The 57671-nt window shown below is 50.5% G+C and carries 38 protein-coding genes and 1 tRNA gene (1 of these 39 only partly in view); 29 read left to right on the forward strand and 10 right to left on the reverse strand.

Annotation, left to right across the window (positions count from 1 at the left end; genetic code table 11):
* From HMPREF0636_RS03100 to HMPREF0636_RS03120, 5 genes are all read left to right on the forward strand, one after another.
* A protein-coding gene (locus tag HMPREF0636_RS03100) for an Ig-like domain-containing domain (RefSeq protein ID WP_248616862.1) crosses the window boundary here: on the forward strand, positions 1-1619 show its 3' portion. Its footprint begins 424 nt before the window's first position; only the last 1619 of its 2043 coding nucleotides appear in the window; its start codon lies beyond the left edge, outside the window; the stop codon is at positions 1617-1619.
* Positions 1620-2286: 667 nt separating this feature from the next.
* Positions 2287-3687 (forward strand): alpha/beta hydrolase family protein, encoded by a 1401-nt coding sequence (locus HMPREF0636_RS03105; RefSeq protein WP_248616863.1) that lies wholly within the window; start codon positions 2287-2289, stop codon positions 3685-3687.
* A gap of 261 nt (positions 3688-3948) precedes the next feature.
* Positions 3949-4143, forward strand: coding sequence for a 30S ribosomal protein S21 (gene rpsU, locus HMPREF0636_RS03110; RefSeq protein ID WP_005467663.1), 195 nt, complete (start codon positions 3949-3951; stop codon positions 4141-4143).
* Between the two features lie 401 nt (positions 4144-4544).
* On the forward strand, positions 4545-5639 hold the full coding sequence (gene gcvT, locus HMPREF0636_RS03115) for a glycine cleavage system aminomethyltransferase GcvT (RefSeq protein WP_044168546.1): 1095 nt from the start codon (positions 4545-4547) through the stop codon (positions 5637-5639).
* Positions 5640-5985: 346 nt separating this feature from the next.
* Positions 5986-6684 carry an outer membrane beta-barrel protein gene (locus HMPREF0636_RS03120; protein ID WP_044168424.1) on the forward strand — a complete coding sequence of 233 codons (699 nt, stop codon included), beginning with the start codon at positions 5986-5988 and terminating at the stop codon, positions 6682-6684.
* Between the two features lie 337 nt (positions 6685-7021).
* On the opposite strand, the gene HMPREF0636_RS03125 is transcribed toward HMPREF0636_RS03120, so the two are convergent.
* Genes HMPREF0636_RS03125 through HMPREF0636_RS03140 form a run of 4 tightly spaced genes read right to left on the reverse strand, consistent with a single transcriptional unit; the run spans position 7022 to position 14229 of the window.
* Positions 7022-8368 carry a DUF4302 domain-containing protein gene (locus HMPREF0636_RS03125; protein WP_044168425.1) on the reverse strand — a complete coding sequence of 449 codons (1347 nt, stop codon included), beginning with the start codon at positions 8366-8368 and terminating at the stop codon, positions 7022-7024.
* 5 nt (positions 8369-8373) lie between these two features.
* Positions 8374-9528 (reverse strand): substrate import-associated zinc metallohydrolase lipoprotein, encoded by a 1155-nt coding sequence (locus HMPREF0636_RS03130; protein WP_044168426.1) that lies wholly within the window; start codon positions 9526-9528, stop codon positions 8374-8376.
* 15 nt (positions 9529-9543) lie between these two features.
* Positions 9544-11133, reverse strand: coding sequence for a RagB/SusD family nutrient uptake outer membrane protein (locus tag HMPREF0636_RS03135; RefSeq protein ID WP_044168427.1), 1590 nt, complete (start codon positions 11131-11133; stop codon positions 9544-9546).
* Between the two features lie 24 nt (positions 11134-11157).
* Positions 11158-14229: a carboxypeptidase regulatory-like domain-containing protein gene (locus HMPREF0636_RS03140; RefSeq protein WP_052328722.1), complete on the reverse strand. Its 3072-nt coding sequence runs from the start codon at positions 14227-14229 to the stop codon at positions 11158-11160.
* Positions 14230-14795: 566 nt separating this feature from the next.
* On the opposite strand from HMPREF0636_RS03140, the gene HMPREF0636_RS03145 reads away from it, so the two are divergent.
* The 8 genes from HMPREF0636_RS03145 to HMPREF0636_RS03180 all read left to right on the forward strand — a co-directional run bounded on the left by HMPREF0636_RS03145 (position 14796) and on the right by HMPREF0636_RS03180 (position 27222).
* On the forward strand, positions 14796-15500 hold the full coding sequence (locus HMPREF0636_RS03145) for a hypothetical protein (RefSeq protein WP_044168428.1): 705 nt from the start codon (positions 14796-14798) through the stop codon (positions 15498-15500).
* 638 nt (positions 15501-16138) lie between these two features.
* Positions 16139-17338, forward strand: coding sequence for a tetratricopeptide repeat protein (locus HMPREF0636_RS03150; protein ID WP_044168429.1), 1200 nt, complete (start codon positions 16139-16141; stop codon positions 17336-17338).
* Positions 17335-18588 carry a peptidase T gene (gene pepT, locus HMPREF0636_RS03155; protein WP_044168430.1) on the forward strand — a complete coding sequence of 418 codons (1254 nt, stop codon included), beginning with the start codon at positions 17335-17337 and terminating at the stop codon, positions 18586-18588. The genes HMPREF0636_RS03150 and pepT overlap by 4 nt, the downstream gene beginning before the upstream one ends.
* Positions 18588-19772: a 1-deoxy-D-xylulose-5-phosphate reductoisomerase gene (gene dxr / locus HMPREF0636_RS03160; protein ID WP_044168431.1), complete on the forward strand. Its 1185-nt coding sequence runs from the start codon at positions 18588-18590 to the stop codon at positions 19770-19772. Before pepT ends, dxr begins: the two co-directional genes overlap by 1 nt.
* A 17-nt stretch (positions 19773-19789) precedes the next feature.
* The gene (gene rseP, locus HMPREF0636_RS03165; protein ID WP_044168432.1) at positions 19790-21109 is read left to right on the forward strand and encodes an RIP metalloprotease RseP; all 1320 of its coding nucleotides are present in this window, start codon (positions 19790-19792) and stop codon (positions 21107-21109) included.
* Positions 21110-21130: 21 nt separating this feature from the next.
* A complete protein-coding gene (locus HMPREF0636_RS03170) occupies positions 21131-22045 on the forward strand; it encodes a ribonuclease Z (protein WP_044168433.1) in 915 nt (304 codons plus the stop codon).
* A 338-nt stretch (positions 22046-22383) separates the two neighbouring features.
* Positions 22384-25398, forward strand: coding sequence for a tetratricopeptide repeat protein (locus HMPREF0636_RS03175; protein ID WP_044168434.1), 3015 nt, complete (start codon positions 22384-22386; stop codon positions 25396-25398).
* Between the two features lie 3 nt (positions 25399-25401).
* Complete coding sequence (locus HMPREF0636_RS03180) at positions 25402-27222, forward strand: hypothetical protein (RefSeq protein ID WP_044168436.1); 1821 nt, start codon at positions 25402-25404, stop codon at positions 27220-27222.
* Between the two features lie 227 nt (positions 27223-27449).
* On the opposite strand, the gene HMPREF0636_RS03185 is transcribed toward HMPREF0636_RS03180, so the two are convergent.
* From HMPREF0636_RS03185 to pncB, 4 genes are all read right to left on the reverse strand, one after another.
* Positions 27450-28346, reverse strand: a complete 897-nt coding sequence (locus tag HMPREF0636_RS03185) for a carbon-nitrogen hydrolase (protein WP_044168437.1) — start codon at positions 28344-28346, stop codon at positions 27450-27452.
* A gap of 72 nt (positions 28347-28418) precedes the next feature.
* Positions 28419-29486 carry an agmatine deiminase family protein gene (locus HMPREF0636_RS03190; protein ID WP_044168438.1) on the reverse strand — a complete coding sequence of 356 codons (1068 nt, stop codon included), beginning with the start codon at positions 29484-29486 and terminating at the stop codon, positions 28419-28421.
* 22 nt (positions 29487-29508) lie between these two features.
* Positions 29509-30162: a nicotinate (nicotinamide) nucleotide adenylyltransferase gene (nadD, locus tag HMPREF0636_RS03195; protein ID WP_248616864.1), complete on the reverse strand. Its 654-nt coding sequence runs from the start codon at positions 30160-30162 to the stop codon at positions 29509-29511.
* Positions 30140-31330, reverse strand: coding sequence for a nicotinate phosphoribosyltransferase (gene pncB, locus HMPREF0636_RS03200; protein ID WP_282705266.1), 1191 nt, complete (start codon positions 31328-31330; stop codon positions 30140-30142). The genes nadD and pncB overlap by 23 nt, the downstream gene beginning before the upstream one ends.
* Before the next feature lie 166 nt (positions 31331-31496).
* On the opposite strand from pncB, the gene HMPREF0636_RS03205 reads away from it, so the two are divergent.
* Positions 31497-31580: transfer RNA gene (locus HMPREF0636_RS03205), tRNA-Leu, on the forward strand.
* A gap of 163 nt (positions 31581-31743) precedes the next feature.
* Here the strand turns inward: HMPREF0636_RS03205 and galE are convergent.
* Together galE and yihA are read right to left on the reverse strand one after the other, a co-directional pair.
* Positions 31744-32784 carry a UDP-glucose 4-epimerase GalE gene (gene galE, locus HMPREF0636_RS03210; protein ID WP_044168441.1) on the reverse strand — a complete coding sequence of 347 codons (1041 nt, stop codon included), beginning with the start codon at positions 32782-32784 and terminating at the stop codon, positions 31744-31746.
* Positions 32785-32787: 3 nt separating this feature from the next.
* Positions 32788-33384, reverse strand: coding sequence for a ribosome biogenesis GTP-binding protein YihA/YsxC (yihA, locus tag HMPREF0636_RS03215; protein WP_044168443.1), 597 nt, complete (start codon positions 33382-33384; stop codon positions 32788-32790).
* A gap of 494 nt (positions 33385-33878) precedes the next feature.
* Between yihA and HMPREF0636_RS03220 the strand changes: the two genes are divergently transcribed.
* The 15 genes from HMPREF0636_RS03220 (at position 33879) to HMPREF0636_RS03290 (ending at position 57567) form a co-directional block, all read left to right on the forward strand.
* Positions 33879-34604, forward strand: a complete 726-nt coding sequence (locus HMPREF0636_RS03220; RefSeq protein ID WP_044168446.1) for a nitroreductase family protein — start codon at positions 33879-33881, stop codon at positions 34602-34604.
* Between the two features lie 172 nt (positions 34605-34776).
* Positions 34777-36738 carry an LTA synthase family protein gene (locus HMPREF0636_RS03225; RefSeq protein WP_044168448.1) on the forward strand — a complete coding sequence of 654 codons (1962 nt, stop codon included), beginning with the start codon at positions 34777-34779 and terminating at the stop codon, positions 36736-36738.
* 5 nt (positions 36739-36743) lie between these two features.
* Entirely contained in the window at positions 36744-37739 is a 996-nt protein-coding gene (locus tag HMPREF0636_RS03230; protein WP_044168449.1) for an acyltransferase family protein, read from the forward strand.
* 1 nt (position 37740) lies between these two features.
* Positions 37741-38739 carry an acyltransferase family protein gene (locus HMPREF0636_RS03235; protein WP_044168450.1) on the forward strand — a complete coding sequence of 333 codons (999 nt, stop codon included), beginning with the start codon at positions 37741-37743 and terminating at the stop codon, positions 38737-38739.
* 71 nt (positions 38740-38810) lie between these two features.
* Positions 38811-40163: an MATE family efflux transporter gene (locus tag HMPREF0636_RS03240; RefSeq protein ID WP_044168451.1), complete on the forward strand. Its 1353-nt coding sequence runs from the start codon at positions 38811-38813 to the stop codon at positions 40161-40163.
* 207 nt (positions 40164-40370) lie between these two features.
* The gene (gene rimP, locus HMPREF0636_RS03245; protein ID WP_044168453.1) at positions 40371-40841 is read left to right on the forward strand and encodes a ribosome assembly cofactor RimP; all 471 of its coding nucleotides are present in this window, start codon (positions 40371-40373) and stop codon (positions 40839-40841) included.
* Positions 40842-40869: 28 nt separating this feature from the next.
* Positions 40870-42183, forward strand: coding sequence for a transcription termination factor NusA (gene nusA / locus HMPREF0636_RS03250; RefSeq protein WP_044168455.1), 1314 nt, complete (start codon positions 40870-40872; stop codon positions 42181-42183).
* Between the two features lie 17 nt (positions 42184-42200).
* Positions 42201-45143 carry a translation initiation factor IF-2 gene (infB, locus tag HMPREF0636_RS03255; RefSeq protein WP_044168456.1) on the forward strand — a complete coding sequence of 981 codons (2943 nt, stop codon included), beginning with the start codon at positions 42201-42203 and terminating at the stop codon, positions 45141-45143.
* Positions 45144-45733: 590 nt separating this feature from the next.
* Positions 45734-47122 carry a hypothetical protein gene (locus HMPREF0636_RS03260; RefSeq protein ID WP_044168457.1) on the forward strand — a complete coding sequence of 463 codons (1389 nt, stop codon included), beginning with the start codon at positions 45734-45736 and terminating at the stop codon, positions 47120-47122.
* A 176-nt stretch (positions 47123-47298) separates the two neighbouring features.
* Positions 47299-48060: a hypothetical protein gene (locus HMPREF0636_RS03265; RefSeq protein ID WP_044168458.1), complete on the forward strand. Its 762-nt coding sequence runs from the start codon at positions 47299-47301 to the stop codon at positions 48058-48060.
* 152 nt (positions 48061-48212) lie between these two features.
* Positions 48213-49193 carry a polyprenyl synthetase family protein gene (locus tag HMPREF0636_RS03270; protein WP_044168459.1) on the forward strand — a complete coding sequence of 327 codons (981 nt, stop codon included), beginning with the start codon at positions 48213-48215 and terminating at the stop codon, positions 49191-49193.
* A 25-nt stretch (positions 49194-49218) separates the two neighbouring features.
* Positions 49219-49800: a hypothetical protein gene (locus HMPREF0636_RS03275; RefSeq protein ID WP_044168461.1), complete on the forward strand. Its 582-nt coding sequence runs from the start codon at positions 49219-49221 to the stop codon at positions 49798-49800.
* Complete coding sequence (locus tag HMPREF0636_RS03280; protein WP_044168462.1) at positions 49784-51286, forward strand: metallophosphoesterase family protein; 1503 nt, start codon at positions 49784-49786, stop codon at positions 51284-51286. The genes HMPREF0636_RS03275 and HMPREF0636_RS03280 overlap by 17 nt, the downstream gene beginning before the upstream one ends.
* Before the next feature lie 649 nt (positions 51287-51935).
* On the forward strand, positions 51936-54194 hold the full coding sequence (locus tag HMPREF0636_RS03285; protein WP_044168463.1) for a TonB-dependent receptor family protein: 2259 nt from the start codon (positions 51936-51938) through the stop codon (positions 54192-54194).
* Between the two features lie 16 nt (positions 54195-54210).
* Positions 54211-57567, forward strand: a complete 3357-nt coding sequence (locus HMPREF0636_RS03290) for a SusC/RagA family TonB-linked outer membrane protein (protein WP_044168464.1) — start codon at positions 54211-54213, stop codon at positions 57565-57567.
* Positions 57568-57671 lie beyond the last annotated feature (104 nt).

Here is a 57671-nt window from a genome sequence, read left to right on the forward strand (position 1 = left end):
TCGGGGCACACTATGCCTCCTCGCTGACAGATAGTACCCTCTCTCGGGAGCTCTTCCCATTCGTCTCAAAGACCAACAAAATGGGGCATTTCACCATGCGAGGTCTCCCCGATACGACTTACCAAGTCTTTGCGACGAAGGATAATGACCGAAACTACAAGTACAACGAGAAGAGTGAAGGGATAGCTTTCAATCGAACCAACTACCGCACGTCACTCCGTGACAGCATGCGTACCGATACCATTCGTATCGACTCCATTGTGCGGCGTGACACACTCCATCGGGATTCACTTGTCACCTATCCCCATACTTATTATTTCCCCAATGATATAGCACTGCGCTACTCGGTACCGACACAGGTACGAGAGGGGGTAGAGCGTCATAGCCGACCCGATAGCCTAATCTGTCGTATTGAGTTCTTGGCTGAGCCCAAGCGAATACCACATCTTCGCTCGCTGGATCGTCCCATGAAGGCGGACAGCACAATCTACTGGGCGACGGCCAAAGGGCGTGTCGTAGACTATTGGCTCAGAGATAAAGAATTGATAGCTCAAGACTCCGTGCGCTTCATCCTCACCTACCCGAAGACCGATTCCCTTATGGCCGTACATGAGGTAACGGATACCCTTACCTTCTTGCGACCAAAAGTCCGAACAGAGCGAAAGGCCAAGAAGGGGGAAGTAGAGAAATCGCCTCTGCACCTTGCCTTCTCAGCTGCGAAGGGCATCCAAGCTGAGACCCCTAAGGATAGTCTTGTCCTCACGGCGTCTCGTCCGCTCGCCCCCTTCCGTCAAGAGGTAATCCACCTAGAGGCAACCACCGACTCTGTTTACAAGCCTCTCTCCTTCACCCTCCGCCAGGATAGTCTCGACCGATTACGCTATGAAGTACTCTTCGCCCGTGCCTATGGAGGGAAATACCGGATACGAATAGACTCTGCAGCCCTACAGGATCTCTATGGAGCGCCCTCCGATTCTGTTGCCTTTGCCCAGTCGGTACAGGAGGAGAAAGAGCTGGGGCATCTCGTCGTCACACTCCAAGGGGTGAAGGAGCATGCCCTCGTACAGCTCCTCGACAAGAGTGACGCTGTGCTATCGGCCCAGCTCGCCCATGTTGTCTCCTCACCTACCCCACAGAGAGCTACCGACTCCCTCTCCACTGCGTCGGAGACTACTGACCCTATGCTAGAGACCCTCCTCAAGCAACAGAGGGGGAACGCTCAGACTGCATCAAAGCTCCCCGACACCACACGCCTCGCTCCTCCCGATACTGAACGCCCCGACACCCTTCTCAAGGTCCCCGTAGAGCAGTGTCAGGTTTCGTTCCGCGATCTAAAACCCGGCGACTACTATCTACGTCTCATCATTGACACAGATGAGAGTGGGGACTTTACCCCTGGTGACTATCCCAAGCAAGACCCCGAGGAGGTTTACTATTGTCCTGCGACCTTTGCCATCAAAAAGGGGTTCACGACCGAGGAGCGCTGGGACATCCATGCGGTATCCCCCTTCTCGGCTAAACCCGAAGCTCTGCGCAAAACCAAGCCAGAGGAGGGGAAGAAGAAGCGAGAGGACAAGAATATTGAGTACTACAAACGCTGGGGTAAAAAGAAAAAATAGGTCCTCGGCCCACTACGGCTCATCACTCTTTAACTCATCCGAGCGACAGCCTCCCTACTCTAAGCGTACCTGTACCACCCGTACCGGTACGTTTTTCTTTTGTCCTAACCGAACCCTTCCTTCTCCCTATCCATCTAGCTCCCTCCTGCATCATGAGGGGATAAAAGCTCCAAGTAGCGGAAGGTAAGATCACCCTTTATCACCTACCCTAAGCCCCTCGACCAACACCAACGCAAGCCTCTATACCACAACAATTTACACACCGACAAAAACACAAAACAATGAGTTACCACAACTCGCTGAAACAAGTTACCATAACTCGTCTCAGAGACTTACCATAACTCGTCGGAGCGAGTTACCATAACTTATTCTGACGACTTATGGCAACTCGTTGACCGCTCTATTTCAACACAGTATAACCACCTCTATATCAACTACAATCCAGGCAACCTAGGAGCAATATGCATCACCTACCCTAGCAGATAGTGACCATGCTCATATCCCGTGGTGACTCCATGAGGTTAAAGGACGTAGACTTCAGTAAGAGGTATTCGCTCTAAAGCTCTGTGAGGATTAGGGGAGATTTGAGGCAAACATAGGTAGCCCTTCGGGTAAACAGGCTATATTTGTGAAGAGAAAATCTTTTCACATCAGTACAATACACTTCATGATAACTAGGCTCTTCCCCTTGATGGCTGTTACCCTAGCCCTCGCCACCAGTTGTGGTAGCTCAAAAGGAAACACGTCAATCACACCCTCTACCCCACACAAAACAGCAGATGTAGCCTCTATACAAGCGTATTTCAGGGCATCTCTTGCTAGCCCAAGACAGACTTTACCTAGCCCTCCGAGTGGGATAATTGCGTCATCACAGCTGGAGGCTGCACGTAAGACGCTTTGGGCGGAGTGGCAAAAGGCTAATCAAGCAACAAAGGGAAATAAGCTCCCAGCACCCTCACCAATCGCTCCTCAAATGCCCAGCTCCGTATGGGCGCTGCCTGATGAGACGGGGACAGAGGGCACCTTCACCGCTCACATGCCCTTCTACTATGGCTATAAGGGTGAACGCCCCAGTTCGGGCTATCCTCTTTTCCTCTATCTACACGGCTCAGGGGCAAAGGACGCAGAATGGCAGAACGGTAAAGCCTTTGCGGGGCATTTTAAGGATGGGCCTTCAATGTACTTTGTTCCTCAGATCCCGAATGAGGGTTCACTCTACCGCTGGTGGCAACGCTCCAAGCTTGAGGCTTGGGATACACTCCTTCGTGAGGCATTCCTCACAGGGCAGATTGACCCCTTGCGTATCTACTTCTTCGGCATCTCGGAGGGCGGATATGGCTCTCAACGCTTGGCATCGTATTATGCTGACTATCTAGCTGGTGCAGGGCCTATGGCAGGGGGAGAACCCCTGATCAACGCACCAGTGGAGAACTGCCAGCATATCGCCTTCACCCTACGTACGGGGGAGCAGGATCGGATGTTTCATCGTGATGAACTCACCCGTATCACAAAAGAAGCATTCGAGGCACAGCAACGGTTATTTCCTAATGACTATCAGCATTGGATCGAGCTTATCCCAGGGCAGGGACATGCAATACCCTACGAACCAACCACACCCTGGCTCTTGGGCTATAAGCGCAATCCTCAGCCCAAGAGCGTTCATTGGGAGGACTTCCCCGTGGATGGTATATACCGCCGAGGCTTCTACAACCTAGAGCCCCTTGTGCGCCCTCAGGGAACAGAGCGAGTCTACTATGAGGAGCAAATCGAGGGCAATACCATCACCCTCCGGGTACGCTCCGTGCAGTACAAGCCAACGCAGTACAGCCCTCATTGGAGCTTCCCCATGCGCTATGACAAGACCTATGCACCTATAACCGGGGGGAAGCTACGCCTCTACCTCAGCGAGGAGCTCATCAATCTCTCCCAACCTATCCGTGTGGTACTAAACGGGAAAGAGGTCTACAACGCTCGAGCATCTGCTCATTGGCAAGCCCTCGCTACCAGCTGTGTGGCGTTCGGTGATCCACTACGTCTCTTCCCCATCGCTCTTGAGCTTAGCTACTAACTCATCCCCCAGCTCATCAGCACCTCCCCACCCAAAAGGTGAGATACAAGTGGCTCCAGTCGGGATATAGTCACCTTGGGCTAAAGCTATGGAAAGCTAAGACACCTCTAGCCTCCCAGCATCAAGAGGGTAGGGAGACAGCCAGATATGGGCTTTTGTATTTGCTTATTAGGCAAAGTATTCGTAATTTTGCGCACTCATCAAGAGTTACATAGCTGGTATCCAAGCAAACGATAACAACAAAAGATAAGACAAAGAATTATGATCGTAGTTCCAGTAAAAGAGGGCGAAAACATCGAAAAGGCTCTAAGAAGGTTCAAAAGAAAGTTTGAGAAGACTGGTGCTGTACGCGCTCTGCGTGCACGTCAGGCATTCATCAAGCCCTCTGTAGCACGCCGCAAGAAGATGGAGAAAGCCGTCTACGTCAAGCAGCTACAGCAGTCCGAAGAGCAATAGTAGTAACATGCCTCTATGGGCATGTCAGTCGTTTCGTATCTAGCACTCTCCCTTCCTTCTCCCTACCGAGATAAGTGAGCGTATAGTACAAGCCCTTCCTTACGTGGCTACCCCATCATAGGCTATAACAATAGCCATTTAGATATAAAGACTGCGCCCTGAGCATATACGCTGGGGCGCAGTCTTTGTTTGATATAGCTCCCCAAGACTAGTGGGCAAGGTCATGAGGAGCGATTGTCACACCTCCGTTTTGCAAGGAGCAAAGAGCGAATGAACAAAGCTCTGGTAACCCCATTTTCTGACTGAAGACTACTTTCCCCTCTTTGCTAGGAAAGTTCATGATATCTTACTACCTTTGGCATACACAAGTACAACTACAAACGACTAAGTACATAGACAACATGAAGACAACTCCATTCACGGCCATTCACAAGGCACTGGGAGCAAAGATGCACGAGTTCGCAGGCTATGACATGCCTATCGAGTACAGCACAGGGATCATCGATGAGCACATGACAGTTGTCAAGGGCGTTGGCGTCTTTGACGTGTCCCACATGGGTGAGTTCTGGGTCAAAGGGCCAAAAGCATTACAATTCGTACAAGACATAACTAGCAACGATGCAGCCAAGCTAAAGGTCGGAGACATCCAGTACACCTGCTTCCCCAATGCTGACGGAGGTATCGTTGATGACCTGCTCGTCTATCACTACGAGGAAGAGAAATATCTACTGGTAGTCAATGCTGCGAATATCGATAAAGACTGGGCATGGTGTCAGGCACACAATGCCGTAGGGGCAGAGCTAGAGAATAGCTCAGACAATGTAGCACAGCTCGCCATACAAGGCCCTCTCGCTACACAGGTACTGCAGCGTCTCACCTCGGTCAATCTTTCAGAGATCCCTTACTATACCTTCAAGGTCGGTGAGTTCGCTGGTTGCCCAGACGTTATCTTATCCAACACAGGTTACACAGGTGCTGGAGGCTTCGAGCTCTACTTCTATCCCCAGTATGGAGAGAAGATATGGAATGCGATCTTCGAAGCAGGTAAACCTGAGGGTATTCGCCCCATAGGTCTTGGAGCACGTGATACGCTACGTCTAGAGATGGGCTTTTGTCTCTATGGCAACGACATCACAGACAAGACATCTCCACTAGAGGCAGGTCTGGGATGGATCACCAAGTTCAAAGACGATAAGAATTTCCCCAGCAAGGCATTCCTAGAGCAACAGAAGGCAGAAGGAGTCACACGCAAGCTCATTGCATTCCGCCTCAAAGACAAGGGCATCCCTCGTTCACACTACGAGATAGCAGACGCTGAAGGGAATGTGATAGGAGAAGTGACCTCTGGCACTATGTCTCCCACACTCAAGGTCGGTATCGGTATGGGCTATGTCAAGAAAGAGTTTGCAGCACTTGGTACTCCCATCTACATCATGGTACGAGGTAGAGGCCTCGCAGCTGAGGTCGTCAAACCACCAATGCGCTCTGCCGAATAACAAGGCGTTATCATTATACTAAACAGGATAGAAACTTTCCCTGCAAGAGTAACCTCCTGCAGGGGAAGTGCCATTTTAGGGGAGTGCTCCGTACCTCAAATCAAAGTCTCTGACCTATCGTTAAGACTGTGCCTCATTCATCTATCCCTATTAAATTCGTCTTACAGCACTAAAGCTAAGCCTTCAGCATATCTTTGTGGATTCGTCTCAATAGCCCCTTCTGCATAGTACCCAAACCATGACTTTTTGTATCTTTGCGTGATAGCGTTAGTTGCACAATGCCTCATCGGAGACACTAGACTACGCTTCTTTACCCAAGGTTTAAGAATAATATATAGCTATAGATATGAAGATACTCAAACTTTTTACCGTTGGGGCCCTACTCCTCGCAGGGATATCCTCAACACTATCTGCACAGGAGCTGGGACAGCTCCACTATCGTGTGGAGGCAGGTGCAACCCTCTCTAAAATTTCCTCACTCGGTCTAGACCACCTAGGTGACAGAGGTACGGGACTGGTAAACTTCCGTGTTGGGGGTAGTCTGGTGATGCCCTTCGAGCACACAGCCTTCTCTTTTGCTCCTGGGCTGTATCTCATCGGGCGTGGTGAAAAGCAGAGCGATGACCGCTCAGGAGGAAGACGTCCACTAGCGAAGCTTGAGACTTATGCTCTACAGATCCCACTTGACCTCTCCTTCCGCCTAATAACCTTTGCAGAAGACCACCGCATCTTCTTCAACCTTGGCCCCTACTTTGCCTATGCTGTAAGCTCCAAGCTAACACGTGGTGGCGAGGTCGTCTCTGAGAACCCAAAGGCTAAGGCGTATACAAAGAGCTACGATATGCTCTCCAATGGACACATCAAGAGGTTTGAGTTTGGGCTCCAAGCTAGTGCAATGTACCAATGGAAGCAGCTCTACCTACGCGGTGGTATCGAAGCCAGTGCCTTCAATCAGCTAAAGCTATGGGTGCCGGGTAGTGTCGCTAAGGGCGGATCTGCCTCACGCTACATCATGAGCTACATCACCCTCGGCTACGAGTTTTAGAAGACACTCACACTCTACTTCTCCCGTTGTAAAGCGATAGAGATAAGAGACAGTAACAAACCACCCGATGAGTCTTTTAGTGAGACTCATCGGGTGGTTTTCTTTTGAACTTCCCTCCCAACTAAATAGTGGCTCAATCTCCTTCCTTGGAGAGCTTTACTTAGCCCCCTATCACTGAAGCAGAACTTTTACCACATGACAAGTAGAGCACACCAAATTGAGGTAATAAGCAAGCCCCTATCTCTTTTTAGCTAGAGATAGGGGCTTACTTGTCTATAGGTAGTTATTCCAATTGTACTTCCTGAAATATTTCATCCAAGCGTACTACAAATGCTGGCTATATATCCACCTCAAAGTAGAAGGGCTCATTCGTGGGATCTGCTACCGAACTCATTTTCTTTACCGTCTTATTCGGTATTGGATCGATCGAGAACGGAGAGTAGTAAAGGATATTCTCTAGATACCACTCAATGGCTCGACGAGAGTAAAAGTACCCATCTCCATCTTGGATTATACGAGTAATATGGACCTGATTAGGCTGTCCATAAACACTGGTATAGTCTAAGTAATAAGTCCTATAGAATGTTTTATTATTTGGATTTGGATCTGGATAGGCATACAGGGTAACCTGTGGGAGACGAGATCTTCCCCATCTCCCCATATCTGCCATAAACCAAAATAAGGCTGGGTAGCTGTCTTGTTTCTGAATCTCCACCAAGGTCTTAAACATCTCGTGAGCCTCACTATTTGATTTATCTTCCTCAAAGGAAGCTCTTAATGAACCCTCTGTGAGGTCATACGTACCAGAGAAGACTGTAAGCGTCTGCTTCCCGTCAAGAGTCTTCACTGTTCTCTTGTCTTCGCTAAGTTCAAAGCCCTCAAACTTCTGCCCCCCTATCTCTAGAGGTGTAATGAGTTTGATTCCCTTGTCCGTATAATAGAAGGGAATATTCTCCTTGACAGCCTTGGTGGTCTTATCTTCAGCCTTCGTGTAACGTACCCATAGCTGGCGTGCATAACCAAAGATTGAGATGGAAACCTCTTTACCCCCAAGCTGTAGGGGAGAAAGAGCTTTACCCTTTAGTGCCCCTTTTATCTCCTGCGTCTTGCTTAGATAGGTAGCATAATTCGCTTTCAGGCGAGTAAGTTGCATCTTGTTCCCCGTACGGCACCCCTTGAGGTAGATGACATTCTTATCCTCACTGACTTTCTCAACGATAAACTCAAAGTCACCATTATAGCCATTGGGAAGCCCCCAGTTTGGGTTGGAGTAATAGTGCAGAGGCCTGCTGAAAGTATCAAACGTGAGGCGAAGCCCCGAGTTATGCGAGAAATGATAATTCGAGGTAAACTCCGTCTGGTATATCTGCTTTGTACCAGCCCCTGGGTTCTTAGGGTCATTGGGCACAGTTACCATCTCGCCATATTCCTCTGATGCAACTACCACATCCTTGTCTGACGTAAACTTCATAGAGAGATTGATTCCTCCATGATTCCCTTCATCGGGGATAAGGACGAGCGACCAACCATGCTGACTAGAGCGTAGGATATTGGAGACATCCTTCTCCTCTTGGGTCATCGCTGTCGAGGCATAGTTGCTACCACTAGGCATCTCCTCGTACTGACTACATGCACCAAGACCGAGAGCTAGGGCCAGAGACCATATATAATGATTGTAACGCATAGTTATTAGTATCCTGTTGGGTATTGGGTAAAGTCCATGTAAGGAATCTTGTAGAGTTTCTCAAGCGCCTTCTGGCGAATAGCGTCAAGATCAGTACTGTACTCATCACGAATATACTGCTTCATGATGGAGAGCTTCTGTAGAATGATTTCCTTACCCGTGTACTTAGCATCGGGGCGTATCTTCTCATTCGCAGACTTCAGTAGCTCTGCCCACTCCTCATCTGTACGTAGCACATAAGTAGCAAAGAGCTCAGCAAAGTCTTCGTCAGCATCAGTACTGGCATAATCGCTCACAAAGCCAGCATGTAGAGACTTAAGCCCCTTTCGGTACCAATAAGAGAAGGCATCCTGTTTCTGATAGTCAAGAGCTGACAGCTTATCAAACTCAGGTGGATAAGCTCGCTCTTCATGGAGCGTGTGAGCAGACTCGTGAAAGAGTGTGCTGATATAGCTCTCACGCATCTGATACTCTTGACCTATTGTGAGCTTCTTGATGCGCTTATCGTACTTCGTAGCCTCGTGCTCCTCGGCTGTATACTCTCGGGTGAGACGTTCTCTTAAAGCCTGCTTTTGTTCATCAGTAAGGCCTGTCCCTGTATCCGCCTTCGCCTTCTCATCTTGCTTCTTGACCTCTTCCTCTACTCGCTCCCAAACTTCATAATCGATATATCTTTCGGCGAGATCTCTAATCTTTTCGATCCTAGCAACACTGGTATCTAGCTCATTGATATTATACATCCAGATCATTCCCTGCGGGGCAGCGCCAGCCATACGTCTATCTAGAGAATAACCAGATGAGCCAAAGAGATTAACATACTTAACTGTATGCCTCTGGGCATAGCCCTCTGGAGCAGCTTCTTTGTAGGTATCAAAGAAGACAAAGTCAATGAGGTTGAGAAACTCTACTGCTTTCTCCTCTTTTACGGGAGCCAATCGATAGCGTCGGTCGGTGAGCTTATCGTCGTAGCGATAGTCAATGCTGACATTATACTTCTGAGCAAAAGCCTTCTGTATATATTTATCTAGTCTCGTCAGTAAGCCGACATCCTCGGGATCAATGACCTTACGATCTGATTTTACCCTGTCGATGTCAGAGCTACATGCACTGAGAGCTCCCAGTGCACAAGCAACGATGAACGGAAATACTAGCTTCTTCATAGCTATTTATATTGATTACTTCCTGGGGTTCTGAACAATGCGTCCCTTAACAGCCTGTTGTGGTAGAGCGATGGCTTGACGAGCATCACGACTCTCAAGCTGACCTGCAAATATGTAGTTGCTGTTCTTGTTGATGCGGCGATAGACAGTAATACCGTATCGCTTGACATCCTGCCAGCGTAGTCCCTCGTGTATGGTTAGGATACGACGACACTGCAACACATGATGGAGGAGAGCCTCCTCTACACCTGTAATGGCGAAGTGAGGATTGAGCTTTTTCTTCAATGTCGGCAGAGTCTTGCTGTCATAGTTTATCTTGTTGTAGAAAGTGACAATCTCGTCCTTCGTGAAGGTTTTCTTGCGAGGGTTGCTTGGATCATTCCCGTCGTTGAGGTAGCGAGAGGTCCAGAGATTGAGATCTGCTATCCCTTCGTCATACTTCTTCTGAAGAATACGCGCCTCAGCCCGGACAAGGAGAGTCTCATCAGTAGTAAGTGGAGTATCCATCGTCTGGTAAGAACTACTAGGGAAGGTGGGGAACTTTGGCTGCACCGTCTTATTGATATTCCCCTCTACGTAGACGAATGGAGCAAAGAGGTATGCATCATCCTTACCCCATATATTCTGTGTAGAGAGGGTCTCATTTTGGGTGAGTTCCTTAGCGTGTGTGAAGCGAGAATTATAGTAGTTCGTACCATTGGTGATCTGCCAGTGGAAGGTGCTATAGGTCGAGACGGATAGCAGATTAGCTGGCAACTTTGTATCATAGTATGCCAAACCATAGGCCTGATCCGTACGAGGAATCGTACGGAAGGCACTCCAATCTCGCAACACAAGAGCGGGGTTACTTCCTAGCACTTTCGTGGCATATTCCTCCGCCTTTGCCCAATTCTGATAATAGAGATAGAAACGAGCTGCAAAGGCGTATGCCGAGGTTGTACCAAAGTGGAACTTCTTCAAATCCTCACTATAGTTAGAGGGATACCGCTCTAGGAGTGCAATCCCAGCTGTCAAGTCACTAGCAATATGCTGGTAGGTCTCAGCTAGAGTACCACGAGGATAGTCTGGTTGCAGACTCACTACTCGCTCTGCGACATAAGGGATACCTAAATCCTTAGAGCTTGTCTGGGGATCATACGGTAGGCAGAAGACATTGGCAAGCTGAAAGTGTGCCCAAGCTCGTGCAACCAAGGCTTCACCCTTGCTCACCATGGAGACGTCATCCGTTAGTCCTAGGGAGGCTACCCTTTGTATGACCTCATTCGACATGGCGACAGCATAGTAACAGCCCTTCCAAATCTTATAAGGGGCATCATACAGGTCATCTGCATTGCGGATAGGTTTCCAATAGGCCGCATCCTCCACGAAGGTACTTGTATTAGGGTTATTCACCCCATCATCTAGGATGTTGTCCGAGGACAGCTCCGAGAGGTAACTAATCGAGGAGGTAGGATATGCCCCGATAAGCAGTTTCTGCACCTGCGTTGGGGTAGCTGGATCTACAAGGTTTGAATCAGGGTTCTCACTCAGGAAGGCATTACACGAACTCAACAAGGGGAGAGCGAGTGCAAGCGTGATACTCAGTGGGAGAAATCGTAGCTTCATAATTCTCTCGTATTATGATAATGACTAGATACCTACAGTGCAGGTGAAGATGATCGAATGGGGCTCGTAGTCGTAGCTGTAGGGTAGAGCACCATTGAGCTTCTTATCCGAGTAGATCAGGAAAAGGTTGGAGGCCTGTAACTTCAGATCCACTGAGGAGAGGAAGGTCTTCTCTAGTAGAGTCTTTGGGAGGCTATAGCCCAAGGTGACGTCTCGTAGCTGAATGAAGTCACAGCGTGCGATACGTACATCTGAGTTGTTGTAGGTAGTATAGGCATTGCTCAAGTTAGGATTCTTCTCACGCTGAGCTGAGGTGGGGATGCTAGGTACATTTGTACGCTCCTCGTCACCAGCCTTAATCCATCGGCGGTTGAACTCATGCCCTAGAGCATTGTAGTCACCATAGGTTGTACCAAACTGACTAGGTAGACGCTTCACTGCGCCGAAAGAGTAGAGCACGTAGACACTGAGACTAAAGTTCTTCCAACGGAAAGCATTGTTTAATGCTCCCTGGTCAATAGGGCGTCTCGTACCAGAGTGCTTGAGATAGTCGAGGTTCGTCGTAGCACTATAGTTGATATTATCTCGCTCAATACGCCCCTCTGCATTATAGAACTGAGGGAAGCCCTCTGACGATAGTTTATAGAAGGGGATAGAGAAGATTGAATGTAAGGGATAGCCTTCACGTGCAGCACCAGAGGAGCTCACGAGAGTAGAGACGTCAGGACGGGAGTTGAGCTTTGTTATCTTATTCGTGTTGCGTGAGTAGGATAACGTGCTCGTCCAAGAGAAATCCTTCGTCTGAATGTTCTGAGTCGTCAGAGAGATCTCAACGCCCTTCGCTGTCATAGAAGCGACATTCCCATAGAGTTTAAAGAATCCCCCTGTACCCTGATTATAGGATATATCTACGAGATCACGACCAAGACGTGAGAAGACATTGAGCGAAGCTGAGATACGATCATCAAGGAAACCAACATTGATATTCCAGTTCAACTCATACATCTTTTCGTAGGTCAGGTCATGGTTCGCAGGCTGGTCCATGTAGAGCTCTGTCTCATTGATACCATTGGGTCGGAAAGGGAGATAGGGCTTGATGCGCTGGTCAGTATTGTAGACGAAAGGCATTGTTGCCGTCATCCCATAAGAGAGCTTCGTAGTAAGTGAAGACAGGGGCTTCAGATGCTGAAAGAAGGACTCACTCATGACATTCCATCCAAGAGCAACATTCCAGGTAGGCATCCAGCGAGCGATAGTGGACTTCCCATATCTATTCGTACCCTCGTAGCGGAATGAGCCATCTAGAGTATAGCGACCGAGGAAGGTGTAGGATGCACTACCCAAGAAGGCTACATTTCGGTCAATCGTTGTGGAGCGCGTGTAGTAGTTCTCCTCACGGTTGCGTAGCCATTGGAAGATCAACGGGTCATAAGTTTGTAGTTGACCAAGCTCGAAGTTCACCCCATACTCGTTGTGCCAGCCATTTCTCTGCATCTGGTCATAGAGGTCAGATCCAACAGTAGCGGTAACAATATGCTTCCCTGCATCGAAACTATCGGAGTAGGTAGCACGTGCCATCAAGTCAACCCTACGAGAGAGGTAATCCTGGACTGTGCGGTAACCTCCAGACGGCATGACCACTCGAGGTAGAGCATAGACATCCTCGGCTGGCTTGTAGAGATAGGGGTTGTTGTTACGGATAATACGCTTATCCATGGCGCGGAAGCGTTGAGCAACATTAGAATACTCGGTACGAGTGAATTCATACTCCACACTTTGGACCTGAAGAGAGGCGACAAGGGACGCCCTAAACTGACGAATAGGATTCCACGCGAGTGAGGCCTGGAAGCGGAGATTGATATCATCATCATCACGATAATTCTGCTTCAGCTCATTCTTAACGTTGTAGGGAGTGTACTTGTATCGGTAGTACGTATTTGGATCCAGCGTACGAGATAGGGTCTTTGCCTGTCCAAGTGCAGTGAAATCATTCCCTCCATGGTACTGTCCATAGGAGGCATTCACACCGATTCCGAGAGACCAGTGCTTAAGGGGCTTGAAGGTCGCATTCAGCGTAAAGAAGTAATCCCTTGAGTGCGTCTCCCTCTCCCACCCTGGGTCCAACGTAATCCCAAGTGAGGCATAATAAGAGGCTTTCTGACTACCAGAAGATAGCGAGATAATATGCTGCTGCTTGATTGTGTTTTGGAAGAGCTCCTTGAACCAGTCCGTATTCCTCAGCTCGGCTTGCCTCAAATAGGCAAGCTGACCCGCCCTGGTATTATCTTGGATAAACTGCCCATTGTCATACTTAATCGAGTTATCGTACATCAGTCCATAAACTCCATAAGTATCTTTATACAGCACATTCTCTGGTGTCAATGTCCCCCCTTCTACAAGCTCCTTCATTACCGACAGGTGATCCTGCGAATTGAGGATATTAAACTCCCGATATGAAGGGCGGAAGCGATACGTGAACTGTGAGGTGTAGTTGAGGTGGTTTGTGCCCTGACCTGCATGGCGTGTACGTACAGAAATTACCCCCCCGGTGGCTTGGTTCCCATAGAGAGCCGTAGCAGAGGCATCTGTAATGACAGTAAAACCCTCGATGTCACGCTCAGAGAGGCCTGGTAGGGCTGCAGCTATGAGACGATGAGCATCAGGGGACGCAAGGTCTGCAGTATTGAAGACACTGTCTTGCTTATACACAACACCATCGATGACCCAGAGTGGATAGTACTTGGTGTTGATTGAAGTCGTCTGGCGCATGGTTGTCACAGCCATGTTCTTCTTCTCTGCATCCTCTAGCGTAATCTCTAGAGGCTTATCGGTTGCGACAGCTTCTGCTGTTTTCTTCCCTGTAAGAGTGAAGATGAGGACAGACTTTACTGGAACCTCGAGAGCAAACTTTCCGTCTGCATTTGTCGTCGTGTGCCGTGAGTTGTCCAGCTTGACAGTGACCGAGACCTTAGGCAGGGGTAGCCCATTGGAGTCTCGCACTATACCACTTACCTGGAGTGTCTGAGCACAGACGGGCGCCACAGAGATAACCAAGAGCACAAGGCTCAAGATAAAGTGACGTAATCTAATTACCATAATCGATAAGATACGTTTACTGGTTAGTGCTTAGTTGCTAGGCAAATGTAGAGAAAACATTTTATAGAGCCTAGCGAAATTTTTCCATTCCGACTTCGTTAATTTATTAAAAAACCTTACCGCCTTTGGTGCAACATCTTAACCATCTCATCAGATGTATACATTTTTTAAAAAGGCACATCCATTTTACAGCTCAGAATCCATTGTTTTGACATAATCCATCTCTTTTTCTTCCAATTTCCCCTTTTCCTTTCTTTTTTTACCACCTACCTCCTCGATTGATACCCTCCTCTATCCAAGGTTAAGGCATGTGCTTATTCTCTGTTCATGCTGTCTATTCCTTGCCATGTATAAGGAAGGGGATTCCTCTGCTCCAACGGGGTGTAATACACGTGCCAGACCTCGCTATAAACACATACAGATCGTCCATTCCACTTGACAATATGACTGTATCTATCTATATGGCTGAGGCTTCTCTTAACACAAAGTCACTATCTTTGTAGAAATATTTGAGGGAAGAATGCCCTTAAGTAATGACTTTCAGAAAGAATCATAACAAACAAAGAATGAAGAAATTCCTTTTACTTGCCTTCGGGCTCCTAGCATGTGTACAGCTGTCCTTCGCACAGAAGATGATCGAGGCTGTGTATCTAAAGAATGGTAGCGTCATCTACGGGACCATCATTGAGCAGATACAGGGTGAGAGCGTTCGAATCAAGTCACGTGATGGATCTATCTTCCTCTTCCGCGCAAGTGAGATTGATCGTATCACTCGCGAACGTGCGCCTCAAACAGAGAGGGAGATCGTTTACCTCGACCGTAGCTATCCTCTCCTAGCTGCGCACATAGAGCTAGGGATGACAGGCTTTGGCAAGGACAAGCGTTTCGAGCTACTCCCTTCCGTAGGTGCCTACATCAACCGTTACCTCTACCTCGGTGCGGGTGTCGGGCTAAACTTCTCTAACTGGGAATATGCTCCTGGCAGCAAGAGCTTCTGGCTTCTACCCATCTACGCACATGGTCGTGGTATACTTCCCCTTGGTTCACGCTGGTTCACTCCTTTTGCTGATCTGAAGCTCGGTTATAGCGCAGGGCTTACCAGCTCCAGCCTCAGCGGAATCTACTACTTCTCCGGTGTCGGGGTCATCGTGGATAAGTACACTCTAAGTCTAGGCTATGGCATACAGTCTGTCAAGATTGGTCAGCTCAATGGTGCTACGACAACAGCAAATATGAGTGGAGTCTCCATCAAGCTGGGGATGACCTTCTAGCACTCATTCATCAGCAATCGCCTAGTTACCCTAGCCTTTGATACTGAGTCATCTCACAAAGCACTTGGCATAAAACTAGGCATCCGTAAAGAAGCCCCTCACAGAAGAGCCTTATGCTCCTCAATGGGGGGCTTCCCTTTTTCTAAAAACATGTATTCGGAATAAGCTCTCTCTGAAAAAAACTGATGAACCCATACCGAACTCACATTGAGCGAAATACACGGGTTACAAAAATGAGGTGCGACGAGTTACCATAAGTCGCTAAAAAGAGTTGTGGTAACTCGCTCAAACGAGTTACGGTAAGTCGTCGAAGAGAGTTACGGTAACTCGTTTCGACGACTTATAGCAACTCGTTTTTCACCCCTCACAAACCCTGTATTTATGGGCATTCGCAAGGGATGACCATCTACAAAAGAGAGAGAAGAGCTAAAAGAGAAATAAGCGACCACTTCCTATAAATGGAACTCTCGGCTCTGAGGATTTATGGGAAAAGGGGATAGAAATAAGGAATAAGGGAAGCCCCTACCCAGTAGCTTATAACTCTTTGGTAAGGGCTTCCCTTTGTTCTACATCCCTACTAGTGAAGGAACATTATAGTATCTTTGTCTTTGCAACATTTTTGACAAAGACGATCAATTATGAGAAAATATATTGCCTATATCGCTACGCTCTGCCTCCTCATCTCCTACAATGGGGTAGCACAGCGTAACAATGTACGTGCCGCTGATCGCCTACTACAGAGCGACAATCCCAATTATTCCGAAATCCGTAGACTCCTCAAAGAGGCCACCAACCACGAAGAGACCAAGAGTGATCCATACACCTATTACATGGTTGGGCTAGTAGACCACAATCTCTACCGCAGCGAGTTTCGCAAACTCGTTACCCCAGGCCTGTCTGGTGACACCGCTCGGATGTTTCGCTCCGTAGTAGCCGAGATCGACGGATGGGTCGTAGCCGATAGCCTAGAGCGACGCACAGACAAAGATGGTCGGATCAACATTAAATACCTCAGGAAGATACAAGACTACCTTAAAGAGGATGGAGAGCGCATGTACAGCGCAGGACTCTTTTGGCTTGACCGTAAGGATTACAAAGAGGCCGTACGCTCATTCACAGCAGCCTTAACAGCCCAGCGTATCTGCCAACCCGTTGGGATCAATAAGCTCCCAGCAGATTCTACAACGGCAAACCTCGCTTACTATGCACTGATCTCTGCCTACACAGGCAAGCTCTACCCCGAGGTCATCAACCTAAGCAATAGCTATCTAGATCGTACAGCAAACCAAAATGAGGCCTATCAGTTGATTGCCCGTAGCTACCTAGCCCTAGGCGATACAACGGGGGCAGTACCTATCCTAGAGCGTGGAGCAAAGCTATTCCCAGAGACAACATTCTTCTTCGGCACGATGATCTCTATCTATCAAGCCCAAGGAAAGTACGACCAAGCTGTTGCCCTCATTGACAAGGCTCTAGAGGTCGCCCCAACGAACCCAAACCTTCTTGTGTTACGTGGAAATGTCTATTTCCTAGCTAAGGACTGGATGCATGCTACTGAGATCTACAAGAAGGTGCTCCAGCATGATCCCAACAACTATGATGCACTCTTCAACCTAGGTCAGGTCTACTACAACAATGCAGTCTCTCTCCTAGCCAACCCTCTTGCCACAAAACTTGACGAACATAAGGCAAAGGAATACTTCCGCCAGTCCCTTCCTCACCTAGAGGCAGCCTACAAACTATCACCTGACCAAGTGAGAGAACTTCTTGGCAACGTATATTATCGTCTTGGGCTGGAGAAGCGATACGAAGAACTTCACAACGAAGCAAAGAAATGAACCCATCATCCGTAGCATCCATAGCCCAAGAGGTGCGCTCTGCGCTCCTGGAGCGATTCCTTCGCTACGTAGGGATTGATACACAGAGCGACCCCAAAAGTTCAACTTATCCCTCCACGCAGAAGCAATTCAACCTGCTTCAGCTCCTACACGATGAACTCCTAGCCCTTGGCGTTCCGCTTGTCAAGCTAGATCCTCGGGGCTACGTACTGGCACAAATCCCTGCAACGGTAGGCTACGAGGACCGTCCTGCTCTGGGGTTAATTGCCCATGTCGATACAAGTCCAGATTTCTCTGGAGCCAATGTTTCCCCTCAAATAATTGAGGATTACGCTGGACAAACGATTGCTCTCGGTGAGCACGCAGAGCTAACAACACGCGAGTTCCCAGAGCTGAAGGAGCTACTCGGGCATACACTCATCACCACGGATGGTACGACGCTCCTTGGTGCAGACGACAAGGCTGGAGTAGCCGAAATCATGGAGGCGGTACGCTACATCATGGCACACCCCGACCTACCACATGGCAAGATATGCATAGGCTTTACCCCCGATGAAGAGATTGGGGCAGGCGTAGACTACTTCGATGTAAAGGCCTTCGGCGCAGACTTTGCTTTCACCGTAGATGGAGGGAGAGAGGGAGAACTAGAGTATGAGAACTTCAATGCAGCCACCGCTAGAGTACAAGCTACGGGACGTAGCATTCACCCTGGGTATGCTAAGGGAAAGCTCGTCAATGCAATTGAAGTCATCTATCTTCTACATGCTTCGCTTCCTCATCTTGCACGTCCTGAGTTCACAGAAGGCTACGAGGGCTTCTACCACCTTACACACTTCCACGGAGATGTAGAGCATGCAGAGGCTGAATACATCATTAGAGACCACAAGAGGGAGCTCTTTGAGGCGAAGAAAGCACATCTAGAACATATCGCCACCGAGATCAATACAGCCTATCAGCGTGAGGTCATCAGTGTAGAGATTACAGACAGCTACTACAATATGTATGACAAGGTCGCTGAGCATACCGATATGATTGATCGGGCGAAGGCAGCGATGGAGCGTGCAGGAGTAGTCCCCCGCATCACTCCGATACGAGGAGGGACAGATGGAGCAAGGCTATCCTATATGGGACTACCCTGCCCTAATCTCTTCACAGGTGGGGCGAACTTCCACGGGAAATACGAATATGCTTCTCTCGACACGATGTGTCGTGCTGTAGAGACACTCATCTACCTAGTTACTGAAGCTTAGTGAAGACTCAGAAAAGGCGCATCGCTGTGCTAGGCTCTACGGGGTCAATTGGCACACAAGCACTAGACATCCTTCGAGGCAACCAGGCAGATCTTGAGGCTACGGTACTTGTTGCCCGAAGTAGCACAGAGCTACTCATCAAGCAAGCCCTAGAGTTTCATCCTAAGGCGGTCGTCATTGCAGACGAAACGCACTATAGAGTCGTACATGAGGCTCTTCGTCCTCTAGGGATAGAGGTCTATGCCGGTGCTGACGCCATTGAGGAGGTCGTCCAAAGGGAGGATGTAGACCTTGTGCTGACTGCTATGGTAGGCTACGCAGGTCTACGCCCTACCCTATCTGCTATACGAGCAGGTAAGACCATTGCCCTTGCAAATAAAGAGACGCTCGTTGTAGCAGGCGAGATGATTATCCGAGAGGCTAAGGCTCATGGAGTACAAATCATCCCCGTGGACTCAGAGCACTCTGCCATCTATCAGTGCCTCGTTGGAGAAGAACAAGGGAAAGAGAAAAAGCCTCTCCTCGAAAAGATTCTCCTCACAGCCTCTGGTGGTCCCTTTCGAGGATTTACACCTTCCCAGCTAGAAAGCGTTACACCTCAGCAAGCCCTTCGGCACCCAAACTGGGTAATGGGAGCCAAGGTCACTATTGACTCTGCCTCTCTGATGAATAAGGGACTAGAGATGATCGAGGCTCGCTGGCTATTTGATACGCCTCCCGAGGATATCGAAGTCGTGGTGCATCCACAGAGCATCATCCACTCGATGGTGCAGTTTTGTGATGGATCAGTTAAGGCTCAGCTGGGACAGCCCGATATGCGTCTACCGATTAGCTATGCCCTAGGCCTTACGAAGCGTATTGCCAATAGCTATCCCCGCCTAGACTTCACGCAACATAGCTTCACCTTTGAGCGACCTGACCTAGAAGCGTTCCCCAACCTCAGTCTCGCCTATCGTGCCATAGCCTGCGGAGGAACTGCACCCTGCGTCCTAAACGCTGCCAACGAAGTAGCCGTAGCAAGTTTCCTAGAGGGTAAATTAGGCTTCCGCCGTATGAGCAAGCTCATCGAGCATACTCTAGATACAGTTGTGCTTTCCACGACCTATGACCTCTCCGTGCTAGCAGCTACAGACCACGAGGCACGCTGTCGGGCGACAGAGTGGCTCAAGAAACAATCGAAATAATCTCCTACCTCAATAAAATGGATATAACAATTCGGATCCTTCAGTTGCTATTTTCTCTCTCTATCCTTGTCTTCATTCATGAGCTCGGACACTATTCTATGGCTCGGTTCTTTAAGGCAAGAGTAGAGAAGTTCTACCTCTTCTTCAATCCATGGTTCTCACTCCTGAAGTGGACATCCAAGCGTAGTGGTACCACCTACGGATTGGGCTGGCTCCCCCTAGGGGGATACTGCAAAATCGCAGGGATGATTGATGAGTCTATGGATACGGATGCGATGAAGAGTGAGCCGAAGCCTGACGAATTTCGTAGCAAGAGTGCCTTCGCTCGCCTGATGATTATGGCGGGGGGAGTGCTGTTTAATATTATCCTTGCTTTCCTGATCTATACGGGGATTACCCTTACATGGGGGAGTAAAGTCCTCCCCAGCGACCAAGTGACCTCTGGGATGCGTTTCTCCAGCACAGCTAAATCCGTTGGGTTCCAAGATGGTGACGTTGTCCTTCGGGTAGATGATCGAGTGGCACCTAACGTGCTAGACACACGATTTTTCTCTTCACTCATCAAGGCTCAGACGATCACCGTGCGCCGAGGTACAGAGGAGCGAGAAATCAAGATCCCAAGAGACATGATGAACCGACTGCTGAAGGCAGAGGAAGGCTTTGGATCGCTCTCCATCCCCTTCGTCGTGGACTCAGTCTTTGCCAATGGATCGGCTAACGGTGTCCTTCGTAGAGGAGATCACGTACTAGGCGTAGATAGCGTGACACATGCCGATGTCGCAGGGATACTAGATGCTCTGCAGAGCAAGAGAGGGAAAGAGGTGACCCTCCTCGTCTCTCGTGAGGGGAACACCTTCGAGCAGACTATCCAGCTAGATACAGCTGGGCGCATGGGCGTCATGCTACAGGATGTAGAGGATATCTATCCTATCCAACATGTAAGCTATAACATCCTCTCCGCCGTCCCTGCAGGTATCGATCGCGCTGTACAGACGACCTCTAGCTATGTTGGCGGTCTGAAGTATATGTTTACTAAAGAAGGAGCAAAGCAAATGGGAGGACTTGGCACGATGGGTAAGCTATTCCCTTCGAGCTTTGATTGGCAGAGTTTTTGGTCAATCACAGCTTTCCTCTCCATCATCCTAGCGGTCATGAATATCCTACCTATCCCAGCTCTTGATGGGGGGCATATACTCTTCATTATCGTAGAGATGATTCGCCGAAAGCCCCTCAGCGATAAAGCGATGACAACGATCCAGACCATAGGGCTTATCCTGCTGGTACTGCTGATGCTCTATGCTAACGGCAACGATATTTATCGGGCCTTCTTCAAGTAATAGATTGTCCTCCCCGAGGTCATGAGTGATTTTCAGGTACACATCTTAGGTTGCGGATCAGCTCTACCAACAGCTGTGCATTATCCTACTTCGCAGGTCGTTGAGCTGAGGGATAAGCTCTTTATGATTGACTGTGGAGAGGGTGCTCAGCGTCAGTTTCGACTGCAACACCTAGACTTCGGTCGGCTGGTAGCGATTTTCATCTCGCACCTGCATGGAGATCACTGCTTTGGCCTCCCTGGACTACTCTCCTCTCTAGGGCTACTCGGGCGTCGTAGAGCTATGCCTATCTACGGTCCTAGAGGGCTGGATACATTCCTGCTCCCTTTCATTGAGCAAAATAGGCAATATCTAGGATACGAAATCGAAATCCACATCCTAGATGATAGCATCCCTCAGCTAGCTTACGAAGACCGATCAGTAAGTGTCACAACACTTCCTCTAAAGCATGGTGTACCCTGTGTGGGCTACCTCATCAGAGAGAAGGTAACGGAGCGTCACATCGATCGTGCTTCATGCGATTTCTACGAAGTCCCTCGCACCTTCTATCCCTTCCTGCGTGAGGGAAGAGACTTTGTAACAAGCGAAGGCGAGGTTATCCCTAACGATCGTCTGACACGCCTTGGGCGATCCGCCCGTAGCTATGCCTACTGCTCAGATACAGCCTATGCCCCACATCTCATTCCCCTAGTTCAGTCAGTAGATCTTCTTTATCACGAAGCGACATTCCTCAATACGCTGAGAGCTCGTGCAAAAGAAACCAACCACAGTACAGCCGAAGAGGCTGCATTGATTGCATGCAAGGCGAACGTAGGGCAACTACTCATCGGGCATTACTCAGCTCGTTATAATGACTCTCGCCCACTCCTTCGAGAGGCACAAGCGATCTTCCCCAAGACACTTGCGGCTGATGAGGGAATGGTAGTTACACTCTAGTATACGCTCACTCAATGTAATATACAGCTGTTCTCCAAGGAGATCTCCAGATCGCTCTTTTCTTCTCTTCGGAATCTCTAGAGATCCCTATCTAAATCGCTAGAATATTTGCTACAAAACTCTAGAGATTTTGAGAGCAAGGAAACAACGTTGATGTCAGCTCCTCTTTTATGCGGTTGTTTTAGCTTCCTTCTCCCCAAAAGGAACGACCTCATGGAGCACATATAGCCCTAGGGCTTTACGTTAGCATATATGGAGTAGAGTGATAACCTCTGTACGCCTACGCATACAACGCTCCTCACTCTACAGAGCTAGGATAATATAAATAGCTTACTCGTATGACAACCAAGAAGATTAAACGACTTATCCTCCTCGTAGGATGTGCCAGCCTCTCGCTGCAGAGCCTATCTGCTCAAGTGACCGACCCTGGGACGAGACGTCAGGCTCTGACAGTGCTGCAACTAGATTTTGCATCCAAAAACTACATTGGATATCAGCACGACCTACCTCAACTATACGAGCTCCCTTTGCTCACAGAGCATGTCGCCTACCGGAAGGCTCTAGCCCGTTTGATTACAGAGGAGGGGAATTCGGAAGAAATACTCTCTCGCTTCCTCAAAGACCATCCACTCTCCCTTGACCGTCCCTCGGCACAACTACTCCTTGGGCTGGTCTATCTAGAGCAGGGGCTTCTACCTCTTGCAGAGGAGGAGCTTCGCAAGGTCCAGGAAGACCTCCTTCCTCCTCACGAGGCTGCACAACACAGCCTAGCCCTAGGCTATATTCTCCTGCGCACGGATAAGGATAGCTCTCGGCTGGATGAGGCGCAGCTTCTCCTAGAGCGAGCAGCAGAAGATCCATCACCCGTAGGTGAGCAAGCCCTGCTCTACCTAGGTTCTCTTGCGTGGGCTAAGGGCAAGACAGGAGAGGCAAAAAAGATCTTCACGGCAAGGAGCTATTCTGCTGAGTTCGCCTCAGAGGCAGCCTATCAAGCGACCCTGCTTTCTTTTTCTACCGACCCACTGGAGACTGCCCTACAAAGAGCGACAGAGCTACAACGTACTTATCCCGAGGTAGCGGATCGTCCAACACTGAGAAGCCTCATTGGACAGGCGTATTTTATCCAAGGGAAATACACCGAGGCCGTACGACTGCTTCAGCCTCTACAATCCATAGGTGATTATAAGCCTCTAGCCGAAGAGTGCTACGCTCTAGGAGCCTCTCTCTACATGCTCGGACGACACGAGGAAGCCCTCCGTCCACTCAGTATCTCGGGGGAGAGTACAAAGGAACTAGGAGCACAGAGCCTCTTCCTCCTGGGGAATGCCCGACTTAAACTACAACGGACGAGCGAAGCAGCTCTTGCCTTCAGTCTAGCAGGGAAGCATCCTGCTGCAACAGAGCGTATCCGAGAGTATGCTCTGTACAATGGTATCCTGCTCCAAGACGAGACCCAACGATCAAACTTCGGACAAACGATCCAAATGGCAGAGCAATTTGTCATGAGCTTCCCACGCTCCAGCCATCGGGCAGAGATCCTTCAGCTGATGAAGTCCATCTTCCTCTCCAACAAAGACTACGCACAGTCTCTTGCTACTCTTGAGCGTCTCTCCGTGAAGACGAATGAGCTACGAGAAGCCAAGCAATACGTCCTGCTCCGACTCGGCGAGCATGCACTGTCGGGCAAGGAACATAAGACTGCGCAAGACTACCTCTTACGTGCCATCCGTGAAGAGGCTTCCCCCCTCTTCACCGCCCAATCCTATCTCCTACGAGGTGTTTCTTACCTCGAGCAAGGCTCTTACTCTCAGGCTGAGGCCGATGCGACAAAGAGTATCTCCGCTCATAGCGACCTAGCTCTGGCCTACTACGTGCAGGGATATGCACGCTACAACGAGAAGCGCTACGAGACGGCCTACCGTGCCTTCGATAGCTACCTCGCCAAAGCCCCTCGTGAGGAAATGGCACGCCGTGTGGATGCTCTCCTTAGGATGGGAGACTGTCAGCTTGTAGGGAAAAAGACAGCTGAAGCGATTACCCTATATCGCCGTGCGGACGAACTTGCCCCTAAGGGTAGTGACGAAGCTCTTTACCGCATAGCAGAGATCTATGGTCGCTGGGGACAGTATGCCAAGCAGACCCAGACCCTAGAGCAATTGGTCAGCCAGCACCCCAATTCGACCCACCTCCCAGAGGCTCTATATAACAAGGGACGTGCTCTGATACTAGCCAAAGCCCCGATGAAGGAAGCAGAGGCTCCTCTAAAGCAACTCATTGACAAGTATCCAGAGACGCACTATGCTCGCCTAGCCTCTCTCGAGCGCGCCATGCTTGCATACAATAACGGCAAGAACGAAGAAGCAATAGCTGCTTACAAAGCACTCATCGCCCGCTATCCCGATAGCGATGAAGCACGCTCTGCTCTCTCCGACCTACGCAATATCTACATCAGCCTCGACCGAGTAGATGAGTACGCTACTTATGCATCCTCACTTGGTGCCCGCCTCACGCCCTCCGAGGAAGAGCGCGCCCACCTGCAGTATCTCTCCCTAGAGAGCCGATACAAGAAGGATAAGCTCTCCGTAACCTCTGATCTAGAGAACTTCCTTCGTGCTTATCCGAGTAGCAGGGAGACAGGTAAGGCACAGCTCCTGCTAGCTGATATTTACAGCCACACCGACCGTCCACATGAGGCAATTGCTCTCTATACGGCACTCTCAGCACCCTCGCGCTCTCTAGATCTTCGTATCCCCGCTCTAGAGGCTCTGACGAAACTCTACGGACAGTCTGGTGAACAGCAGAAGAGTCTAGATAGCTGGCGTAAGCTCTATGCAATAGAGGGGCTGGAAACTCCACAGCACGCTCAATATGGGCTTAGCTTCGTACGGGTAGCTTATGACCAAAAGGACTATAAGCAAGCAAAGAGTGTCACCAGCGAACTGCTCCAGCGCCATGACCTTGCTTCCTCTACGAGGGAGGAGCTCCAGCTCTTCCTCGCTAAGAGCGAAGAGGCCTTAGGGGCAATAAACCCTGCACTCAAGGCCTACGAACCTCTACTAAAGAATACCGACAGCCCTGCAGGGGCTGAGGGCTGTGTCCGTCATGCTGGACTCTTACTACAGACAGGCAAGGTGAAGGACGCAAAGAAAGAGCTAGATAGCTTTATCGCAAAGGGTACAGCCCAGCAGTACTGGCTGGCACGTGCCTTCCTACTCCTCTCTGATTGCTACCACAGACAGGGCGAGACCTATGTTGCCAAGCAGTACGTAGAGAGCCTACAGGCAAACTATAAGGGGACAGAGGAAGACATCCAACAGATGATCTCTGAGCGCCTAAACACTTATTCCAAGTAAGCAATGAACAAGTCAATAGTCCTCCACTTCACTCTCCTCCTTTCGCTCCTCGCTACGGGTGAGACCCTTTCAGCACAGAATGCTCAGCCACGTAGAGCTGATACGCTTCGCCGTGAACTGACTGTCATGACTGAGGAGACCGTCGTCTTGGGAATACGCCAACCCCAAGACCTAGCTTATTCTGTCCCTTCACCACGGCTTACACCTACTCGATACAACTACCTAGATACCCCCATTCCCTACGCCCTACGCCCAGCTATCTCTCCATTAGGAGCTCTTGGCACGATGAAGGGTGGGATAAAAGATGATGTGCATCGTGGCTACCTAACTGTAGCTGGTGGTATCGGGATGAACCTACGTGCGGGTGCAGGCTATCGTATTGTCTCAACCAAGGAAGACCTTTTCGATGCCTACGGACGATTCTTATGGGGAAATAATGCGAACCTAAACGACCTCCTTTATAGTCCTAAGGCAAAGGAACACACTTGGAGTCTCGGCACATACTATCGCCATCAGTTCGAGGATCCTACTCTTGAGCTACGTGCAGGATGGCAACAGCACGGACATAACTACTATGGACTAGGACACGATCTGTTAGTTGGGAATCCTGGAGGAGCAGGCCTACGTGATCTAATGAAGCTATCCACAGGACGCTTCGACCTGGATGCTCGCCTCTCTCTCCCTGAGGATCTCACTGAGGATTGGCTCTATGATGGACGTTTTCACCTTACCTATGCAGGCACTCGCTACAGCCATGGCGCATGGAGTACCCCATACAAGCCCACTGAATGGCTACCAAGTCTATCACTTAATCTATCCAATCGTCTCAGTGGGACATCTCGGTGGGGAGTGATGGGGGATCTCTCTTTATCCATCCTGAACTTTCCTCTGCCTCCCACAGGACTTACTCAAGAGACAGCCGTCTCATCCAATCGGATGATCCTCTCTGCTGCTCCCTACCTCCTATCAGATGACGTTAGTGGTGACTTTTCTTGGAGGCTCCTCGGCGGACTACGACTATTAAGCGGAGGTGATCGAAACGCCTCACACTTATATCTCTTCCCCAAGGTCGATGCATCGCTCACATATAGCCGATACTTACAGCTCCGCCTGGAGACAGATGCCGAGCTTCACCGCCTTGGACTAGGGGATATGCAGGAAGTCATGCCCTACCTCGACGCCTACACATTCCCCGATCGACTTGAGCGTACCTACTGGGGTAAGCTTTCGCTAAGTACAACGATTGCTGATCGCTTCAATGCGACAGCCTTTGCTCGCTACTCAGGCCATCGAAACGCAGCACAGTTCCGTCCTTTTCTCTCCCCATCACACTACTTCCCTAGCCCATCAGGCTATAGCGACGAATATAGTTCTCTCTCCTTCACTCCCTACTATGCAGGCTACCGAGAGCTTAGCTTTGGTCTTGATCTTGCCTTCAACCACCGCGGGCTCTTCCAAGCCTCACTTGGTGGAGAGTTCATGAAGTACCTTGACCCAACTGACCTCCTCTCTGGGAAGCCCGAGTATCGGGTGAAAGCACTCGCTGAGCTAAACTTCATTCCTCGCACATCTCTACATATCGGCTATGATATCACGGGGGCGGTAAGCTACTATAATCTCTCGAACCCACCCTATCTAGGGAAGGGAACTCAGATGAAACTCTCTGCTGCCCATCTACTACACGCTGACCTCGTCTATCAGCTGACGAAGTCACTCAGCCTAACAGCTGAGGCTCGAGCCTTACTCCTCGGTCTAGAGACCCAGTGGTTTGGTTACCACCAGCAGCCTCCTGTAGCACTCATCGGCTTACAGTATCGCTTCTAGATCGAAAGCCTTATACCTAAAATAACCTCCCCGATGTCCTAAAGGTGACATCGGGGAGGTTATTTTTCTCTATCACATTACCTAGTTCCAGAGCCTCTATAAATAATCACTCAACGTCTCATCACTTACTAGGACCAGATAATATAAATAGTACGTTAAAGAAGACCATCAGGAAGACTCCCTATCATAATAACTCTAGGGGGAATTGCAAATCTTAAATCCCCGAGCTAGCGTCGATAACGCTTGGTGAGGTCGGAGAAAGCATCTATGCGACGATCACGCAGGAAGGGCCACCAGCGACGCACACGTTCGCTACGTGCTAGGTCGATCTCGATGACACGAGTCGTCTCACTCTGGTCGAGCTCTGCGAGTAGCTCACCCTGAGGCCCAGCTACGAAGCTTCGTCCCCAGAAGGTGATACCACGAGTCTGTCCCGAGGGATCAACCTCGTGTCCCACACGATTCACCGTCACCACGGGGAGACCATTAGCTACGGCATGCCCACGCTGTACGAGCTGCCAGGCATCACTCTGTCGTGTCTGCTCGCCCGACTCATCACTGCTCTCCCATCCGATGGCAGTGGGATAGATAAGGAGATCAGCACCCGAGAGAGCCATGAGGCGTGCAGCCTCGGGGTACCACTGGTCCCAACACACGAGCACCCCGAGACGTCCTACCGAGGTCTCAATTGGCTCGAAGCCTAGATCTCCAGGTGTGAAGTAGAACTTCTCGTAGTAGGCCGGGTCATCGGGGATATGCATCTTGCGGTACATACCAGCTATCGAGCCATCACGCTCCATAACGACAGCCGTATTGTGGTAGAGTCCAGCAGCCCTACGCTCAAAGAGCGATAGGACGAGTACAATACCCAGCTCTCGTGCTAGCTCACCAAACTCCCTCGTGCTCTCCCCAGGAATGCTCTCGGCCTCGTCAAAGGTATCGACATCCTCTGTCTGGCAGAAGTAGAGGCCATTGTGTAGCTCCTGAAGGACGACAAGCTCTGCACCCTCACTAGCTACCCGACGGATAGCCTCCTTGAGACGGCGCTTGTTATCGCTATGATCGGCGGTATTGGCCTGCTGTATGATGCCGACCTTTAGTATTCTCTTTTCTCTTTGGCTCATTGCTGTTGTATTACTTCCTTAGCTCTTCACTACTGTCCTATCCATGCTGTGTAGCCAGCATAGGTGGCACGACTACTCACGCCACTTGCTCTTGTTCATAAAGCCACGGGGGAACTGCATCGTGGCACAGTGCAGACTACCATGCTGCTTGATCAGGGGACGGCAATATACGGGCACGATCACATGATCAGGTAGGGCTTGGCGTAGCGTCTCTAGGGCCAGCTCGTCCGTCTCTACATTATATGTAGGTACGAGCAGAGCTCCGTTGACGAAGAGGAAATTGGCATACGTAGCGGGTAGTCGCTCTCCCTCCTCATCATAGATAGCAGGAGGCAGGGGGAGCTCAATGAGCTCGTAGGGCTTGTCATCTATCGTACGGAGCTGCTCCAGCTCTCCCTTCATCCGCTGTAGAGCGTGGTAATGTAGGTCATTCCCATCGGTGCAACCTACGTAGGCAATCTGTGTGGGAGAGAGGAAGCGTGCGAGGGTATCAATATGCCCATCGGTATCATCACCCTCCAGCGCACCATGCTCTAGGGCGATCAGTCGGTCCCCCCCCAGTACGTCCCGGAGATAGGCCTGTAGCGAATCCTCTTGCAGGCCTGCATTTCTATTGGGCTCGAAGAGGACGCTCGTAGTCGTCAGGAGTGTTCCCGCCCCATCAGACTCGATCCCTCCCCCCTCGAAGGTTAGGCTAAGGGCATTCGTATACCCCATCTCAGCTACGAACGAGCGAGAGAGGAAGAGGGCACGTGAGACAAGATTATCCTTGTTGGCAGGGTACTTCATTCCCCAGCCGTTGAAGGTAAAGTCCACGATCATCGGACGCTCCTTCCCCGCATCATCTCGCACCATGAGCGAGAGGGGGGCATAGTCCCGACACCACGTATCGTTATTATCCATCTCCATGACGAAGAGCTCATGCTTCAGAGGCTTCGTCATGAGGAGTGTACGTACATGCTCGGGGTCACGGGCTAGGACGAGTAGGTCCTCCCACTCTAGGATTGCATGTGCTAGCTCTATGTAGCAAGCCTCTACCTCTGGGAGCATATACGCCCAGTCCATCGTAGCATTGGGCCAAGTGATGAGGACGAGGTCCTGCTCTGCCCATTCGGGGATGAGGGTCACGTGATGTGCCATTTCCTTTTGTCTCTTCTTTAATCTAGTTCGTATCAAGCTCTCGTAGCTGTGCCACTAACTCTTCCCAGAGCTCAGGGCAAGCCGTCTCTTCTCTGAGGTCTACCCCCTCTAGTGCAGCACGGCGAATATCCGTAGCTGCAAGCTGTATCCCGGGGGCATCCCTACATATATATATGTCTCCACTCAGCCCTCTGAGGAGTTCCTCATCTATGGGGTAGTCAGGGCGAGGGTAGACATAGAGGCGCACCTCACGGAGTAGTCGCTCATAGGCATACCACTTCGTGATCAGCCCTAGGTTATCACCTCCCACCAGGAGATAGAAGGAGGTGGTAGGATGGAGCATCTTCAGCGCACGTATCGTCCTGATGGTATAGTGCGGCTCTGGGAGTAGCTCCTCTATAGGACAAAGGCTCAGCCTATCATCTCCTGCTATCGACTGCTGGAGGTAGTGCGCTCGCCAAGCAAAGGGGAGAGGACGAAGTCCCTCCTTCAGTGGGTTCAGGGGACTAAGCACAAACCACAGTTCATCACACAGCGCCCTCTCCACCATGTAGCGTGCTAGCTGTAGGTGGGCACGATGGAGGGGGTTGAATGAACCGAAGTACAGACAGACATGACGTCCTGCCTGCTCGCCCCTAGAGGTAGTCCCCAGGCTAGGCATCCACAGTGAGGCCAAGGGTCTCTTGTGCCAGACGTATCTCTGCGGGTTCGCCCGTATGCTTGCCATCCACATCGCTCAGCTTGATGCAGGGGTGCCAACGCTCCTTCTCGGTCATCTTGCACTTCCACAGCTTCATCACGATATTCAGCGGACGGACGTCGTTGCCCACATCGTTGGAGAGGTTCGTACCGATACCAAAGGTAGCACCGATACGCCCCTTGCAGTAGTCTGCTATCTCGATGGCACGCTCGGGGTCAAGACCATCTGAGAAGATGATGTACTTGATGGTAGGGTCTACCCGCAATTCCTTGTAGCGAGCGATGGCCTTGTCGGTGAAGAGCAGTGGGTCTCCGCTATCATGTCGGAGGCTCGTGAAGAGCATAGCGTGCTTCTTACTGAAGTTACACATGAAGACATCCGTCGTATAGGTATCGGTGAGTACCGTACCGAGGTCACCATCATAGACATTGATCCAGTCCTCCATCGCCATATAGTTGGCCATCTTGTAGCCAAACATTGCCCCGTGGAACTGAATCCACTCATGAGGGTGTGTACCCGACACACGGAGCTGATGCTTGAAGGCGAAGTACACGTTGCTCGTCCCGTAGAAGTTCGTCCCCGAGTGTTCCTTGAGGAGCTGCGTCATCCTGTCCTCTACATCGGCACTGAAGCGGCGACGCATCCCAAACATCGAGAAGACAATCCCCGCCTCAGTCATCTTACGAGCCTTGCGGATGATGGCCTCCTCGGCATACTGCATATCGGGTTGTATACCCTTGACCTTATAGTACAGTTCACTGACCAGTGCCAGCAGGGGTGTTTCCCAGAGGGTCACTCGATAGAGGAGTCCTTCGGCCACAATCGAGAGATGTCCCTCCTCGTCCTGCGTGATGGTCACCTCCTCGGGGTCGTAGCGGAAGCCCTTCACGAAGTCTATATAGGTGGGGGGCAAGTAGGGCAACTCCCGAGAGAGGAACAGAGCCTCGTCTCGTGTCAAGGCTAGCTCGGACATCTTCCTTACCTCTTCTCGGAGAGCCTCAGCGAAGCCCTTCGGATAAACGGTCTTAGCTCTATCGATGAAGCGGAACTGTCCGTAGGCACGAGGATACAGCTTGGAGTATGCGTAGCTCGTCGTGAACTTATATAAGTCGGTGTCTAGGATACTTCTAATTATAGTCATAATGTAGTATTTATGGGAGGTTGAGTACTCCAGTAATAACACGCAAAGATAGCTATTTCACACTTCTTCCTCTTGCAGAAGGTGTTCTGATACATGTCAAGGCTCGACCACCCCACGATTACAGGATGTCTTGGAATTTGTACTATCTTTGCGCCACAATCAGGCAGAGGCCCAGATGGCGGAATCGGTAGACGCGTTGGTCTCAAACACCAATGGACGAAAGTTCGTGCCGGTTCGATCCCGGCTCTGGGTACAGTAGAGGATATCTACAAGTCATGGAGAAAAGCATCCCCCACCTAGCGTAAGAGCTAAGTGGGGGATGCTTATTTTACCTCAATGCCAATGTAGGAAGGCGTGGAGAGAAAGTCTGTCCAATCTCAGAAAAGTGAGACGACAAGGTGGTAGCAGGAGCTATATTACTTCTCCCTCTCTCCCAGCCGTACCTGCCAAGCCCAAGCAGAGCGGAGGGTATCAGCAAGGCTCTCCTGAGCTTGCCAACCGAGCACCTTATTGGCTCGCTCAGGGTTCGCCCAAACCTGCACAATATCTCCCTCGCGACGCCCCACGATCTTATATGGCACCTTCACGCCCGTTGCAGCCTCAAATGTTCGGATCAGCTCTAGGACACTCACCCCACGACCTGTACCAATATTGAAGGTCTCCAGAGCCTCACTTCCCTTTGCCTCGTCTAGGATGCGCTCCACAGCAAGCACGTGTGCCTTCGCCAGATCCACTACACTGATGTAGTCACGGATGCACGAGCCATCGGGTGTATTGTAGTCGTCACCGAAGACACTGAGCTCTTGGCGAATACCTGCTGCCGTCTGCGTAAGGTAGGGGATAAGGTTCTGAGGCGCCCCTAGTGGGAGCTCACCAATCAGAGCGGAGGGATGCGCCCCAATCGGGTTGAAGTAGCGTAGGCGAATGACCTTGTATGAGGCGCCAGCATAGACTGCATCACGCAGGATTTCTTCATTGATCTGCTTTGTATTACCGTAGGGTGAAAGAGCCACCTGGATAGGGGCATCCTCTGTCACAGGCAGTATCTCGGGCTGTCCGTAGACCGTACAGGACGATGAGAAGACAATCCCCTTCGTGCCATGGCGTTGCATCGCCTCAAGCAGGACGATGAGCGAGAGGAGATTATTACGGTAGTAGAGCAAGGGCTTCTGCACAGACTCTCCGACGGCCTTACTTGCAGCGAAGTGGATTACCCCCTGGATGTCGGGATGCTTCGCAAAGACAGCTTCGATGGCCTGCTCATCGTTGCAGTCCACCTCGTAGAATGTAGGGCGTATGCCCGTGATTGCCTCAATGCCCTCGAGCACATTGATGCTGGAGTTGGAGAGATTGTCTAGGCTAACGACCTTGTAGCCTGCCTGAATCAACTCGACCGTGGTGTGCGAACCGATGTAGCCCGTTCCCCCAGTGACGAGGATTGTTCCTTTTGTTGCCATATATTACAGTGTATTATTTATTCCTTCGATATAGTTCAGTAGTTCCTCTCGTCCCGTACGCTCCTCGGAGGAGGTAATGAAGAGTGGCGGCAGCTCCTCCCATCCCTCTAGTAGGCGATCTTTGTAGGCAGAGATGTTCGCCGAGAGCTTCCCTTTAGACAACTTATCCGCCTTAGTAAAGACAAGGGCAAAGGGCACAGACTCCTCACCTAGCCATTCGATGAACTCCAAGTCAATCTTCTGAGGCTCTAGCCGAGCATCCAATAGGACAAAGAGGCAAACTAGCTCACGACGCTCCAAGACATAGTCCTCAATCATCCTCCTCAGCCCATCTCGGCCATCCTTGCTCAGACGAGCATAGCCATAGCCTGGCAAGTCTACGAGATGCCATTCTTTGTTGATAATGAAGTGGTTGATGAGCTGTGTCTTACCTGGCTTCTGCGAGGTCATCGCAAGTCCCTTACGCCCCGTAAGCATATTGATCAGCGATGACTTCCCGACGTTTGATCTCCCGATGAAGGCATACTCGGGGAGTCCAGTGGTAGGGCACTTCTCTACCCTACTGTTACTGACGACAAACTCTGCTGACTTAATGAGCATAGGCACTTAGGTATAATCTGTGGCGACTTGCCGAGGCAAAGATACAGCATTACCCACATACCCCAACGATGGATCTGAGGGAGAAAGACAGACGACAAATCAAGAGACGAAAAACGAGTCCACAACTACCTCTCATATCCAACTGGGAAATAACGAATTACGAACAAACAAAATATCCTCTTGACGACTTACCATAACTCGTCTCAGCGACTTACCATAACTCGCTGTAACGACTTACCACAACTCTCTGAAACGAGTTACCACAACTCGTCGTGGCGAGTTATGGTAACTCGTAAGCCTCCCTCTAAAAATGCCCTGTACATGCGGTATCTAAGCTAGCTTATATACTTGTTTGCACGCCGCCCCTCTCTTCTCTCACTCATCAGGCAAGAATAATTCCCCATCTCAATATTCATTAGGAACAATGAGGAGTACTCTTTTGTACCTTTGTAAATAATTACAAGTTTAAAATACTCATATAGAAATACTGCCCTATGGACCTAAAAGAAATGCTGGCACATCGGCGTGCCATTCGAGTCTACGATAAGACCAAGCACATTGACACAGAGCGTGTAGCTGACTGCCTCAGACTTGCACAACTTGCCCCCACGAGCTCAAACATGCAGATGTGGGAGTGCTACCACGTCACGGATGCCAAGACGCTTGAGGCTCTACACAGAGCTTGCTTCCAGCAAACAGCCGCCACAACGGCCCAAGAACTCGTGGTCTTCGTCGTGCGCCCCAACTACGTCAAGCGCAGAGCTACAGCAAATCTCACATTCCAAGAGCGGAATATCCGTGAGCACTTCCCGAAGGAAAAGCAAGAGAAGTACTTAAAGCGATGGAGCATGTACTACAAGAAAGCTATTCCCTTCCTCTACGGACGTTTCTTTGGACTCTTCGGTCTCTTACGCAAGGGATTGATGCAACTGCTCACTCCTTTCCGTCCCATGCTTCACCAGACGAGTGAGGCTGATGGGAATGTAATCCTCCACAAGAGCTGTGCACTAGTAGCCGAGACTTTTATGCTCGCCATGAGCGAGATTGGCTACGACACATGTCCACTGGAGGGCTTTGATAGCTGGCGAGTCAAGCGTGCCCTCCACCTCCCTTACTCAGCACAGATTTCCCTCATCGTCTCTTGTGGCGTACGAAACGAAGCTGCCGAGCTGGGCGAACGGTTCCGCATCCCCTTCGAGGAGCAATACATCAGGATTTAAAAGGCAAACAAGTAGGAGAAACCTAGGAACGCAAAGCAACAAATACCGAGAGGCGATTGCCAACGGATGGTTATCCATCAAGTCATGCCCAGCCCCAATAGCTGGGCATGACTCACTATATATAGTTGTATCTTTGCAGTCATAAAGCAATTGATTAGCCACCCAAATTTCAATGGAAGAGATTTCACAGAAAAAGTCTTTCACTCCCCTCATAGCGCAGTGTCGTTTGCTCCTCCTGCGTCTATTGCTCGCTATGGCAGTCTATACGCTCTGCCGCAGCATCTTCTATCTATACAATAAGGACTTACTCGATATCGCCTCGGGGCAGGACCTGCTCCGTATTTTCATCGGAGGTCTACGCTTCGACCTCAGTGCGGTCCTCTACTCCAGCCTGCTACTAACCGCCCTCTCCCTTGCTCCTCTTGGAGTGGCTTATAGCAAGGAATACCAGAGAGTGCTTACGATACTCTTCCGAGTCATTACGGCACTCTCAATCATCCTCAACCTAGGGGATACCGTTTACTATCGCTTTACACTCAAGCGCACAACACTGGCAATCTTCGAGGAGTTTCAAGCAGAGAACCCGCTGAACTTCCTGCGCTTTTTCTTCGACTACTGGGGCGTGACACTCCTTGGCGTTGCCCTCATCATAGGATTTATCCTTGTAGAGAGGCTACTACCTCGTCCTAAAGATCGCCCCAAGGGTCATGTGCTACCGACTTACCTCATCTCTACAGCTCTCCTACTAGGCAGTATATACTTCTCTATCGTTGGGGGACGTGGTGGCTTCACACGAGAGACTCGACCGATTACACTGAGTAACGCAACACTCTACATCAAGCAGCCTCAGCAAAGGGCCTTGGTGCTCAACACCCCTTTCTGTCTCATCCGTACAATTGGGAAGGCATCTCTCCCCGAGTACACCTTCATGCCCTACTCAGAGAGCGTGAAGTACTTTGACCCTATCTATACCCCAGGACATACGCCACTCTCAGGAAAGTTCAAGGGGCGAAACATCGTCTTCATCATCTGGGAGAGCTTCGCCCGTGAATGGGTAGGGGGGCTGAACAAAGACGTCGAGGGCTACACGGGATTTACCCCCTTCATTGATAGCCTGATGCCCAAGTCCTTCGTATTCGAGAATGGCTATTCAAATGGGCAGAAGTCCATTGATGCCATGCCCTCGATCTTCACCTCCATCATTAAGCCTAGTGCTCCCTTTGTCCTCTCCATCTACTCAGGGAACAAGATACCTGCGCTACCTGCCCGCCTCGACTCTATGGGCTATAGCACAGCGTTCTTCCACGGAGCGCCCAACGGCTCTATGGGCTTCGACGCCTTCGTTATGCAAGCAGGGATAAAGAAGTACTACGGCAAGACCGAGTACAACAACAATGATGATTACGATGGGACCTGGGGTATCTGGGATGAGAAGTTCCTGCAGTACGTGGCAAAAGAGCTAGGCAAACTTCCTCAGCCATTCTTTGCTGCAGAGTTTACCCTCTCTTCACACCATCCCTTCCGAGTTCCCGAGGAATACGAAGGGAAGTTCCCCAAGGGTACGCACCCCATGCACCAAGTAATTGGGTACACCGACATGGCCCTCCGTCGCTTCTTCGAGACAGCGAGTAAGCAGCCGTGGTACAATAACACGCTCTTCGTCATCGTAGCAGACCACGCTGTAGGGGGAGTACTAGATAAGTACAAGACTTCGGTAGGCTCGGTACGCATTCCCATCCTCTTCTTTGACCCAAGAGGTGAGCTAGTCGGTAGCGAAGCGAACTCGGTAGCAAGCCAAGCAGATCTCTATCCAACCATCCTCGATCTCGTAGGAGACACCAAGCCGATGATAGCTTTCAGCAGTTCTCTATTTGATGCAAATCGTCCACGCTTCACCGTCTGTAACCTAGATGGTCTCTACCAGATGATTGAGGGTGACTGGGTACTACACTTCGATGGTGAGCATGTCACAGGGCTCTATAACCTCCGTACAGATCCAATGCAGACCACCGACCTCAAGGCTCAGCCCAACACTCCCCTACCCACGATGCTCCTTCGCCTAAAGGCCTACCTCCAGGAGTATACGCATCGCATGCGAGAGAACCGTCTAACCTCTCTCGAACCAAGCAAGTAACGATAGTGCAGACAAACCAAGTCTCTCAGAGTCCATCTACGGCCATCAGCTCTCTCTATGTAGCTAAGTGCCTCGGGGCTTTCCTCGTAGTCCTCGGGCATATACCGATGGGATCCTTCCGTGAATGGTTGTATCCACTCACACTAGGAGCTGTCCCCATCTTCTTCATGATCTCTGGTTACTTCCTGTATAGTGAAGACGAGAGGAAGAGTGCTCAACGTGCATGGCGGTCCATAAAGAAGATCCTCCCTATCTTCCTTTTAGTCACCCTCTTCTATTGGGTACTTATCCTACCCAACCACGGCAATACAATCACAACATGGGAGCAAGTCCTCCACTTCCTCATCTACGGACAGCTGACCACGGTACACCTATGGTTCCTGATGGCAATGCTTCAGGCTCTCGTTGTCTTTGCTTGGCTCTTTCGACTTCGGCTAGGTCGTTTCCTTTGGCTCTTTATCCCCCTTATTGTTACTCCCTTAATTGGGGCTAAATATTCCTTCCTCGTGACGGGAGGAGAGATACGAGAGCTCTATTACGTCTTCAATAGTGTGTGCTATGCCTTCCCCTTTATGGCTCTTGGCTACACGATGAAAAAGCATGAGACAAGGCTAAACAGAGCCCCATGGAGCTGGCTCCTAGTAGGAAGCCTCGCCTTCGCTATCGCAGAGCGTCCGCTGCTTATATCAATGGGTTATGGGAATGGTGATGGCCCCTTCATTGGCAGCTTCCTATTTGCTATCAGCCTTGTTGCATGGGGGATCACCCACAAGCGTGCAGGTATAGGCTCATTCTTTGAGACCATAGGGGCAAAGTATTCTGGCTGTATTTACTACTTCCATATTGCCGTAGCCACCCTAGTAGGGGCTATAATAACTAGGGTTGGCATACCTTCTATCTATGAGGATGCAGGTGCTCTCATCGTCTTCCTCGGCTCTCTAATCCTTGCCTATTTCATCATACAGGTACAGGATAGGCTCAACATTCATATCCTTAGCTGACATGAGTACAAGCAATACTCCACAGAAGAGCACAGGCATCAGTTCGCTCTACATCGTCAAGTGCATCTGTGCTTTCCTCGTAGTTACATGTCACACACCAATGGGGCAGGCCAAAGAGATCATATCTCCTATTGCCATGGCTGCTGTGCCTATTTTCTTCCTTATCTCAGGCTACTTCCTCTATAGCCCTGATGAGAGAAAAAGCTACGAGCGTGCCAAGAAGTCATTGAAGAAGATCGTACCCATTTTCCTATTGGTACAGCTCTTCTACTGGGCTTGGCTCTTGCCCAACCACGGCAACCTACTCAACTCATGGCGTGGGTTAGCAGATATATTCCTTACTGGCTCTCTCTTCTCTGGGCATCTTTGGTACTTAACGGCGATGCTACACGGCCTCTTAGTACTAGGTCTCTTCTTTCGCATGAAGTGGGGGCGATGGCTATGGTGCTTCCTACCGCTACACATACTCGCTCTGCTAGGTGGTCGATACTCATTCCTCATCACTGCTGATGGTCAGCCTGAATACCTTTTCTATGTATACAATAGTGTCTGCTACACCTTCACTTTCATGTCAGCAGGCTACTTGATTGCCAAGTATGAGCATCGGCTTACTCACTTCAAGCATTGGGGTATACTACTTCTTGCTCTGTGTTTACTCGGCATCGGTGAACGATTTGCACTGAATGCCGTGGGTTTTGGTTATGCAAATGGTCCTTTCCTCTCATGTGGGTTCATTGCCATTGCAACACTCTGCTGGGCTCTTTCTCATAAGTCACTAGGAAGTAATACACTGGGGGAGCGTATCGGGAGTAAATACTCAGGAAACATCTATTACTTCCACATTGCCGTAGCAACGATTGTAGAGAAAGCATTCACCCTCGCTGGAGGCTTTGAGCTATACCACCTCTTAGGATCGGTATTTGTGTTCCTTGCGACGCTACCAGTAGCCTATGTAATTGTACGAGTGCAGGAGCGACTTGGATGGCAAGTCTTGCGCTAGAGAGCTAAAAGAGCTACACAGACCAATAGAATAGACAGACACTCGCAAGGACAGAGGGAATTAACCACTGGATGAGTAAGGTAAAAGACCTCACAACAGGCAACCTAACACAACAGCTCTATCAGCTAGCACTCCCCATCATGGGGACATCGTTCGTACAGATTGCCTATAGCTTCACCGATATGGCTTGGCTGGGACGGCTGAGCAGTGAAGCACTAGCCTCCGTAGGAGTTGTATCCGTCTTCATTTGGATTGCCAACTCTGTAGCCCTGCTTAACAAGACCGGGTGTGAGGTAACAATCTCCCACAGCATCGGAGCAGGCAATCTCAACGAAGCGGGTCACTACGCCTCGCACAACATCACGATGAGCCTCGTGATGGCGATACTCATGACACTCGGCTACGCCCTCTTCGCAGAGCCAATGGTTGACTTATATAGCCTAGAAGAGTCCGTGCGTGCAGATGCTCTCCACTACATGTACCTCAGCCTAGTAGGCTTCCCCCAGATCTTCACCACTGCAGCTCTCTCTGGGCTGTACAATGCCATAGGACACAGCAAGACACCCTTCCGTATCATGTGCATAGGCCTTGCCTGCAACATGCTACTTGATCCTCTCTTCATTCACCTCTTGGGCTGGGGTGTAAGAGGGGCAGCTGGGGCAACGGTTATTAGCCAAACAGTCGTACTCTTCCTCTTCATCCAGAAAGCTCACCGCGACAAGCTTTTCAACAACTTTCCGTTCTTTGTGCGCCCCCAACGACATTACGTCCTGCGCATCTTGAAGGTCGGTGTACCCGTTGTACTACTGAATATCCTTTTTGCCTTTGTAAGTATCTACATGGGTGGTGTAGTCTCAAAAATCGGTGGTCACATCGGTGTAGCAACGATGACTGCAGGGGCACAGATAGAAGCACTAACCTGGAATACTGCCAATGGTGTTACTACAGCCCTTGTAGCCATCGTTGGGCAGAACTACGCAGCCGGGAAGCTTCGTAGGGTATACGAAGTCTACCGCAAAGCACTCACATTCACCCTCACTGTGGGCTTCTTCGGCATGCTAATTTTTATACTCTTGGGCAAAGAGCTATTTTCTCTCATTGTCCCAGAGAAAGAAGCCTACGAAGCAGGAGGTCTTTACCTTCAGATCGTTGGCCTCTCACAGATGTTTATGATGCTTGAGATTACCACAGGTGGTCTATTCAATGGTTTAGGGAAAACATACCTTCCAGCTGGGATAAGCATCTTCGGAACGTATCTACGTGTACCAATGGTACTCATACTTATTTCTATTGGGATGGGGCTAGAGGCTGCATGGTGGTCAATCAGTCTCTCATCTATCCTGAAGGGCCTAGTCATCTTTGGTTGTTTCCTGCTGTGGCGAAGAAAAGCAAGACCACATTACCACCCTATATCACATCCTTAATCTACGATAGAGATTGAAGATGCGATAGAGATTGAAGATGCAGAGCCAGTCGACACGTCTACTCTACTCACTCTTTATCCTCTAATCCTATTATTCCCGGTTTTTTATTACCTTTGTAGTGCAAATGAAACAACGGAGGAGGCAAAGAGGCTTCCTCCGTTTGTTTTACACCACTTTAGTGTATACGGTAAAGACAGAAGCATCGCAATGATCAAACAAACCACCATTGAGGAGATTGTATCAGCTTACTGCTTAGAGCATCAGCCTGATTACTACACGGTAGAGATTGCTGTGCACCCAGGCAATAGGATTGTCGTTGAGCTAGGCTCAGACTCTGGGATTAGCTTAGACGTCTGCATCGCACTCTCTAAGCATATCGAGGCACAGCTCGACCGCGACACTGAGGACTTCGAGCTAGAGGTCGGATCGGCAGGCATCACCTCCCCCTTCAAGGTACTGAGACAATACACAGGGGCTATCGGAGATGAGGTTGAGGTACTTCGTCGTGGTGGGATAAAGGAGAAAGGAACCCTGACAGGTGCTACTTCGGAGCAAATTACCCTTCAGGTCATGCGTATGGTGCGCCCAGAGGGTGCTAAGCGCAAAGTTGCAACCGAGGAGACTATCACCATACCCTTCTCAGAGATTCTTCAGACCAAGCGCACCCTACAGTTTTAGTAAAAGACAAAAACGAACATACATTCCAATGGCAAAGAAAAAGGAATCAACAAGCCTGATTGAGGCACTCTCCGAATTCAAGGAGTTAAAAAACATCGATAAGAATACGATGATACAAGTCTTGGAGGACTCTTTTCGAAACGTCCTCTCCAAGATGTTTGGGTCAGACGACACCTTCTCTGTTATCATCAACCTAGAGAAGAAGGGAGACTTCGAGATTTGGCGTACACGTCGAGTGGTAGCAGACGAAGAAGTAACCGATACAGTACGCCAAGTCGCCCTCAGTGAGGCACAGAGCATAGATCCCGATGTTGCCCTCGGAGAAGACTTCGTTGATGCGGTAGACTTCAGTGCATTTGGTCGTCGTGCTGTCATCAACCTTCGCCAAGCTCTAGCTAGCAAGATTCTTGAATTGCAGAAAGACAACTTCTACCACAACTTCATCGGCCGCGTAGGAGAACTTGTTTCAGCCGAGGTCTATCAGGTCTGGAAACGTGAGGCTCTACTCATCGATGACGAGGGTAACGAGATGCTGATGCCCAAGAGCGAGCAGATACCAGGTGATTTCTTCCGAAAAGGGGAGACTATCCGCGCTGTTATCGCTCGGGTAGAGAATGAGAACAGTAATCCGAAGGTCATCCTCTCCCGTGTCAGTCCAGAGTTCCTAAAGCGTCTGCTGGAGCTGAATGTACCTGAAATCGCTGATGGTCTGATCACCATCCGTGCTGCTGCTCGTGTCCCAGGGGAACGTGCGAAGATTGCCGTTGAGTCCTATGACGATCGTATCGATCCAGTAGGCGCATGTGTTGGGGTAAACGGATCCCGTATCCGTAGCATCGTCCGTGAGCTCAAGGGAGAGAACATTGACGTAACGACCTACACAACCAATACTCTCCTCTTCATCCAGCGTGCCCTTAGTCCAGCCAAAGCTGTTGCTATCACACTTGATGAGGAGACCAAGCAAGCAGAGGTGTATATGCGTCCTGACCAAGTACCTCTGGCCATCGGGAAAAACGCAGCTAACCTCAAGCTGGCTTCTCTGCTGACGGGCTATCGCATCGAGGTCTTCCGTGACGGTGATGCCGAAGAAGATATTTACCTAGACGAATTCGATGACGAAATCGAAGGCTGGATCATCACTCAGCTCAAGGATAGAGGCTACACAACTGCCAAGTCCATCCTACGTACTAGCCGTGAGGAGCTGCTACGTGTGACCGACCTTGAGGAGGATACACTTGATAACGTACTCGCTGTCCTAGAGGCAGAATTCGCAGATGAGGAGGAAGAAGACGAAGAGGGATACGAGAATACACCTGCAGAGAGTGCAGAAGATAACCAATAAGAGGAAGGAAGATATATATGCCAAAGGATATAAAACTATTTGCCTTAGCCAAGCAACTCAACGTTGGGATTGGTTCGCTCAAGGAGTCACTAGAGCGTCGCAATGTACCCAACATGGAGAAGATTACGCCCAACACACGTGTTTCTCAGGAAATCGCCATGCAGCTTCTTCAGGAGCATGGCAAGCATCTAGGCAAGGAGCGCCTTGAAGAAATCCTCCATGAGCTAGACGGATCAGCTCCGGCAAAGCCTCAGGTCACAGAGCCTGAAGTTAAGGAGATCAAGGAGGAGAAGAAGCCCAAGGGTGTGAAGCACATCGAGACAGAAATACCCGAGGAGAAGCGTCCAAGCCTCAACATTAAGGGGACAATCAAGCAAGAGGCGAAGAAACAAGAGACCAAGCCTACAGCCACTCCAAAGGCTGAGCCTAAAGCAGAAGCAAAGGCCAAAGCTGAGACAAAGCGTGAGACTAAGCCCGCTCCAAAGGCTGAGTCCAAGAAAGAACCTACACCTCAACCAGAGACAGAGCCCAAGCCTGAACCTAAGCCTGAAATAAAGGCAGAGGTTGCACCTACTCACAAGGCTCCAGCCAAGGAAGAGGTCACTAGTACTCCTACACCTACTCTTGTAGAGGCAAAGGAGGAGGTCAAGCCCACGGCAGAGGAAGCAACACCTACTCCCGAAGGCTCTGAAGTATTCCGCCCCTCAACAGCAGCGGTGAATATCAACTTCAACGTTGTAGGTAAGATCGACCTCGACTCCATCAATGACAATGTACGTCCCGCCAAGAAAGCCAAGGGCGACAAGGGGCGTAAGCGCACTCGTGTGGGCAAGGGTCCCGTTGATGTCAAGGTCGAGGCAGCTAAGGCAGCCGAGTTAGGTGCGAGGAAAAATGATCAAAGACAAAGCTCTGGTCGTACGGGTGGGAAGAGCGCAGACCCTGCCAGTCGTGGTGGAGGTCGTAGCTCTCAGGCCAGCTCGAATGATGCTCAGAAGACTGGGCGCAAAGCAAAGCGACAGAAAGAGCAACCACAGAAGGCTGCTGTGACGGATGAAGACGTACAGCGTCAGGTCAAGGAGACTCTAGCAAGACTCACAGGTAAGAACCAACAAGGAGCAAAGTCTGCCAAGCACCGCAAAGACAAGCGTGACGCAGCTCGCTCTGCAGCTCTAGATGCACAGGAGCGTAGCGAGGCAGAGAGCCGTACGCTTAAGCTCACAGAGTTTGTGACGGTAAGTGACCTAGCGAGCATGATGGACGTCCCTGTGACACAAGTCATCGCCACATGTATGAGCATAGGGCTCATGGTCTCGATTAACATGCGTCTCGATGCAGAGACTATTGATATGGTTGCAGAGGAGTTCGGGTATAAAACGGACTTTGTCAGTGCCGAGGTCGTCGAGGCAGTAGCGCAGGATGAGGAAGTAGACCTAGAGGAAGATCTCATTACACGTCCACCTATTGTCACCGTCATGGGACACGTAGACCACGGTAAGACCTCGCTCCTTGACCGTCTACGCAACACCAACGTAATCGAAGGTGAAGCTGGCGGTATTACCCAGCACATTGGGGCGTACAGCATCCGTCTACAGGATGGCAAACGTATCACCTTCCTTGACACGCCAGGTCACGAGGCCTTCACTGCCATGCGTGCCCGAGGAGCCAAGGTCACCGACATCGCGATCATCATTGTAGCGGCAGACGACGACGTCATGCCCCAGACCAAGGAAGCCATTAACCATGCTGCTGCAGCTGGCGTACCAATGGTCTTTGCCATCAACAAGATCGATAAGCCAAGTGCTAACCCTGATCGCATCCGAGAGCAACTCGCAGCGATGAACTACCTCGTAGAGGAATGGGGGGGTAAGTACCAGTGCCAAGAGATCTCTGCTAAGCAGGGTATCAACATCAACGAGCTACTGGAGAAGGTTCTCTTAGAGGCCGAACTTCTAGAGCTCAAGGCAAACCCCAAGCGTCGCTCGGTTGGCTCGGTCATCGAGTCCTCCCTCGACAAGGGGCGTGGCTATGTAGCTACCGTGCTGGTGCAGAATGGTACCCTTCGCCATGGGGACGTCGTCCTCGCTGGGACGCACTATGGTCGTGTGAAGGCTATGTTCAACGAGCGCAACCAGAAGGTTGAGCAGGCAGGCCCCAGCACTCCCGTCCTTATCCTTGGGCTAGATGGTGCTCCTACTGCTGGAGAAACCTTCAATGTCATGGATACAGAGCAGGAAGCACGTGCCATAGCAAGCAAGCGTGAGCAGCTCAAGCGCGAGCAGGACACCCGTACGAAGAAGGGGCTCACACTTGACGAGCTAGCTCGTCGCCGAGCCCTTGGCAACTTCCAGGAGCTTAATGTCATCATCAAGGGTGACGTAGACGGCTCTATCGAGGCTCTCTCTGACTCGCTCATCCGACTCTCGACCGAGGAGATCCAGGTCAATGTCATCCATAAAGGTGTCGGACAGATCTCCGAGAGCGATGTCGTACTGGCCTCCGCATCGTCAGCCATCATCCTCGGCTTCCAGGTACGTCCTAGCCAAGCAGCACGTCGCCTAGCAGATCGCGAAGGAGTAGAGATACGTACCTACTCGATCATCTACGACACCATCGAGGATATCAAGTCCGCTATGGAAGGGATGCTCTCACCAGAGATTAAGGAGAACGTCGTGGCGAACCTCGAGGTACAGCAGACCTTTAAGATTACTGGTGCTGGTACAGTCGCAGGTTGTATGGTCGTCGAGGGTAAGATCAAGCGTACAAACAAGATTCGCCTCATCCGCGATGGCATTGTCAAGTACGCTGGTGAACTAGGTTCACTCAAGCGCTACAAGGACGATGTCAAGGAAGTCGTCACTGGCCAAGAGTGTGGTCTGAACATCGAGGGCTACAACGACATCCAGTCCGGTGATATCATCGAGGCCTACGAAGAGATAGAGATCAAGAAGACTCTTGACTAGGGTCTCTTCCCCTCTATAATTAAGGAATCATCCCTCCTACTCTCCCAGCAGAGTAGGAGGGACGATTGCATTTATACCCAATGACCTAATGCCACCACTTGGATTAAGGGCTAAATACCACAGGCATTTCGTTTCCGAGGGAACTCCCTCAACCACCTATGATAGGTGGCAACATTCACCTATGATAGGCGAAGATCATCACCTATCATAGGTGATTTATGAGGTAACGAGGATACCTTCACTCTAACCTCAAGCGCACGGAGAAAGACCTCGTAAGGGAAACGCTAAAGGAGACCACCAGAGCGTTGCAATTAGAGGAAGGGGAAATATGGGAAAGGTTAGCCCAAAAGCAATAGAAGAGAGGAAGAAATCACAGGCGAAGGCGAGACGAATAAATGAGGTCAAGAGGTGAGGGATGAGAATGAGAGGGGAAGTCTAAGAAAGGTGCAAAAGAAGAGATAGAAAGGCAGAAAAAGGTGCCTCAAAAGATCATTTATAGGAAAACAAGTACCTTTGTAGACGATTTGGTGCACATTTCACCATTTTAAGAGCAAAAACAAAAAGTTACTAAAGAAAATCATTTGATATTTATGATGAAGAATCTTGCATTTGTGCTTATGGCACTCGTATGTTTCGGGAGCTGTCGTAAGGACGATCCTACTCCCACGCCTAAGCCCAAGCCAGGTAAAGAAGAGCCCAAGAAGCCTGAAGAGAATAAGCCCGAGGTCACTCTTGCTGACATTGAGGCCTACTATGCTTTCGATAAGACCTCCGATCTCGCCGTAGCACAGACTCAGATTGCCGCTACGACTTCAGAGAAGGAAGTAAACAACAAGAAGCTACAGATCAAGGAAGCCGAGATGACTAATCCCAAGGCTACAGAGGGGACATTTACCCTCGTCGTCAAGAGTGGTACAGTCAATGGTAAAGACTTCTCCAAGAGCTTCAATCTCTCAGGCTTCAAGAAAGTCTCTCGCCCCGATGACCAAGTGATCGCTAAACGGATGCAGGCGGAGTGGAGCGTTGCCCCCGAGGTCTATCTCCAGGGCATAGACCTAGAGTCTCTCTACCTCGATGGCAAGAAAGAGAAGTTCACCACCGAGACACTCTCCCCCTACGTCCGCTTCTACTCCTCGAGTGTCTCTGGAGAGCAGTATGTCCTGACAACAGAGGAAGTCAAGGGTATTCAGATTAAGGAAGTCAAGTATACCACCAACGAGACCTCAGGAGCAGGTGAACTAACATTTAAGACTGTTTATAAGGGAGTCACCAGCACCTCAGCTCTAACTCTTTCACTGAACCGTAACGCATATTACGCACAGAGGGTTACACTCGACCCTGACTTTGCTAAGTCGCTTTATATGCGTGGCGTTTACCAGTACCTCAGTATCTATGTTGGGAGCATCTTGAAGTACGACACAGATAAATATGCAGCCACGCTCAAGGAGGACAGCAAGCTCGCGAACAACAGTTCCAACAGCCTCTCCTTCTCGATAGAGCTACACCGCAAGGGTGTACACTCCGACAAGGTTATCGCTGTTCTACCTTTTGAAGTCGCGAGCTTTAAGCCACTGGAGACACTGAAGCAAGACATCTTCATGAGTCAGGACAGTGAGTTCATCGAAGTAATGAGTAAAAAACTGAAGACTTGGCAAAGGGGGACTGATCTTGTTCAGCATCTTAACACGGGGTTAGACAATTGGATGACAAAGTCTAAATGGGTCTTCAAGTACCCAGGGAACCCACAAAACCTCACATGGAGCAAGGTACGAGTTAACGGCAGTGAGCAAAATCTCTTATCGGGAAGCAGCTCAAGGAATGAAGGACGAGATGTATATTTGCTCTCTCCAAAGTTCCAAGTCGTATCGGCTGAGCTCAATGGCACGACCCTCAAGGGGACAGTGGAGCTTATCTCAGCCAATGATGTAAGCCTCTCGGGAGTAACCTTCCCCTTTACGGTGCTGAGCCTGAAGCTCTAACCTCTCGCCTTCTCAAAATGAAAGCCGTCCTAAGACCCCAGCTACATATACCTCGACCTAGCTGTGATATTAGGGCGGCTTCTTCGTGCGTTCTATAGTAAAGGAAAGACATCGGATAGTCACACGTTTACCTGTCCCTTCGCCTCAAATTTTCGTACACAATATAAGTTGAAACTATGAAGAAGAACATCCTATTCCTCGGGCTAATGGCACTCAGTGCTACAGCCTTCCTACCCTCATGCCTCGGTAAGGGCGATACCCCTACCCCTCGTAAGCTGACGCTTGAGGAGCGACGTATCCAGCATATCAATATCGTCGCAGCCAACTTCATGAGACAGTCAGATAGCAAGACTCGTCACTACTGGATCTATACCAAGGATGGCGATAAGAAGAAACCTCTGAGTGTAGAGCTATCTCTAGACCCGAAGCAGTCCTTTACCATCCTCGAGGTCAAGTCAGCAACAGACATACCTACCGCCGATCAGTCCAAGGGGATTCTGGAAACAAGTAAGCTCCTGGATGACTCAAAACTGATTATCCATAGAGGGAGCAAGGGCACAGTAGAGCGTGACAAAAACCTCTATTGGGCAATAACGACACCCAAGGCAAAGTTTAAGAAAGAGATCGAGAAAAGAGTCATTGAGACCTACACCACGAATCAAGGGGAAGGCCGCTGGCTGACTTCTGCTGTCATCGTTCAACTCAAGACGGCAGATGACCTGAAGGTGCTGAAATGGTACAGCGACAAACTTGCCCTAGACATCGTGGCACAGAGCCCAACAAACCCTTTGGTCTACGTGGTATCGACACAGTATAGCAAGGCTCACCCACTCCTGGTGGCTGAGATTCTCTTCTTTGATGACCTTGCTTTTGCCAATGCCTTCCCCTTCTTCTATTCCTCAGGGTGGTCCATCTATGCTCCTAAGGATATGCCTTAGCTGAAACCAACTCCAACCATGATCCCCTGCCTCCCCAAGGGAAGCAGGGGATCTTTTTATCTATTCCAGACATATCCTTACCTCATGTTTCGGGCAGTGAGCTGGGAGATTATACTTATTTTTGCTACTCCAATAGTTCGTCTTGGTATTTGATGCAACAAATAGATATTATTAAGGCTCCCGTAGCACAGTATGTGGAGGACTTCCATAGTCAGTTTGACGAGATCCTCTCGACAAAGTCCGAGTGGCTCGCCGAGGCTATCCAGCGACTCAATGCCTCTACGGGGAAGAAGGTGCGCCCCATCCTCGTGGCTCTCATAGCTGGGATGCTACGGGGAGGAGACCCGCCCAAAGAAAGCATAGATGCAGCTGTCCTGCTGGAGCTAATCCACACAGCCACACTCATACATGACGATGTAATTGATGAGGCTTCCACCCGACGAGGTCAACCCACACTCAATGTCCTCTTCGATAACCGTGTGGCGATACTCATGGGGGACTTCATCCTCTCCTCGGCTCTGATTGGTGCAATAGCCTTAGGCAATCTCGAGGTTATCCAAATCGTCTCTAGCATCGGACGCGAACTAACAGAGGGCGAGATACGTCAGTTTGAGTCCGCAGAGCGTCTGCACCTAAGCGAAGAGAACTACTACGATATCATCCGCCAGAAGACCGCTGTGCTCTTCGCTAGTTGCGCTCGTATCGCTGCCATTATGACTGGGGCGGGGAATAAGGACAAGGAGCGACTGAATAAAGTAGGAGAGCTCCTCGGGATGGCCTTCCAGATACGTGATGACATCTTCGATTACTATCGCTCGGATGTAGGCAAGCCTACAGGAAATGACCTTCGGGAGGGGAAGGTAACACTACCTCTCCTCTACGCCCTGAGTACAGTACAGGGAGAGGCGGAGGAGACCGAACTTCTACAACTACTCTCTGAGCGTCCCATCACCGAGACAGCAGTTGCCCGCCTAACGGATTTCGCTCTTAGTCATGGAGGGATTACCTACGCCGAAGAGCGACTTTTAGACTACATTCGTGAGGCAAAGCAACTGCTCAACCTCTACCCCGATAGCCCGTATCGAACCTCTTTACTTGCTCTAGCAGACTACATCGGAGAGCGAAATATTTAACCCATAGCCAAACAGCCTATCCCTTATGAAACCGCAAGCAACAGATCGTACTATCTCCTACGCCCTCTATGCTGCCCTTTGGCTCATCCTCGTCATTCTACAGACCCTCCTCACTCCCCTACTGAGCCCCGAGGAAGTGAGTGTCTTTACCCAGCCTTCGCTTTACTATTCTACGTGGTTCACTGACCTCTACCTGGTACTCATCTTCTACCTCAATTACTATATCTTCGCCCCTCAGTTGATGCGACGGAGGCTCTTTCGTTCTTACCTCTGGCTACTCGTCATCACAGCTCTTCTTGGGCTTATGATCCCTATACTCTGCTATAGCGTTTGGGGGCTTACGATGCCAGGCTTTGCTCCGAATGCAGTCCCCATCTCTTCATTGGGCGTCATCGGGGCTGTTGCTGTCATTATGATTGGGCTTGCCGTAAGAGGATTGCTGGAATGGGATGCTCTCGGCGTAGAGAATGGAGAGCTCAAAGCGGAAATCCTTCGCCTCAAGACTCAGCTGGAAGAGGAACACAAAGCCAGCCCTACCCCCTCTATCACGGATGACACCGCTCCTCTGACACCTACGGCTCATCATCCCTATGAAGAAGGTCTATAAAGCACCTAGACTACAGGGGATCCCGGCAAGAAAAAAAAAGTCACATCGAGGGCGATATATCACTCTTGCCTCGCTACTACTCATCGTCTCTGGCCTCACAGCCTTGACGCTGGTACGTTGGAATGCTTGGTTTGGGAATAAGCCCGAAGCTCCCTATACTACTCCAGAAGAAATCACTCGTATAACGATGGTTCCTGGTGAAGACTTCTCTCACCAGCGTGTCTTCTCATGGCGTAGTGGCGAGCAGATTGCCTCCTCCTCTCTTTCCCTTAGGAAGCTCTCCGACAAGGGGGACACGCTACCGGAGAAGCTCTATCCTGCTCTCGGTAGCCTCATAGAGAGTCGCTCGGGGAAGGGCTGTTATTACCACGTATCACTCGATAGTCTAGAGGAGGGCGCAACCTACCTCTACCAGCTAAAAAGCGGTAGGAGCACCTCTCCCATCTATTCCTTCTCGATGCCATCAGGGCTACAGGATAGCCTTCGCTTCATCTATATGGGGGATGTACAAGATCCAGAAGGAAGAATGAGCAAGCAATTCTTCCAAGAGCTGAGCCAAACCTATCGAGACTCTATCCAATTCTTTGCCTTCGCTGGAGACCAAATTGAGGGGCCAACAGACGCCTATTGGCAGACGTGGTATAACAGCCTCTCGGGGCTAAGCACCTATATACCTATCCTCGCTGCACCAGGTAACCACGAGTACCTCAAGCGAGGCTTCGCACGAGAGCTCGACGCACGCTGGATCCCACAGTTCAACTATCCTGCCAATGGCCCCAAGGACTATCTACAGCGCAGCTATTATGTAGACTTTCCTCTTGTCCGCTTCATCATCCTTGACACGACAGACATCATGTGGCTGGGCTCGATCAATCAGCACAAGGCTTGGCTCAAGCAAGTACTCTCTGAATCGAAACAGCCGTGGCAAGTGGTACTCTTCCACCATGCTGTAGACTGTGTACGTGAGGGAAGGAAGAACATCATCATGCACTACGTCTTCAAGGACGAACTTATCTCCTATGGTGCAGACCTTGTACTCCAGGGTCACGACCATGGGTATGCACGCGCCACTACGCGAAGCAAAGATCACGACACCATAGCCCCAACCTTCATTATCAGCTCTGCCTCACCGAAGGTCTACCGCAATGGCTTCTCCTCCGTACACGATCGCCTTGGCTCGGGGCTCCAGCTCTACCAAGACATCACCGTGACGCAAAACCAAATTCACTACAAATCCTATCGTTTCCCAGAGGAACCTACTCCTCGAGACAGCGTCCCCAACCGCTCTCAGTATCTCTATGACGAACTGGTACTCTATAAGGGAAAAGATGGGATCATCAGAGTAGAGGATAAGGCACGATCATTGCCTGAGCTTTTTCTATTCAACAGCTTTGGCACCGATAGCAAGGCTCATAAAAAAGCGGCGCAATATGCCAAAGAGATTCAAGAGCGAGCTGCGGCAAGGAAAAGCTCCACTGGACGCTAAGATTGCCCTCTTTCTCCTCATACATATCCCTAGGAACTGAAGGAGAGGTACCCCATAGAGCATAAATAAGCCCTCCGAAGAAGCTGTATTCTTCGGAGGGCTCATTTTATCAGCTTTAACCCACACAAACACCCCCATCAACTCATTCCCACTTCTCCAAGGATAAGGCGACCTTCTTCCTAAGTCAAAACATACTCTATCCTTAAAGCCCTCTTATTGCATTCATAGAGGGTAGTTCTCCTTCCCCCATGGGATAGCTCTGGAGCGACTAAGGCTACGCCAGAAAAACTCTAGAGAAGATGCTCCTCATCTCTAGAGAATAGTCGTGGATACTCTAGAGATTATACTTGCTTTCTCTAAAGTCCCCATCCTCTGACTAAGTACGCACTATACAGAGCGAAGGCATAACGCATTCAAAATCACATCAGAAAACAACAGGAAAGCACAATGTAAAATACCCATTTTTAGGTATTTCATAAAGGCATAGGATGCTATACCTTTGCGGGCAAAATAGCTTAGGCTGGTTGTGCATTGTCTGCTCTTCGCATACACACATGAAACATATTGCCCCCTCCTTGAGGTAAGGTAGGGGTGGGATATGGTCTATACAGCCTACAAAAGCAAAGGAGACAATACTTATCAATAGAATATGTACCATACTGCTGGGCGACTAGCACTTGCCCTCAGCATCAGTCTGCTTGGCCTCGAAGCCATGGCACAGACGAGCGCAACAGACAGCATCAGTGAAAGTCGAGACTCCGTTCGACACATTAGTGAAGTCGTGGTCTACGCACGACAGATGCTGGGGAGCAAGTTTGAAGCACGTAACCGAACGGGTTCTGCTTATTACCTTTCGCCGAAGGAACTGGCAAAGTTTGGCTACACAGACATAAGCCGTATGCTACGTGCTGTGCCAGGTGTGAACATCTATGAAGAGGATGGTTATGGCCTGCGCCCTAACATCAGCCTACGAGGAACGAAGGCAGAGCGTAGTGAACGTATCTCGCTGATGGAGGATGGGATCCTAGCAGCCCCCGCTCCCTATGCCGCTCCTGCCGCCTACTACTTCCCCAATGCAGCCCGTATGTACGCTATAGAGGTACTGAAGGGTAGTAGTCAGGTGCAGTATGGCCCCTTCACGACGGGAGGTGCGGTGAACATGGTCTCGACACCTATCCCCAAGACCTTCCACGCAGGTCTGCGCAGTTCCTATGGGAGCTACGGCACCTTCAACAGCTATGTCCATGTGGGGAATGACCACAAGCATATCGGCTATCTTATCGAATACCTTCGCTACCAATCGAAGGGATTTAAGAAGGATGAACCCAATGAACGAACAGGCTTTTATCGCAATGATGTCGTGGGGAAACTTCGCCTACATAGCGACGAAGGTGCAGAGACCCGCCAGGCATTAGAACTAAAACTGGGCTTCGCCAACGAGCATTCCGATGAGAGCTATGTGGGGCTAAGCGAGCAGGACTTCGCCTCTCGTCCCTACTATCGCTACCGTGGAGCTCAGATGGATAACCTTCGCACACGTCACGTACAGACAGCCTTGACCCACCTCATCGACTTCACGGGCGGGATGAAGGTGACGACGAGTGTATATTACAATTACTTTTGGCGCAACTGGTATAAGCTCAACGACGTACGTGTCGGAGACCAAAAGGGGGAAAAGCGTACCATAGAAGAAGTACTAGCTGACCCCGAGACCAACGCTCGCTATCTAGACGTCCTCACGGGTGCCACCGACCGACTAGGCGAGGCACTGATGCTGAGGGCTAACCAGCGCTCCTACCATTCGCGTGGGATACAGACGAAGGTGGAGTACCGCCTACCCTTCCTCTCGAGCTACCTACAGCTGGAGGCAGGAGCCCGCTACCATGCTGACCTAGAGGACCGCTTCCAGCACGACGATAGCTACTCGATCGAGGGTGGGAAGATGAGCCTATTCCGAGCAGGGCTCCCCGGCTCACAGAGCAACCGTATCACGACAGCCCATGCCTTCGCTTCCTATCTCCTTGGGAAGTGGACACGGGCAGGATGGACCATCACCGCAGGGCTCCGTCTGGAGGATGTAGAGCTGTATAAGCGAGACTACACGACCCAAGACCCCAGACGTACTGGCCACCTACGCATCGAGGGAAGTAACCACGCTACCGCACTACTGCCTAGCCTAGGGATCAATTATAGGATCCTTCGCCCGCTCTCGATATTTGCAGGTGTTCATCAGGGCTTTGCTCCCCCAAGCGTGATGACCTACTACAAGCAGAAGCCCGAGAAAAGTATCAACCTAGAGGCTGGTCTACGTCTCACTACAGAGGATCTGAAGGTAGAGGCTATTGGCTACTACAACGACTACTCCAACATGCTCGGCAGTGACCTCGCAGCCGCAGGTGGACAAGGCACACTAGACCAGTTCACGGTAGGAGCAGCACGTGTCCAGGGGTTTGAGTTCTTAGCCTCTTGGCAACCCCTGCCTAAGAGCTGGGAGGTACGCCTACCAGTGCAGGTCAGCTATACCCTGACAGATACACAGATGAAGAACGAATTCTATTCCTCCGCTTGGGGGGAAGTCTTCGCAGGGGATGAACTACCCTATATCTTCCGACATGCAGTGAATGCCCAGCTGGGGCTAGAGTACAAGTGGCTAGAGGCTAACCTCAGTATCCGCTACAACTCAGACATGCGTACTACCCCAGGGCAGGGACGTATCGCCAAGGCACATCTTATCCCTAGCCATACCATCCTAGACGCATCACTCAAGGCGCGCATCAACCGCTACCTCACCCTAAGCCTCAACGCTGTGAACCTAGCGAACAAGGTATATCTCGTCTCCCGTCATCCCTCAGGCCTCAGACCTGGTCACCCCTTCGGCATCTATGGCGGAGTACGTATTAACCTCTAACGCCTCCTAGCAAGACATGAAGCAATCACTCAGACATATCATACGCCTCTGCCTCCTGATCCTCCTTGCCCTTCCCCTCAGTGCGCTGGCACAGCAAGCGAGCCGGATCACAGGTATCGTACGTAGTAGCCGTGGCGAAGCCTTAGTCGGTGTCACCGTACGACTCGTGGGGACAACGCAGGGGACGCTCACGGACAGCGAAGGGAAGTTTGGTATCACAGCCCGTATGGGAGATATCCTGCTATTCACCAGTGTGGGTATGCAGGCAAGGAAGGTGAAGATCAATAGCGAACGTCTCACCATTACCCTCGAGGAGGACAACAAGCTCATGGAGGAGGTCGTGGTGACGGGCTATCAGAAGATCCGTAACCGTGTCTATACAGGTGCCGCCTCATCTGTGAAGATGAAGGACATACACCTAGAGGGGACACAGGACATATCTCGTATGCTAGAGGGACGTGTACCTGGCCTGTCAATCCAGAGCATTTCTGGTACATTCGGTGCTGCACCTCGTATCAATATCCGAGGCGGGGCATCCATACTAGGTAATGTACAACCTCTGTGGGTAATCGACGGAGCGGTCTATGAGGATCTCGTACACCTTAGCCTCGATCAACTTGCTTCGGGAGACGCAGCGACGCTCATCAGTTCTGCCGTCTCAGGGCTCAATGCCTCCGACATACAGGACATACAGGTACTGAAGGATGCTTCTGCTACCTCTATATACGGAGCACGAGCACTTAACGGGGTGATCGTCGTGACGACTAAGTCGGGACGTAGGGATACACCTCTGAGGGTAAGTTATGCCACGGAGAATACCATGCGCCTCCGACCTAGCTATAGCCAGTATGACCTATTGAACTCACAAGAGACAATGGGGATCTACGAGGAAATGAGGCAGAAGGGCTACTTCAGCCTCGCTAGCAGTCTCTATGGACGTCGTGGTGGGGTATACCATCTACTCAATAGAGCTCTCTCCGAATACGATCCCGAGACGGGTACTTATAGGCTGGAAAACACACCAGAGGCACATAGAGCCTTCCTAGAGCAGCACGAGCGAGCCAATACCGATTGGTTCAGCGAGCTCTTCCGCCTGACACCTACGACGAGCCACACCGTGAGCTTCAGTGCAGGTGGACGGAGTAGTGCCACCTATGCTTCGCTGGGCTTCTTCTATGACGGAGGCTGGACAGTGGCGGATCGGGTGCAGCGCATCACCGCCAACCTCAAGAATACCTTCTATCTCGGGGATCGCCTGCAGGTCACACTATCTGCTCAGGGAAACATCCGCTCACAGAGTGCGCCTGGTACCCTACCACAACGCAAGAATACTACGCTGGGGCTCTTCGAGAGAGACTTCGACATCAACCCCTTTAGCTATGCTCTGGGTACGAGCCGTACGCTCCTACCCTCTGAGCGATACCGCAATAACTGGGCACCCTTCAACATCCATCAGGAGTACCGCTCAAACCACATGGACATCGGGGTACTCGACTTCAAGGCTCAAGCCGAAGCCAGCTACAAGGTCACCCCACATCTCGAGGCACGTGCCCTCGTCTCCACCCGACAGGCTTACACCTCTATGACCCACGAGATCACGGAGCAGTCTAACCAAGTCCTTGCCTACAGAGCCATGGAGACTCCCGAGGTAGCCGCGGCCAACATCTACCTGCTACGTGACCCCGAGCATCCCGAGCGACGCCCCGAGGTTGCCCTGCCTCATGGGGGGATACTCAAGAAGGATGAGACGAGTCTGAAGAGCTATCTAATGCGTCTGGCTCTTGACTACGACCGCCATATAGGGATGCACGACCTCAAGGTCTTTGGCTTCACGGAGATCCGCTATGCCGATCGCTCGCATACTCCCTTCACGGGCTACGGTGTGCAGTACGATCGTGGTGGGCAAATCAATACTGACCCTCGCATATTTAGTAAGCTCCTTCGTGAGGGGGAAGATTACTTCGCTTACTCCAGACGTTACGATCGGGGAGTGACGTTCTCTGCGAGCACCACCTACGGCTACGACGGGCGATATATCCTCAATGCCTTGATTAACATGGAGGGCTCAAATGCCTCGGGTCGCAACGCTCGTACCCAATGGCTCCCAACGTGGAATATCGGGGGGAAGTGGAACATCGACCGAGAAGCCTTCTTCCATCCCTCTTCCCTACTCTCCCGTCTAGCTCTGCGCATGAGCTATGGACTCACTGCTAAGATGAACGAGGAAGCCGTCAATGCCAACTCGGTCTACCAAGGTACGACCACCACGCCTCGTCGCTATCAGGATCGAGAGAATGCTCTGCGCATTCGCCACCTAGAGAACCGTGACCTCACTTGGGAAAAGATGTACGAACTTAACCTAGGGCTCGAGACAGCTTGGGCTGGAGACCGTGTACGGGCTACAGTGGATCTGTACCAGCGTAATGCCTTTGACCTCATCGACCTAGTCCGCACATCCGGTATCGGGGGACAGTACTACAAGTATGCCAACTTCGGGGATATGCGCACTCAGGGGATCGAGCTATCCCTCAGCACGACGAACATAGAGACGAAGGAGCTCTCGTGGAGCAGCAGCCTTACCCTTAGCCTCATGAACCAAAAGATCACGAGACTGCGTAATACCCCCAATGCCCTAGACATGGTCGCAGGACGTGGCAGAGGCAACCTCGTTGGCTACCCGAAGGGTTCGCTCTTCTCTTACAACTTCCAGGGGCTGAATAGCCACGGGCTTCCCACCTTTGACTTTGGACTCTACCCCACCAATCGTACGCAGGATGCCAACGTGTACAGTGCGGACTTCAGTGACACGCAGTACACTCGGAGCTACCTCACCTATCACGGGCCTATCGAGCCACAGATCATCGGCGGACTATCGAATACGCTACGCTACAGACAGTGGGATCTCTCCCTCTTCATCACGGCGCAGGCTGGCAATAAGATCCGACTCAACCCTACCTTCGACCCCACCTTCGCTGACCTCAATGTCTTCTCTGGGGAATACCGCGATCGTTGGATGAACCCTGGGGACGAACAGCGCACCGATGTCCCTACGATCCCTTCGCAGGATCTGATCAATGCTGTCGGTACGGAGAATATTGAGCGTGCCTATAGCACCTACAACTACTCCCAGCTACGAGTCGCCGATGGGAGCTTCGTACGTCTGAAGCATGTCTCGCTGGGGTATCGGGTCTCCGAGGCCTTTGCTAAGAAGCTTCGCCTACACTCGGCTAAGCTACAGCTTAGTCTGACGAACCCCTTCCTCCTCTACTCCGACGAGCGTCTACGTGGACAGGACCCTGAGTATTATCGTGCAGGTGGGGTATCCCTCCCTACTCCTAGGCAGTACACGCTCTCTCTACAGATAGGCTTCTAGGATAAACATTTAGCACCAGACTCTGATCCCCTTCAGAGGTACTAGGGGAACCTCCACTGAGGTATCCTCAGTACCTATCAAGAGGTTACGGGCTAACCTCTAAT

The organism is Porphyromonas catoniae ATCC 51270 (assembly GCF_000565015.1).
In the GTDB taxonomy this organism is placed as follows: Bacteria; Bacteroidota; Bacteroidia; order Bacteroidales; family Porphyromonadaceae; genus Porphyromonas; species Porphyromonas catoniae.

Bases quoted from the DNA above. Each gene is read 5' to 3' on its own strand.
- HMPREF0636_RS03105 (WP_248616863.1), top strand. From the start codon at position 2,287: ATGATAACTAGGCTCTTCCCCTTGATGGCTGTTACCCTAGCCCTCGCC.
- rpsU (WP_005467663.1), top strand. From the start codon at position 3,949: ATGATCGTAGTTCCAGTAAAAGAGGGCGAAAACATCGAAAAGGCTCTA.
- gcvT (WP_044168546.1), top strand. From the start codon at position 4,545: ATGAAGACAACTCCATTCACGGCCATTCACAAGGCACTGGGAGCAAAG.
- HMPREF0636_RS03120 (WP_044168424.1), top strand. From the start codon at position 5,986: ATGAAGATACTCAAACTTTTTACCGTTGGGGCCCTACTCCTCGCAGGG.
- HMPREF0636_RS03125 (WP_044168425.1), bottom strand. From the start codon at position 8,368: ATGCGTTACAATCATTATATATGGTCTCTGGCCCTAGCTCTCGGTCTT.
- HMPREF0636_RS03130 (WP_044168426.1), bottom strand. From the start codon at position 9,528: ATGAAGAAGCTAGTATTTCCGTTCATCGTTGCTTGTGCACTGGGAGCT.
- HMPREF0636_RS03135 (WP_044168427.1), bottom strand. From the start codon at position 11,133: ATGAAGCTACGATTTCTCCCACTGAGTATCACGCTTGCACTCGCTCTC.
- HMPREF0636_RS03140 (WP_052328722.1), bottom strand. From the start codon at position 14,229: ATGGTAATTAGATTACGTCACTTTATCTTGAGCCTTGTGCTCTTGGTT.
- HMPREF0636_RS03145 (WP_044168428.1), top strand. From the start codon at position 14,796: ATGAAGAAATTCCTTTTACTTGCCTTCGGGCTCCTAGCATGTGTACAG.
- HMPREF0636_RS03150 (WP_044168429.1), top strand. From the start codon at position 16,139: ATGAGAAAATATATTGCCTATATCGCTACGCTCTGCCTCCTCATCTCC.
- pepT (WP_044168430.1), top strand. From the start codon at position 17,335: ATGAACCCATCATCCGTAGCATCCATAGCCCAAGAGGTGCGCTCTGCG.
- rseP (WP_044168432.1), top strand. From the start codon at position 19,790: ATGGATATAACAATTCGGATCCTTCAGTTGCTATTTTCTCTCTCTATC.
- HMPREF0636_RS03170 (WP_044168433.1), top strand. From the start codon at position 21,131: ATGAGTGATTTTCAGGTACACATCTTAGGTTGCGGATCAGCTCTACCA.
- HMPREF0636_RS03175 (WP_044168434.1), top strand. From the start codon at position 22,384: ATGACAACCAAGAAGATTAAACGACTTATCCTCCTCGTAGGATGTGCC.
- HMPREF0636_RS03180 (WP_044168436.1), top strand. From the start codon at position 25,402: ATGAACAAGTCAATAGTCCTCCACTTCACTCTCCTCCTTTCGCTCCTC.
- HMPREF0636_RS03185 (WP_044168437.1), bottom strand. From the start codon at position 28,346: ATGAGCCAAAGAGAAAAGAGAATACTAAAGGTCGGCATCATACAGCAG.
- HMPREF0636_RS03190 (WP_044168438.1), bottom strand. From the start codon at position 29,486: ATGGCACATCACGTGACCCTCATCCCCGAATGGGCAGAGCAGGACCTC.
- galE (WP_044168441.1), bottom strand. From the start codon at position 32,784: ATGGCAACAAAAGGAACAATCCTCGTCACTGGGGGAACGGGCTACATC.
- yihA (WP_044168443.1), bottom strand. From the start codon at position 33,384: ATGCTCATTAAGTCAGCAGAGTTTGTCGTCAGTAACAGTAGGGTAGAG.
- HMPREF0636_RS03220 (WP_044168446.1), top strand. From the start codon at position 33,879: ATGGACCTAAAAGAAATGCTGGCACATCGGCGTGCCATTCGAGTCTAC.
- HMPREF0636_RS03225 (WP_044168448.1), top strand. From the start codon at position 34,777: ATGGAAGAGATTTCACAGAAAAAGTCTTTCACTCCCCTCATAGCGCAG.
- HMPREF0636_RS03235 (WP_044168450.1), top strand. From the start codon at position 37,741: ATGAGTACAAGCAATACTCCACAGAAGAGCACAGGCATCAGTTCGCTC.
- HMPREF0636_RS03240 (WP_044168451.1), top strand. From the start codon at position 38,811: ATGAGTAAGGTAAAAGACCTCACAACAGGCAACCTAACACAACAGCTC.
- rimP (WP_044168453.1), top strand. From the start codon at position 40,371: ATGATCAAACAAACCACCATTGAGGAGATTGTATCAGCTTACTGCTTA.
- nusA (WP_044168455.1), top strand. From the start codon at position 40,870: ATGGCAAAGAAAAAGGAATCAACAAGCCTGATTGAGGCACTCTCCGAA.
- infB (WP_044168456.1), top strand. From the start codon at position 42,201: ATGCCAAAGGATATAAAACTATTTGCCTTAGCCAAGCAACTCAACGTT.
- HMPREF0636_RS03260 (WP_044168457.1), top strand. From the start codon at position 45,734: ATGATGAAGAATCTTGCATTTGTGCTTATGGCACTCGTATGTTTCGGG.
- HMPREF0636_RS03265 (WP_044168458.1), top strand. From the start codon at position 47,299: ATGAAGAAGAACATCCTATTCCTCGGGCTAATGGCACTCAGTGCTACA.
- HMPREF0636_RS03270 (WP_044168459.1), top strand. From the start codon at position 48,213: ATGCAACAAATAGATATTATTAAGGCTCCCGTAGCACAGTATGTGGAG.
- HMPREF0636_RS03275 (WP_044168461.1), top strand. From the start codon at position 49,219: ATGAAACCGCAAGCAACAGATCGTACTATCTCCTACGCCCTCTATGCT.
- HMPREF0636_RS03280 (WP_044168462.1), top strand. From the start codon at position 49,784: ATGAAGAAGGTCTATAAAGCACCTAGACTACAGGGGATCCCGGCAAGA.
- HMPREF0636_RS03285 (WP_044168463.1), top strand. From the start codon at position 51,936: ATGTACCATACTGCTGGGCGACTAGCACTTGCCCTCAGCATCAGTCTG.
- HMPREF0636_RS03290 (WP_044168464.1), top strand. From the start codon at position 54,211: ATGAAGCAATCACTCAGACATATCATACGCCTCTGCCTCCTGATCCTC.